The sequence below is a fragment of the Atlantibacter hermannii genome (assembly GCF_009907385.1).
In the GTDB taxonomy this organism is placed as follows: Bacteria; Pseudomonadota; Gammaproteobacteria; order Enterobacterales; family Enterobacteriaceae; genus Atlantibacter; species Atlantibacter hermannii_A.
The window spans coordinates 1-57,671 of the sequence record NZ_JAAATR010000117.1 but is presented as its reverse complement, the minus strand read 5'-3'; the positions used below and the strand labels follow the sequence as shown (position 1 = coordinate 57,671).

Genomic DNA, 57,671 nt, shown 5'->3' with positions numbered 1-57,671 from the left:
GTTAGGGATGCCAGCGTCACGCAGCCAGCCCGCCAGCTCATGCACGCGCTCGCGTTTACGCACAAATACGATAGCGCGCGTGGTTTCCGGTTGCTTGAGCAGATGTACCAGTAACGCGGTTTTATGCTGGATATCGTCGGCGCGATAGTACCACTGGTGGATCTTTTTGCGTTCGCGAGTGGAGGGTGAGGCGGAAACCTCTTCCGGCTCGTTAAGCAGACGCTCGGCAAAATTCTTAATCGCATCGCCTTCCAGCGTGGCGGAAAACAGCATGGTCTGGTTGCGCCAGCGCGTTTCCCCGGCAATGTGTTCGATATCCTGAGCGAAACCCATATCCAGCATGCGGTCTGCTTCATCAAGGATCAGGGTTTCCACGGCGCGGCAGTCGAAGTTTTCTTCTTTGATATACTGCAAAAGGCGGCCCGTGGTAGCGACCACGATATCCTGGTTTTCACTGAACACTTCCGCGTGGTTCATATACGCCACGCCGCCGGTAATGGTCGCGATATCCAGGTGGGTATGCGCCGCCAGTTCACGCGCCTGTTCCGCCACCTGCATCGCCAGCTCGCGGGTTGGGGTGAGGATCAGGATGCGCGGCGGACCGGATTTTTTACGCGGGAAGTCGAGTAAATGCTGCAACACCGGCAGCAAATACGCCGCCGTTTTACCGGTGCCTGTCGGCGCAGAACCGAGGACATCACGCCCTTCCAGGGCAGGCGGAATGGCGGCAGCCTGAATGGCGGTCGGGCGCGTGAAGCCTTTATCCTGAAGGGCTTTCAGCAGGCTTTCATCAAGTTCAAGTTCGGAAAAAGTGGTTACAGTCATTTTCTACCTCAGTGTGGGCCGCCGATTATAGACGTTAAGGCAGCAATGTTCATCACTTAGTATGGTTATGCTCTTTTCCAGGGGAATGCTTTACCCTATGCTACAACGGTTTCCCTGCCAGGTTGTAATAATGCCAACGACTAAAACGCTTCTTCGCCGCGATGGTTTCACTTTTAAACAGTTCTTTGTTGCCCACGATCGTTGTGCAATGAAGGTCGGAACTGATGGGATTTTGCTGGGCGCGTGGGCGCCCGTGGCGGGCGTAAAACGCATTCTGGATATTGGCACCGGGAGCGGGCTGATTGCCCTGATGCTGGCCCAACGTGCAAATGAAGCGCTTATCGACGCGGTTGAAATGGATCCTGACGCCGCCAACCAGGCCGCAGAAAACGCGCAGGCTTCTCCCTGGGCGGGGCGTATTCAGGTCCATCTGGCGGATTTTTTAACCTGGACGCCGGACGCCTCACATCGCTACGACCTGATCGTCAGTAATCCGCCGTTCTATGATAAAGGCGTGGAGTGCGGCAGCTCGCAGCGCGAGCTTGCCCGTTATACTACTTCGCTGGAACATGAAGCGTTGTTACGCGGCGCGGCGCAGTTGATTACCGAAGAAGGATGTTTCTGCGTAGTGTTGCCGGAAGCCACCGGCTCCGCTTTTACGTTAAAGGCACAGGAGATGGGCTGGCATATTCGCCTGAGAACCGATGTGTGCGATAACGATACCCGACTGCCGCACCGCGTACTGCTGGCGTTTTCGCCGACGCCGGGCGAACTGTTTATCGACAGGCTGGCGATCCGTGGGCCGGACCAGCGTTACTCCGACGCCTGGTGCGGCCTGACCCAGGATTTTTATCTGTTTATGTGAACCAGCGGGGAGAGCACCGACGGCCCTGGATTCTCCTGTAACTCCGGATAATCCAGGGTGTAGTGCAATCCGCGACTCTCTTTGCGCATCATCGCACAGCGCACGATAAGTTCCGCCACCTGCACCAGGTTGCGCAGTTCCAGGAGATTATTTGACACGCGGAAGTTGGCGTAATACTCATCGATTTCTTGCTGAAGCATGGTAATGCGGCGTAACGCCCGCTCCAGTCGCCGTGTGGTGCGCACAATCCCCACGTAATCCCACATAAACAGTCTGAGCTCGTGCCAGTTATGCTGGATCACCACCAGTTCATCCGGATCCTCAACCCGGCTTTCATCCCAGGCGGGCAGGGATTTTGGCGGGCGGGCGAACGGCAGCCGTTTTTGAATATCTTCCGCCGCCGACCAGCCGTAAACCAGACACTCCAGTAGCGAGTTTGACGCCATACGGTTGGCGCCGTGCAGACCGGTATAGGTCACTTCGCCAATGGCATACAGCCCGTCAACGTCGGTGCGGCCATTTTCATCCACCATCACGCCGCCGCAGGTATAGTGCGCCGCAGGCACGATGGGTATGGGATCGCGGGTCAAATCAAGCCCCAGGCCGAGCAGCTTTTCATAAATCATCGGGAAATGCTGACGAACGAATTCCGCAGGCTTGTGGCTGATATCAAGGTACATGCAGTCGGCGCCTAAGCGTTTCATTTCATGATCGATAGCGCGTGCCACGATATCGCGCGGAGCCAGTTCGGCCCGTTCATCGAAATCGAGCATGAAACGCGTGCCGTCCGGACGCTTCAGATAAGCGCCTTCGCCGCGCAGCGCTTCGGTCAGCAGGAAATTACGCGCCTGGGGATGGAACAGCGCGGTAGGGTGGAACTGGTTAAACTCAAGATTGGCGACGCGGCAGCCAGCGCGCCACGCCATAGCGATCCCATCTCCGGACGAAATATCCGGGTTGGTGGTGTACTGATACACTTTCGATGCGCCACCCGTCGCCAGCACGACGGCTTTCGCGCGGCAGGTTTCCACCTCTTCTTTATTGCGGTTCCAGATCCACGCCCCCACTACACGGCGGGTGCCCGGCAGGCCGATTTTATCGGAGACAATAAGATCCACAGCGTTGCTGCGTTCGATAACCCGGATATTAGGATGCGCCAGCGCTTTACCGACCAGCGTGGTTTCCACTTCTCTGCCGGTAGCGTCGGCGGCGTGCAGAATGCGGCGGTGGCTGTGCCCGCCCTCGCGGGTCAGGTGATAGTTTTCTTCACCGTTCGGCTGTACTTCGGTATCAAACAACACGCCCTGATCGATGAGCCACTGAACGCAGCGACGCGCGTTGCTGGCGACAAATTCCACTGCATCGCGATCGCAAATCCCGGCGCCGGCGATAAGCGTATCTTCGACGTGGGAATCGATGCTGTCTGTTTCATCGAATACCGCCGCGATGCCGCCCTGAGCATAGAGCGTCGAGCCTTCACTAACCGGCCCTTTACTCAATACGATAACCTGACAATTATCCGCCAGGCGAAGCGCCAGAGAGAGACCCGCCGCACCGCTGCCAATAATCAAAACGTCACAATTCATTTCGGATGATGTGTTCATGCTGTGTGTTTAATTTACTAAACATTGTTGGCCCAGCATAGCACCCGAAATTGTCATTTAGCACACTTTTTTTGCATAACGTTGCAATCGCTAAACAAAGCACGCCACCAGGTGAAGCGTTAACCGTCCAGTAAAATCCAGAAAATTATTTGCGAAGCAGGTCGTTAGCCTAAGATTAAAGAGTGAAAAAAAGGTGTGCTTGCGTTACTCTGCTGGCGGAATAGCAAGCTTGAATTATCAGCGCTAGCCTTAAAGAAGCGGGCCACCAATGAATCAAAATCAACGGTCCGGAAAAAGCTGACATAAAACAAAGGCGTAACGGAACTTTATCGGTCTATGGAAATCCAATCTCCTGCTTGCTCACGATGTGCGGCGTTGAGGTGGTTTTGATTACGCGAGGAAATTAGGTTTGGGGAGATATTACCTCGGATGAGCGAGCAGTTAACGGATCAGGTCCTCGTTGAGCGGGTCCAGAAGGGAGATCAGAAATCGTTTAACTTACTGGTGGTTCGCTACCAGCATAAAGTGGCGAGTCTGGTTTCTCGCTATGTGCCATCGGGGGATGTGCCTGATGTGGTGCAGGAATCCTTTATTAAAGCTTATCGCGCTCTGGATTCCTTTCGCGGCGATAGCGCGTTTTATACCTGGCTGTATCGTATCGCCGTGAATACAGCAAAAAATTACCTGGTTGCTCAGGGGCGCCGTCCGCCGTCCAGCGATGTCGATGCGATTGACGCAGAAAATTTCGAAAGTGCGGGTGCACTGAAAGAAATTTCGAACCCTGAGAACTTAATGTTGTCTGAAGAACTGAAACAGATAGTTTTCCGTACCATAGAGTCACTCCCGGAAGATTTACGCATGGCAATTACGTTGCGGGAGCTGGATGGCCTGAGCTATGAAGAGATAGCCGCTATCATGGATTGCCCGGTCGGTACGGTACGTTCCCGCATTTTCCGTGCGCGGGAAGCTATTGATAATAAAGTTCAACCGCTTATCCGGCGTTGACGATAGCGGGATACTGGAAAAGGTATTAGGCATGCAGAAAGAAAAACTTTCCGCTTTAATGGATGGTGAGTCTCTGGATAGTGAAGTGCTGAGCGCCTTGTCTAACGACAAAGCGCTTCAGCAGTCATGGGAGAGCTATCACCTCATTCGTGACACCCTTCGCGGTGACACAGGTGATGTGATTCACTTCGATATCTCTGCCCGCGTCATGGTGGCGATCGAAAACGAGCCTTTACATCGGACCGCACCGCTCATTCCAGAATCACAACCAGCTCCACAGCAGTGGCAGGCTATGCCGTTCTGGAAAAAACTGCGCCCCTGGGCCAGCCAGATTACGCAGATCGGCGTTGCTGCTTGCGTTTCCCTGGCGGTTATCGTTGGCGTTCAGCAATACAACGCGCCGAGCGAAGCGACTGGACAGCCTGAAACACCGGTGTTCAATACCCTTCCTATGATGGGGCAGGCCAGCCCGGTAAGTTTGGGTGTGCCGTCTGAAGCCACCGGCGGTACCGGCCAGCAGCAGGTTCAGGAGCAGCGTCGTCGTATTAATGCAATGCTTCAGGACTATGAGCTTCAGCGCCGCCTGCACGCGGAGCAGCTTCAGTTTGAACAGGCCCAGACGCAGCAAGCTGCCGTTCAGGTGCCAGGAACACAAACGTTAGGAACGCAACCGCAGTAATGAAGCAACTTTGGTGTGCTATGTCTTTAGTGGCTGGCAGCCTGATATTTTCTGCAACCGCCTCGGCAGATCCGTCGACCGAGGCGTTGTTGCAGCAAATGAATCAGGCCAGTCAGTCGCTTAATTACGAATTGGCTTTTATCAGTATCAATAAGCAGGGCGTTGAATCGCTGCGCTATCGTCACGCGCGCCTTGATAATAAGCCTATGGCTCAACTTCTTCAGATGGATGGTCCGCGCCGCGAAGTGGTCCAGCGCGGAAATGAAGTCAGCTATTTCGAGCCAGGCCTTGAGCCCTTTACGCTGAATGGCGATTACATCGTCGATTCCTTGCCTTCTCTGGTCTACACCGACTTTAAACGCCTGGCTGCATACTACGATTTTATCGCCGTTGGTAGAACGCGTATCGCCGACCGCCTGTGCGATGTGATTCGCGTGGTGGCCCGGGACGGCACGCGCTACAGCTATATCGTCTGGCTGGATTCGCAGACTAAACTGCCAATGCGCGTCGATTTGCTGGATCGTGATGGCGAAACCCTGGAGCAATTCCGGGTGGTGTCATTTACTGTTAACGACACGCCGGGTACGGTGATGCAGAATCTGGCCAAAGCCACCCTCCCGCCACTGCTTTCGGTTCCCGGGACTGAAAAAGTCAACTTTAACTGGGCGCCGACCTGGCTACCGCAGGGATTCAACGAGGTCTCTGGCAGCCGCAGACCGCTTCCGGGAGTGGATGTGCCAATCGAGTCGCGTTTATATACAGACGGCTTATTCAGCTTTTCAGTGAATGTGAATCGTGCCAGTGCCACCAGTTCCAGCCAGATGTTACGTACCGGACGCCGAACGGTAAGTTCCGATGTGCGTAATAACGCGGAAATCACCATCGTGGGGGAATTGCCTCCACAAACGGCTAAACGCATCGCAGACAGCGTCAAATTCAGGGCTTCTCCGCAATGATGAAAGAGTGGGCCACGGTGATTTCGTGGCAAAATGGCGAAGCGGTGGTCAGCTGTGATGTGAAATCTTCCTGCAGCAGCTGTGCATCCCGTGCGGGTTGTGGCAGCCGCATCCTGAATAAACTTGGCCCACAGACCAGCCATTCAATTACAGTTCCCTGCGATCAACCCCTGGTGGCAGGGCAAAAAGTTGAACTTGGCATCGCGGAGAGCAGCCTGTTGGGGTCCGCACTGGTCGTCTATATGTCTCCGCTGATGGGCCTGTTTATTATCGCGGGTCTGTTCCAGATGTTATTTGGCACCGATCTGGCAGCGATGGCGGGCGCTATTTTAGGCGGCGTGGGCGGGTTCCTGCTGGCGAAAGGACTGGCTCCGGTATTAAGTCGTCGTGAAAGCTGGCAGCCTGTCATTTTAAGTGTTGGATTACCTCCCGACGCGCTACGGATTGATTCCTCTTCTTCACCAGACAATGCCTGACGGGCATTGCCTGGATTAAATTTAGTTTAATTACGCCTCCAGAGGTTACCTAAAACTAAATTTCTTCTTTCTTTCATAAATAACGTAGCTCGTTATCGGGGCTACTTTAAAAAATAACCAAAAACAATTAATCAGTCGTTTCCTGAATATTGATTTGATCCCCTGTGTCGCTTTTGTAAAAGCCAGGCATCAATCATGATACTTTTTTTAGCTTTTTACATGCTAATGAGTCAGCGCCCTTATCGATAATACGCGCATGGCGATCTAAGCGTGAGGCCTACGCCGAGGAGAATCCCGGTTGGGCGGCTTCTACTACCAAAATCAGTAGGGAATCCATAACCAATCAGGGACAGCTATTACCGTCATATAAATGTCATATAATACTTCAGACGTAATAAAAAGCAGCGCTGGGTGAGAATAATAAAAAGCTATTAATTTAACTTAAGAGCGTATTTAGCAGGTGTCGTCCTCAAACATTATTATCAGGATGTAAATTTAAAAGATTTATTTGGTTAAAGGATGCTGTTTTTTTAATTGTCCCTATTTACAGCTTAATCAATTCCGTTGAGAATTCGCGAGACCGCTCGGACGCACACGTTTATTAAAACTAATAATAATCTATTCAAAAAGCTTATCGCACCCAGCCAGGGGATATATGAGTGAATTTCTATTGTTAAATGAGGACGGGCTATGAGAATAAACAATCCTGTCACTCAACATGAATATCTGCTTCCCGATGATGCGACATTAATGTCCACCACCGATACCCAGAGTTACATCACCTACGCTAACTCCGCTTTTATCGACTCCAGCGGCTTTAGCGAGGCGGATTTACTGGGGCAGCCTCACAACCACATTCGCCACCCCGATATGCCGCCGGAAGCTTTTGCCGACCTGTGGTTTACCCTTAAGCAGGGTGAGAGCTGGACCGGGCTGGTAAAAAATCGGCGGAAAAATGGCGATCACTACTGGGTACGGGCCAACGTGACGCCGGTTTACCGCCATGATGTGCTTACCGGTTATATCTCGGTGCGTAATGTCCCGACGCGTGAAGAGGTTCAGGCCGCCGAGCAATTATACCAGGCCGTCAATGAGGAGCGTGCCGGGAGCCTGCGCTTTTTTAAAGGGCTGGTGGTGCGTGGCAAATGGCTTAGTCCGCTGTCGCTATTCCAGAAAATATCCGTTGCCTGGCGGCTGGCGCTGCCGCTACTGGCTTTCACGCTAGTGGCGCTGCTACTACCGTTTTCAGGGCTGCACGCCGGGTTGCAGGCGCTGATTATTGTGGCCGCCGCCGCCGCAGCGGGCGGATTTATGCACGCTCAGGTCGCACGCCCGCTAAAAACCATCGTCAGCCAGATGCAAAAAATCGTATCGGGCCGCAAAGCCGAACACCGGCATTTCAACCGGGTGGATGAAATCGGCAAGATGATGCGGCTGGTTAACCAGGCTGGCCTGAACCTGCATTCTCTGGTGAACGACGTCAGCGTACAGGCCAGCGGTATCAGTGAAATCAGTCAGCAACTGGAAGTTAACAGCACTGCGCTGAATGAACGCACTGACGAAACGTCTGCTCAGCTCCAGCAAACCGCTGCGGCGATTGAAGAGATCACCAGCGCGGTGCAGCAGACGGCAGCGACTTCAGACATGACGATCGCGATGGCCGAAAAAACCAGCATTGTCGCCCAGGAAGGGGCGTCGGTGATGGAAGAGACCATCGACGTAATGAAGTCGATTTCAAAAATCAGCGACCAGATTGTCGATATTATCGGCGTGATTGACAGTATCGCTTTCCAGACCAATATTCTGGCCCTCAATGCCGCCGTCGAAGCGGCGCGCGCAGGCGCCTCGGGGAAAGGGTTCGCCGTGGTGGCCGCGGAGGTCCGTAATCTGGCTCAGCATTCCGCCGCCTCGGCGAAGGAAATCAAAACGCTGATTGAGCGTAACGTACAAAGCGTGCGTTCCGGCGTGGAAATGGTCGTACTGGCTGAAAAGCACATCAGTGAAATGGCGGAGGAGATCCGTCAGATGTCCCAGCTGATTAAAGAAGTGGGCCACGCCACCGGCGAGCAAACCATGGCGCTGGGGCTGATCAATGAATCAGTCTCACAAATCGAAACCATGTCAAAAAATAACGCCGAGATGGTGCATCATTCTGCGCAAATCGCCAGCGATCTCAACCGGCGCGGCAATCGGCTCACCAGCGCCATCAACGTTTTTGGCGGATAAGGTCTCCCTGATCGCGCGGCTAACGGACTGGCCGCGCGCTGGCTTCACGTTACATATTTCCTGCCATAATCCGCTTACGTCTTCACGGCAAATCATCCTATGCTGACGATTTGGCCGCTACAGTGTAATATGCACGCCAATGTACGGATTGGCCGCTGCCACAACGTGTTAGCCGTTATATCCATAAACTGACAATCGCTCTGCGTTAGGGTTAAAAAATCCTCATTTATGAAGAACATAAGAAACTTCTCTATCATTGCTCACATCGACCACGGTAAGTCGACGCTTTCTGACCGCATCATTCAGATTTGCGGTGGCCTTTCTGATCGTGAAATGGAAGCCCAGGTGCTCGATTCCATGGACCTGGAACGTGAGCGCGGGATCACCATCAAAGCGCAAAGCGTTACTCTCGATTTTAAATCTTCTGATGGCGAAACCTATCAGCTGAATTTTATCGACACGCCGGGCCACGTTGACTTCTCCTATGAAGTTTCTCGCTCTCTGGCCGCTTGCGAAGGCGCGCTGCTGGTGGTGGATGCCGGGCAGGGCGTAGAGGCTCAGACGCTGGCGAACTGCTATACCGCCATGGAAATGGATCTCGAAGTGGTGCCGGTTCTCAACAAAATCGACCTGCCTGCAGCCGACCCGGAACGCGTTGCCGAAGAAATTGAAGACATTGTCGGCATCGATGCGACCGACGCGGTACGCTGCTCGGCGAAAACCGGGGTGGGCGTACAGGACGTGCTTGAGCGTCTGGTGCGCGAAATCCCCGCGCCGCAGGGCGATCCGGATGCTCCGCTGCAGGCGCTGATCATCGATTCCTGGTTTGACAACTACCTGGGCGTGGTCTCGCTGGTGCGTATTAAAAACGGCACCATGCGCAAAGGCGATAAAATCAAAGTGATGAGCACCGGACAGGTGTATAACGCCGACCGTCTGGGTATCTTCACCCCGAAACAGGTTGACCGTACCGAACTGAAATGCGGTGAAGTAGGCTGGCTGGTTTGCGCGATTAAAGACATCCTCGGCGCGCCGGTAGGCGATACCCTGACCCAGGCGCGTAACCCGGCAGATAAAGCGCTGCCTGGTTTTAAAAAGGTCAAGCCGCAGGTTTACGCCGGTCTGTTCCCGGTCAGCTCCGACGATTATGAAAACTTCCGTGACGCGCTGGGCAAACTGAGCCTGAACGACGCTTCACTGTTCTACGAGCCGGAAAGTTCAACCGCGCTGGGCTTCGGCTTCCGCTGCGGCTTCCTGGGCCTGCTTCACATGGAGATTATCCAGGAGCGTCTGGAGCGCGAATACGATCTCGATCTGATCACCACTGCGCCGACGGTAGTCTATGAAGTGCAGACAACCAGCAAAGAAGTGATCTATGTCGACAGCCCGTCCAAGCTGCCGCCGCTGAACAATATCGACGAACTGCGTGAGCCGATCGCCGAATGTCATATGCTGCTGCCGCAGGAGTACCTGGGTAACGTGATTACGCTGTGCGTCGAGAAACGCGGCGTGCAGACGAACATGGTTTATCACGGTAACCAGGTGGCGCTGACCTATGAAATTCCGATGGCTGAAGTGGTGCTGGATTTCTTTGACCGTCTGAAATCCACCTCCCGCGGTTATGCGTCGCTGGACTACAACTTCAAACGCTTCCAGGCTTCCAACATGGTGCGTGTGGATGTGCTGATCAACGGCGAGCGCGTCGACGCGCTGGCGCTGATCACCCACAACGACAACGCTCCATACCGTGGTCGCGAACTGGTTGAGAAAATGAAGGACCTGATCCCGCGTCAGCAGTTTGATATCGCGATTCAGGCCGCAATCGGCAACCATATTATCGCCCGTTCCACCGTGAAACAGCTGCGTAAAAACGTACTGGCAAAATGCTACGGCGGTGACGTGAGCCGTAAGAAAAAGCTGCTGCAAAAACAGAAAGAAGGTAAGAAACGCATGAAGCAGGTCGGCAACGTCGAACTGCCGCAGGAAGCGTTCCTCGCCATTCTGCATGTCGGTAAAGACGGCAAATAATCTAAGGAGTTGGCATGGCGAACATGTTTGCCCTGATCCTTGTTATCGCGACAGGCGTGACGGGTATCTTGTGGTGTCTGGATAAATTTATCTTTGCCCCGAAGCGTCGCGAGCGTCAGGCTGCGGCGCAGGCGGCTACGGGTGATGCGCTGGACAGCAAAACCCTGAAGAAAGTCGGCCCGAAACCGGGCTGGCTGGAAACAGGCGCATCGGTCTTCCCGGTACTGGCGATTGTGCTGGTGGTGCGTTCATTTATTTATGAACCTTTCCAGATCCCCTCCGGTTCGATGATGCCAACGCTGTTGATTGGCGATTTTATCCTGGTGGAGAAATACGCTTACGGCCTGAAGGATCCGATCTATCAAAAAACATTGATTGAGACCGGGCACCCGAAGCGCGGCGACATCGCGGTGTTTAAGTATCCGGAAGATCCGCGTCTGGACTACATTAAGCGCGTTGTTGGCCTGCCTGGCGATCGCGTGAGCTACGATCCTGTGGCCAAAGAAGTCACCATTCAGCCGAACTGCAGTTCCGGCCAGGCCTGCGGCAACGCATTGCCGGTGACCTATTCCGCCGTTGAGCCGAGCGATTTTGTCCAGACATTCTCTCGCCGTACCGGTGGCGAAGCCTCCAGCGGTTTCTTTGAAGTACCGAAGAACGAAACCAAAGAGAACGGTATTCGCCTTACCGAGCGCAAAGAGAGCATCGGCGACGTGACCCATCGTATTCTGACGGTGCCGATTGCCCAGGATCAGTTAGGGATGTATTACCAACAGGCTGGTCAACCGCTGGCAACCTGGATCGTACCGCCGGGGCACTACTTCATGATGGGCGATAACCGCGATAACAGCGCCGACAGCCGTTACTGGGGTTTTGTGCCGGAAGCCAATCTGGTTGGCAGGGCCACCGCAATCTGGATGAGCTTTGAAAAACAGGAAGGCGAATGGCCGACCGGCGTCCGCCTGAACCGCATCGGCGGCATCCACTAAATCGTATCGATGGCCGGTTAGCGCTTCGTTAATCGGCCTTTTTACCCTTTCCGGTAATGACAAATATTCATTCCAGCCATAAATAACCCTGTTATCCACCTTTCCTTAAATTATTTAAGCCATAAATTAGCAATCGCTAACGACATCCCCTGGCGTTGCGTATAGAATATTCCCCCGACGATTTCAGGTTAGCCTTTGTAGAAAGGGCTACGGCACACGAAACAGCTTTGGTTTCTTCAGCTCTGTTCCGTGTGCTGCATAGTTGACGCATTTATTAATTGGTATCGCATGAATCCCATCGTAATTAACAGGCTGCAGCGTAAGCTGGGCTACACTTTTCTTCATCAGGAGTTATTGCAGCAGGCGTTAACCCATCGGAGTGCCAGCAGTAAGCACAACGAGCGTCTCGAGTTCCTGGGTGATTCCATTTTAAGCTTCGTGATTGCCAACGCGCTTTACCATCGTTTTCCTCGTGTGGACGAAGGCGATATGAGCCGGATGCGCGCCACCCTGGTGCGCGGCAACACCCTGGCGGAAATTGCGCGTGAATTTGAACTGGGCGAGTGCTTGCGCTTAGGGCCGGGTGAGTTGAAAAGCGGCGGTTTTCGTCGCGAGTCCATCCTCGCCGATACCGTTGAAGCGCTGATCGGCGGCGTGTTTCTCGACAGCGATATCCAGACGGTTGAGCGGTTGATCCTTTCCTGGTACCAGACCCGTCTGGATGAAATCAGCCCGGGTGATAAACAAAAAGATCCGAAAACCCGGTTACAGGAATATTTGCAGGGACGTCATTTACCGCTGCCGTCGTATCTGGTGGTACAGGTGCGCGGTGAAGCACACGATCAGGAATTTACTATCCACTGCCAGGTCAGCGGCCTGAGTGAACCGGTGGTTGGCACAGGTTCCAGCCGTCGCAAGGCGGAGCAGGCTGCCGCCGAACAGGCGTTGAAAAAACTGGAGCTGGAATGAGCGACGAAAAAAGCTATTGCGGATTTATCGCCATCGTTGGGCGTCCCAACGTGGGCAAATCGACCCTGCTGAATAATCTGCTGGGCCAAAAGATTTCTATCACTTCACGCAAGGCGCAAACCACGCGCCATCGTATCGTGGGCATCCATACCGAAGGGGCATACCAGGCAATTTATGTCGATACCCCTGGCCTGCATATGGAAGAAAAGCGCGCCATCAACCGTTTGATGAACAAAGCGGCCAGCAGCTCCATCGGCGACGTTGAGTTAATTATTTTCGTGGTGGAAGGCACCCGCTGGACGCCGGACGACGAGATGGTGCTCAACAAACTGCGCGACGGTAAAGCGCCGGTGATCCTGGCCGTGAACAAAGTGGATAACGTTCAGGAAAAAGCCGATCTGCTGCCGCACCTGCAGTTCCTGTCCAGCCAGATGAACTTCCTGGATATCGTGCCGATTTCTGCGGAAACCGGGTTGAACGTGGATACTATCGCTGGCATCGTGCGTAAGCATTTGCCGGAAGCGATTCATCACTTCCCGGAAGATTACATCACCGATCGCTCCCAGCGCTTTATGGCGTCGGAAATCATCCGTGAAAAACTGATGCGTTTTCTGGGCGCAGAGCTGCCGTACTCGGTGACGGTAGAAATCGAACGCTTCCAGACCAACGAGCGCGGCGGTTATGACATCAACGGTCTGATCCTCGTTGAGCGTGAAGGGCAGAAGAAGATGGTGATTGGCAACAAAGGAGCCAAAATTAAAACCATCGGTATCGAAGCCCGTAAAGATATGGAAGAGATGTTCGAAGCCAAAGTTCACCTCGAACTGTGGGTGAAAGTGAAATCCGGCTGGGCGGACGACGAGCGCGCGCTGCGTAGCCTCGGCTATGTCGACGATCTCTGAGTAATCGCCTGATGGAAGGCTGGCAACGCGCCTTTGTGCTGCACAGTCGCCCCTGGAGCGAAACCAGCCTGCTGCTTGACGTATTTAGCGAAGAGTCAGGGCGGGTTCGCCTGGTCGCTAAGGGCGCCCGCTCGCGGCGCTCTAACCTCAAAGGCACGCTCCAGCCTTTTACCCCCCTGTTAATTCGTTTCGGCGGCCGCGGCGAGGTGAAAACCCTGCGCAGCGCCGAAGCGGTTTCGCTGGCGCTGCCTCTTTCCGGCATTGCGCTCTACAGCGGGCTCTACGTCAACGAACTGTTGTGCCGCGTGCTGGAGCAGGAAACCCGCTTCTCCGAACTCTTCTTCGATTATCTGCACTGCATCCAGTCGCTGGCGGGCGCTAACGCCTCGCCGGAACCGGCGCTGCGCCGTTTTGAACTGGCGCTGCTCGGGCATCTCGGCTATGGCGTGGATTATCTGCACTGCGCCGGGAGCGGCGAGCCGGTCAGCCCGGAAATGACTTACCGCTATCGGGAAGAGAAAGGATTCATCGCCAGCCTGGTGGTGGATAATCTCTCTTTCACCGGTCATGAGCTGGAGGCGCTGGCCAGCCGGGAATTTCCCGATGCCGCTACGCTGCGCGCGGCTAAACGCTTTACCCGCATCGCGCTGAAGCCCTATCTCGGCGGTAAACCGCTTAAAAGCCGGGAGCTGTTCCGCCAGTTCGTGCCTAAAAAACCGACGTCCTCCTCATCTTCCGGCGCGGAATAACCGCTACCCGTAGCCACACTTTCCTTCCCGGGTGTAAACTGCCGCCACTTTGTGCTGATTATCGAGGATTGTCATGGCTGAATTACTGTTAGGCGTCAATATCGACCATATCGCTACGCTGCGTAATGCGCGCGGTACGGCTTACCCCGATCCGGTTCAGGCTGCGTTTATCGCCGAGCAAGCGGGCGCGGATGGCATTACGGTTCACCTGCGTGAGGATCGCCGTCATATCACCGATCGCGATGTACGCGTGCTGCGTCAGACCCTCGATACCCGCATGAACCTCGAAATGGCGGTGACCGAAGAGATGCTGGCCATCGCCTGCGAAACCAAACCGCATTTCTGCTGCCTGGTGCCCGAAAAGCGTCAGGAAGTGACCACCGAAGGCGGGCTGGACGTTGCCGGTCAGCGCGAAAAAATGCGTGACGCCTGCAAACGGCTGGCTGACGCAAATATCCTGGTGTCGCTGTTTATCGATGCGGATATTGAGCAAATCGACGCGGCAGTGGATGTCGGCGCGCCTTACATCGAAATTCACACCGGCTGTTACGCCGATGCCAAAGACGAGGTTACCCAGGCGAAGGAGCTGGCGCGCATCGCTAAAGCGGCGACCTATGCGGCAGGCAAGGGCCTGAAGGTCAATGCGGGGCATGGCCTGACCTATCACAACGTCCAGCCGATTGCCGCACTGCCGGAAATGCACGAGCTGAATATCGGCCACGCGATCATTGGCCGCGCGGTGATGAGCGGCCTGAAAGAGGCGGTATCAGAAATGAAACGCCTGATGCTGGAAGCCCGTCGCTAATGGCGATTTTGGGGCTTGGCACCGATATCGTAGAAATCGCCCGCATTGAGGCGGTGATTTCCCGCTCGGGCGATCGGCTTGCGAAACGCGTGTTAAGCGCTAACGAATGGGCGCAGTATCAGGCGCATCAACAGCCGGTGCGCTTTTTAGCCAAACGCTATGCGGTAAAAGAAGCCGCAGCGAAGGCGTTTGGCACTGGCATTCGTAATGGCCTGGCATTTAATCAGTTTGAAGTGTTTAACGATGAACTGGGTAAGCCGGGGCTGCGCCTGTGGGATGAAGCGCTACAGTTGGCACAGCGCATGGGCGTCGCAGCGGTGCACGTCACTTTGTCTGATGAACGCCATTACGCCTGCGCGACGGTGATAATCGAAAGTTAAATCTTGTCGGCGTGGTGAAGAACAACGAATTTGTCCCACAGTTGTTCTTCGCTCTCCGGGTGGGCCGGATCTTTCAAAATTGTATTGGGGATCGGGCACACTTTCTGGCAGGTTGGGGTGTCGTAATGACCGACGCATTCAGTACACCGGTCGGTGTTGATCTGATAAATACTCTCACCCATTGAGATGGCTTCGTTCGGGCATTCCGGCTCGCACATATCGCAGTTAATGCATTTTTTGGTGATTAAAAGAGCCATTTGATTCTTTACCGCTATATCTGATTCATGCACGCAAACGCGCTGGAAGCGTCATTAACGAGGCGCTACATTATCAGATTGATTTACAAAGATAATACATCATTGCAACAATGCCGCATTGCTGTGTCAATGATGAAGCTGAATGGCGGCACTTTAGCACATTCACAGGGTTCGCCCAATACGAAGCGCCTGATTCCGGTCTTTAAAGTCAAACAAAGCGGCGGGGATCCTGGGTCACAATGCGCCAGGGTAATGGCGCATTATTTTTCTCTATTTTGCTTCACCATACAGGACATTCGCTTCTTCACGCGGCCACTTTTGCAGAAGCCCACAGTCATATACTTCGGGGCCGAGCGCAAGCGTATAACTGGCTTCCTTTTTTTCATTCACTGCATTACCCCAGATAATCTCAATTTCTGGTTTTTCTTCTACGATGAAATTTTTTGAAAGGCTGTCGAAGCGTACCGGGATGAACTTCGCATATTTCATATCAACAGTAGCAGGTTCCTGCGATTTAAAGAGATCTCTGTTATGCGTTTTATTATTCACAAGCCCAATAAGTAAGGAGTTGTCATTGAGTTTTCTTATTTGCAAATCAATGCCCTTGCCGCAAATCTGGTGACTCTCTGCTTTGCTGTCGCCCAATACCGGGATTTCAACAGCATATGAAAGAGAGGTGGTGAGCAATAAAGTTATCAATAACAATGACTTGTTTTTCATTTCCGCATTCCTTATGAGTGGCCCCGTGAGGGTTTCCTTTATTAAAAATAGCCTGTAATGCATGAGGATTATATTAAGCTCAGGGCTGCAAACAAGTATATTACCGGATTGTTGTGCGCCAGGTAGAATTTAATAGTCAATATGCGCGTTATTCTACTCATTCTTTTTGTTTTTAAACATAAACGCTATTTATCATTTTTTTAAATATTATTTACTGTCACAGATAATTTATCTGTGCATGCCTGCGCGGCGGCAGGCCGTGCTTCCTGTTTATTTACACCAGTTTTTTCACGAGCGCTTCACTATGACGAATGCGCTCTGGCGCTTTTTCAAGATCCTGTTGTACCAGAGCCATAAATAATAAATCGGTAAGCATCATTTGCGCACTGGTTGAAGAGATAGCGGCGCTGCGTGTCGCCTGTTCTTCTGCGATGGTATAGAGGCAGCGTGTGGCGCGCTGTTGTAAGGCATTCGGCGTAAAACCCGTGATGGCGATGATTTTCGCTCCGGCGCGTAGCGCTTCGTCTGCTGCCAGATTAATTTCCCGTCGTTCTCCTGAGTAAGAAATCGCCAACATAACGTCTTTTTCATCTAACGCCTGGACTGCCGCCAGCAGGGCATGCATGTCCTGTTCCGCAACCACATTCAGGCCGATTTTCATCAGCTTCCAGGAAAAGTTTTTTGCCACCAGACCGGATGCGCCGATCCCGGTTAGGACAATGCGCCGGGCATTGCGCAGCAGCTGTACGCACTCTGCCAGTTTGTCTTCACTGTTGATGTCCAGCGAGGCGTGCATCGCCGCGATATTATCTTTGATCAGCTTTTCACCGACCAGCAGTAGCGGGTCGTCGCCCAGAATTTCATTATGCACCGGAATAGAGTGAGGGTTGGGGTTCCCTGCCAGCGCATCGCTAATAGCCAGTTTCAGCGCAGGGTAACCTTTATATCCCAGTTTCTGGGCGAACTTCACTACGCTTGACTGGCTGACGCCTGACGCTTCCGCCAGCTGTTGAGAACTTAAGTGCCTGGCCTTATCGGGATGCGTCAGGATGAATTCAGCCAGACGGCGATCGCTCTGCGCAAGGTTGGGATAACGCTGACGAATACGAATCAAACAGTTCATGAAAGACTCCACAGGCTCGCGCCGCTCAGAAGAAGAGATGGTCATTCACTCGCCTTAACGAATTATATATTCCATTATTACTGATTATTATGAATTAAATATTCTAAGGCGCAACCTGGATTATGGTTATGCCAGGCAAGCGAAGCAGCAGGTAACCGGAAAAATCAGGCGCTATCTGTTAGGCTAATAAGATGCAGTTACGTGACGGGCCCAGGAGCTAACAGTCCAGAGGAGCGAGGTTTGGCAAATAATGAACGTCGGGTAGTGTTTTTCGATCTGGACGGCACCCTGCATCAGCAGGATATGTTTGGCACATTTTTACGCTTTTTATTACGCCGCCAGCCGTTAAATTTGCTGATTGTCATCCCCTTGTTGCCGGTCATTCTGATTGCGCTGGCAATCAAAGGGCGCGCGGCGCGCTGGCCAATGAGTTTACTGCTCTGGGGATGTACTTTCGGGCACAGCGAAGCGCGGCTGAAGCAGCTTGAACAGGAGTTTGTTGCCTGGTTCCGCGGCCAGGTGATTACCTTTCCGGTAGTGCATGAGCGTCTTACCGCCTATCTGGAAAGCTCGGACGCCGACGTCTGGTTGATCACCGGTTCGCCGCTGCCGCTGGTCGAGCAGGTTTATTTTGATACCCCCTGGCTGCCGAAAGTGAAAATCATCGCGAGCATGATTGACCGTCGCCACGGCGGCTGGGTGCTGACCCTGCGCTGTCTGGGCCATGAAAAAGTGGCGCAGCTTGAGCAGCAAATCGGCACGCCGCTTCGCCTGTACAGCGGCTACAGCGATTCGCGCCAGGATAACCCGCTGCTCTATTTCTGTCAGCACCGCTGGCGCGTAACCCCGCGCGGTGAACTCCAGCAACTGGAATGATGCCCATCGGACTGCGTCTTGCGCATGCACGCCAACGGATTTTCGGTATAATGCGCCCGCTTTTTTTCGCCTGGAGTGCAGCGTGTCAGAGACTGAATTTTCCCATGAATACTGGATGCGCCATGCATTAACCCTGGCGCAGCGGGCGTGGGATGAAGGGGAAGTGCCGGTCGGCGCGGTACTGGTGCAGGATAATCGCGTCATCGGCGAAGGGTGGAACCGCCCTATTGGCCGCCACGATCCCACCGCTCATGCTGAAATCATGGCGCTGCGCCAGGGCGGCATGGTGCTGCAAAACTACCGCCTGTTAAATACCACGCTGTATGTCACCCTTGAACCCTGCATCATGTGCGCCGGGGCGATGGTGCACAGCCGTATCGGCACTCTGGTGTTCGGCGCGCGTGACGCTAAAACTGGCGCTGTGGGGTCGCTGATGAATATTCCTGCCCATCCGCAAATGAATCACCATATGCAGGTTATTGAGGGGGTGCTTGCCCCAACGTGTTCGGCACTGTTAAGCGAGTTCTTTCGGGTACGGCGGCTTGAGAAAAAGGCCCAAAAGGAAGCATTGCGAAAGGATTAGCGGGCATCTCGCCCGGCAGGGCGACGGGGTAAGCCTCGGCAAGCTGGCGCTGCTGTTCGGCTTGCTTCTCCTTCTCCATTAAATATCCCACCAGGCTGATTTGATATTTACGGATGTTTTCCACATATGCGTAGGCTTCGTGACCGCGCGCGTAACCGTAGGTGGTTTTCGAGTAGTACGGCTTCTGGCTGAGCAGCGGCAGCCGTTGCTTCACATCGGCCCAGCTATCCGGATTGCCCTTCTGCTTTGCCGTCAGGGCGCGGGCGTCCAGCATATGGGCATAACCCATGTTGTACGCCGCCAGCGCAAACCAGATGCGCTCTTCTTCAGGCACGCTTTCCGGCACTTTGCCCATCATATCTTTTAAATAGCGCGCGCCGCCGCTGATGCTTTGCTCCGGATCGAGACGGTCGGATAAGCCCAGACTCTGCGCCGTATTGCGGGTGAGCATCATCAGGCCGCGCACGCCTGTGGGCGAGGTGGCCTGGGGATCCCAGTGGGATTCCTGGTAAGAGATGGCCGCCAGCAGCTTCCAGTCGATGTCCGTGGCGTATTTTTCAAACAGCGGCTGAAGGTCCGGCAGAATGCTGTCTACTGCACGTAGAAAGCTGCGGGTATCGACATAGTCAAAATCATTGCCATGCCCAAGGTATTTTTCTTCCAGCCGCGCCAGAGTGCCGTCTTCGGTGATCCGATCGAAGAAGTCGAGCAGGGCGGCGGACAACGTGTTATCTCCATCGCGCAGGCTGAACCAGGTGACCGGTTGCTCATCGGTGATATCCAGCGCTACCGCAATTTGCGGATGCACGCGCTGGAACAGATTAATCGCAACGGAATCAGCGACGGTGTAGTCCAGTGCCCCGTCCGCAACTTTTTCCAGCAGGGTATTGCTGTTGCTGTGTTCATCCACGCGCCAGCTCAAATCGGGGTATTTACTCTCTTTAAGCGCCTGGAGATCGTTGGCGGCGACGTGTCCAGGCGCGATAGTCAGCTGCGCGTCACTGATATTGGCCAGCGTTTTCGGCCGTGTATTGCCCACCCGGTATACCAGCTGTTGCGAGACCGAATAATAAGTCGGGCCGGGTTGATAGTTTTTGCTACGCGCCTGGTTATAAACCAGGCCCGCCGCCAGGATATCGGCATTACCCTTATCCAGATCGTCGAACAGCTTGTTGATGGTGGGACGTACGGTAACCTGCAGCTTCACGCCCAGATAATCGGCAAAGCTTTGGGCGAGTTCATAATCCAGACCCACCACTTTGTCGTTGACCCTGTTATAGATGAGCGGGCTGGACAGGGTACTGACGCGTAATACTCCCCGAGCTTTGATCGCGGCGATACGATTCTCGGCTTTATCAAACCATGGAATGGAGGGCCAAAGCGCCACTGCCAGAAGCAAGGTAACGATGCCGATAAACAGATAATTAATCTTTAATTTTTTCAATCAGTTAATTCTCTGTGCTGGAAAAGGTCTCAGCTAAATATCGTCATGAACGTGCGGTTTTTATTGTTGAATGAGCGGCATTTTGCTTAATAAAACCGCACGAGGCAACTTATTCGCGCTTTCAATCACATTTATAGGCGCTATCGATTGACGATTTTATTTCTACGCAAACGGTTTCGTCGGCGTGCCGGATTCTTTATAATGACGCCCGTTTTCCCCATGCGCCCCTGTGAGCGCCGCTCACGCCCGAAGACGAGAGAGTTTTGATGATGGAAATTCTGCGTGGTTCGCCCGCTTTGTCGGCATTTCGTATTAACAAACTGCTGGCCCGCTTTAACGATGCACACCTGCCGGTGAGTGACATTTACGCCGAGTATGTTCATTTTGCTGACATCACCGCTCCACTCACCGCCGAAGAACACGCGCAACTCGAACGCCTGTTAAAATATGGCCCAAACCTCAGCAGCCATGCGCTATCAGGCCGACTGATTGTGGTCACGCCGCGTCCCGGCACCCTCTCCCCCTGGTCTTCCAAGGCCACCGACATCGCCCACAATTGCGGCCTCGCGAGCATTAAGCGGCTTGAGCGCGGCGTGGCGTACTATGTCGAAGCCAGCACCCTGACCGAGGCCCAGTGGCAGCAGGTTGCCGCCGGGTTGCATGACCGAATGATGGAAACCGTGTTCACCTCGCTGGACCAGGCGGAGCAGCTGTTTGCCCATCATCAGCCTGCGCCGGTGCAGAGCGTCGATCTGCAAGGGCAGGGACGCGCCGCGCTGGAACAGGCCAATATTCGTCTTGGCCTGGCGCTGGCCGAAGATGAAATCGACTATTTACAGGATGCGTTTACTACCCTGGGGCGTAACCCGAACGATATCGAGCTGTATATGTTCGCTCAGGCTAACTCCGAACATTGCCGCCATAAAATCTTTAACGCCGACTGGGTGATCGACGGCGAACAGCAGCCGAAGTCGCTGTTCAAAATGATCAAAAACACCTTTGAGAAGACCCCGGATCACGTGCTGTCTGCTTATAAAGACAACGCGGCGGTCATGGAAGGTTCCGAAGTGGGGCGTTTCTTCGCGGACCACCAGGCCGGTAAATACGATTTCCACCAGGAAGCCGCGCATATCCTGATGAAGGTCGAAACCCATAACCACCCGACGGCAATTTCCCCATGGCCGGGGGCTGCTACCGGCTCCGGCGGTGAAATTCGCGATGAAGGCGCCACCGGGCGTGGCGCGAAGCCGAAAGCGGGGCTGGTGGGGTTCTCGGTATCCAACCTGCGCATTCCGGGCTTTGAACAGCCATGGGAAGAGGACTTCGGCAAGCCGGAGCGCATTGTCAGCGCGCTGGATATCATGACCGAAGGGCCGTTAGGCGGCGCGGCGTTCAACAACGAATTTGGCCGTCCGGCCCTGAACGGCTACTTCCGTACTTATGAAGAGCAGGTCAACAGCCACAACGGCGTGGAGCTGCGCGGCTACCATAAGCCGATCATGCTGGCGGGCGGTATTGGCAACATTCGCGCCGATCACGTCCAAAAAGGCGACATTCCGCCGGGCGCGAAGCTGATCGTGCTGGGCGGCCCGGCGATGAATATCGGTCTGGGGGGCGGGGCGGCGTCATCAATGGCGTCCGGCCAGTCCGATGCCGACCTGGATTTCGCATCGGTACAGCGCGACAACCCGGAAATGGAACGCCGCTGCCAGGAGGTGATCGACCGCTGCTGGCAATTGGGCGACGCTAACCCGATCCTGTTTATTCATGACGTTGGCGCGGGCGGTCTGTCCAACGCCATGCCGGAGCTGGTAAGCGACGGCGGACGCGGCGGGCGTTTCGAGCTGCGCGATATTCTGAATGACGAGCCGGGCATGAGCCCGCTGGAAGTGTGGTGTAACGAATCCCAGGAGCGTTATGTGCTGGCGGTTGCGCCGGAGCAGCTGGCGCTGTTTGACGAGCTGTGCCGCCGCGAACGCGCGCCGTACGCGGTGATTGGCGAAGCCACCGAACAACAGCATCTGACGCTCCACGACAGCCACTTCGATAATCAGCCCATTGATATGCCGCTGGACGTGCTGCTCGGTAAAACCCCGAAAATGACCCGCAACGTCGAGCGCCGGCAGGCAACGGGCGACGCGCTGGACTGCGCGGCTATCTCCATTGCCGATGCGGTTAACCGTGTGCTGCATCTGCCGACGGTGGCGGAGAAAACTTTCCTGGTGACCATCGGCGACCGTACCGTGACCGGTATGGTGGCGCGCGACCAAATGGTCGGCCCGTGGCAGATCCCGGTTGCTAACTGCGCGGTGACCACCGCCAGCCTGGACAGCTATTATGGCGAAGCCATGTCCCTGGGGGAACGTGCGCCGGTGGCGCTGCTGGATTTCGCCGCCTCCGGTCGTCTGGCGGTCGGGGAAGCGCTGACTAACATCGCGGCGACCCAAATCGGCGACATCAAACGCATCAAGCTGTCGGCGAACTGGATGGCGGCTGCGGGCCACCCTGGTGAAGACGCTGGCCTGTACGATGCGGTGAAAGCCGTGGGCGAAGAGTTGTGCCCGCAATTGGGCCTGACCATTCCGGTGGGCAAAGACTCGATGTCGATGAAAACCCGCTGGCAGGAAGGCAATGAAACGCGCGAAATGACCTCTCCGCTGTCGCTGGTGATTACCGCCTTTGCCCGCGTGGAGGATGTGCGTCACACCGTGACGCCGCAGCTTTCCACCGCGGATAACGCCCTGTTGCTGATCGATCTTGGCGAAGGGCATAACGCGCTGGGCGCCACCGCGCTGGCGCAGGTATACCGTCAACTGGGCGATAAACCAGCTGACGTGCGCGACCCGGCGAAGCTGAAAGGCTTCTATGACGCCATCCAGGCGCTGGTAGCGCAGCGTAAGCTGCTGGCCTACCACGACCGTTCCGACGGCGGCCTGCTGGTGACGCTGGCGGAAATGGCCTTCACCGGTCACTGCGGCGTTGAAGCGGATATTGCCACGCTGGGCAACGATCGTCTGGCGGCGCTGTTTAACGAAGAGCTGGGCGCGGTGATCCAGGTGGCGGCAGCAGATCGCGCTGCGGTTGAGCAGATCCTGGCAACCCACGGTCTGGGCGATTGCGTTCACTACCTGGGTAAAGCGGTCTCCGGGGATCGTTTCACCCTGACTGCCGACGGCCATGCGGTGTTCAGCGAAAGCCGCACTACGCTGCGTATGTGGTGGGCGGAAACCACCTGGCAGATGCAGCGCCTGCGTGATAACCCGGCGTGCGCGGATCAGGAGCACGACGCCAAAGCTAACGACAGCGATCCGGGGCTCAACGTAAAACTCAGCTTTGATATCGCGGAAGATATCGCCGCACCGTATATCGCCACCGGGGCGCGTCCGAAAGTGGCGGTGCTGCGCGAGCAGGGCGTGAACTCCCATGTGGAGATGGCGGCAGCGTTTTATCGCGCGGGCTTTGACGCCATTGACGTGCATATGAGCGACCTGCTGGCGGGCCGCACCGGACTGGGATCCTTCCAGGCGCTGGTAGCCTGCGGCGGTTTCTCCTACGGCGACGTGCTGGGCGCGGGCGAAGGCTGGGCCAAATCGATTCTGTTCAACAGCCGCGTGCGCGACGAGTTCGAAACTTTCTTCCATCGCCCGCAAACGCTGGCATTGGGCGTCTGCAACGGTTGTCAGATGATGTCCAACTTGCGTGAAGTGATCCCGGGCAGCGACCTGTGGCCGCGCTTTGTGCGTAACCACTCAGACCGCTTCGAAGCGCGCTTCAGCCTGGTGGAAGTGACGTCCAGCCCGTCGCTGCTGCTGGACGGTATGGCCGGGTCGCGGATGCCGATTGCGGTTTCTCACGGCGAAGGCCGCGTGGAAGTACGCGATGATGCTCATCTGGCGCAGCTGGAAAGCAAAGGCCTGGTGGCGCTGCGCTACGTGGATAACTTCGGTAACGTCACTGAAACGTATCCGGCTAACCCGAACGGCTCGCCGAACGGGATCACGGCGGTGACCAGTGAAAGCGGCCGCGTGACGCTGATGATGCCGCATCCGGAGCGCGTCTTCCGTACCGTCAGCAACTCCTGGCACCCGGAAAACTGGGGCGAGGACAGCCCGTGGATGCGTATCTTCCGTAACGCGCGTAAGCAGTTAGGTTAACGACTGGCAGGTTTAACCCGTCTTAACTTCGCGTAACTGAAACTGTCGTTAAACTGCGACAAAGCAGCAGATAAAGCGTCTCCAGATGGAGACGCTTATTTTTTTGATTCTTATAGAAATTTTTTTTGGGGCCGGGGTGTGTTTCTTTTCGACGACAACTCTGATACGAAAGTATCAGTACGGTTAAAATATGTTATTTCCTATAAACCTTTATTTATCAGTATCGTAAAATATTATTTCTTTTTTTGGCACGATACCTGCATAATATGAGTCAGTGGCTCATTCACCTTCTTATGTCAGCCCCACGCGAGCGCTACATAAACTTCGAATGACGCACAAACAGGTGCCTGCCGTCCAACTATTGATAACAGCATTGCTTTATCTGACCCCGGGCGACACGTTGAGTAAGGCACCGCCTATTTCATGACAAAGGCAGGGATTTCCCCCTGCCTTTGTTGTTTCTGCGTTTCAGACTTTCCTGCATTCGCCGCGTCGGCTAGCATCCGGGTATCACTTTACGATACGAGAATTCTGGTGAAACGCTGGTCACTCTTTCCCCGCTCGCTGCGTCAACTGGTCGTTATGGCCTTTTTACTGATCTTGCTGCCTTTGCTGGTGCTGGCCTGGCAGGCGTGGCAGAGCCTGAACGATCTCAGTGAACAGGCGGCGCGCACCAACCGCACCACGCTGATCGATGCGCGGCGCAGCGAGGCCATGACCAATGCTGCGCTGGAAATGGAGCGCAGCTATCGTCAGTATTGCGTGCTGGATGACGCTACCCTCGAAAAGGTCTATCAGGCTCAACGCCAGCGTTACGCGCAGATGCTCGAATCCCATGCATTAGTCCTGCCGGACAAAACCCTTTATCAGCGGTTAAAAAACAATCTCGACGCGCTGGCGCAACTGCAATGCAAAAACAGCGGCCTTGCCGATGCCGCGGACGACAATCTGGAAGCCTTTGCCAAAGCCAATACTGATATGGTGCAAATCACCCGCAGCGTGGTGTTTTCACGTGGTCAGCAGTTGCAGCAGGATATCGCCGCGCGCGGCCAGTTTTTTGGCTGGCAGGCGATGATCCTGTTTCTGGTGAGCCTTGGTCTGGTGATGCTGTTTACCCGCATGATCATCGGCCCGGTTAAGGGCATCGAACGAATGATTAACCGGCTGGGAGAAGGGGAGTCGTTAGGCGATACGGTGATGTTCAGGGGCCCGCGCGAACTGCGTTCCGTCGGGCAGCGGGTGATCTGGCTGAGCGAGCGCCTTTCATGGCTGGAATCCCAGCGCCATCAGTTTTTGCGTCACCTCTCCCATGAACTGAAAACGCCGCTCGCCAGCCTGCGTGAAGGCACCGAGCTGTTGGCCGATCAGGTTGTAGGGCCGCTAACGCCAGAACAGCAGGAAGTGGTGCAGATCCTCGACGCCAGCAGCCGTAATCTGCAAAAACTCATCGAACAGCTGCTGGATTACAACCGCAAACTGGCTGACGGCGTGATTGAACTGGAGAACGTTGAGCTGGAGCCGTTAATCGATATGGTTATCTCCGCTCACAGCCTCCCGGCCCGGGCAAAAATGATGCGCACCGATCTGGCACTGGAAGCCGCCGCCTGCCAAGCTGAACCTATGTTATTGATGAGCGTAATAGATAATCTCTATTCCAATGCGGTGCACTATGGGAGCGAATCCGGTAACATTTATCTTCGCAGCCGACAGGTCGGCAACCGGGTGCGGATTGATGTCGCCAACAGCGGTACGCCGATCCCCGCGGCTGAACGCGACATGATTTTTGAGCCATTCTTTCAGGGAAGTCATCAACGAAAAGGGGCGGTTAAAGGCAGTGGCCTGGGGCTGAGCATCGCCCAGGATTGTATTCGACGGATGCATGGAGAACTTCATCTGGTGGACGATAACACCGCCGATGTCTGTTTCCGCATTGAATTGCCTGTCTGTGACCCGGAAAAATCGTCATCATGAATTTATTTTTTAGCAGGCTATGGCGGCGCGCGGCGTCGTCTTTGAACCCCGTATTTTTGCGGCCTGTGGCAGGCAGCGCGCTGGCTGTTCTGCTGCTCAGCGGCTGCGTCCCGGACGCGATCCACAGCAAAATAGACAAACATCAGCATAACTATCCTGAGCGCCAGCTGGCGGATTTTCTCGCCACAGAGTGTCAGGAGATCTGGACGCTGTCGGGACGTGACAGCGACAGCAATCCGCTGTACTGGCTGCGCGCCATGGACTGCGCGGAGCGTCTCGCACCTGCCGAAGCGCGCGCCGAAGCGCGTGCTTTACAGGACGATACCTGGCAGGCCACGTTCAAGCGCGGCATTCTGCTTTCCAGCGCCAGAATATCGCCGGGTGAACGCCGTCGTTATGTGACCCGTTTAGATGAACTCTCGGCAGATATCCCTGCGCAAATCCGTCCGCTGTTTCAGGTGTGGCGAGAAAACCAGGCTGCACAGTTGCAGTTGGCTGAAGAGCGCAGTCGCTACGCCAAACTCCAGCAAACCAGTGATAGCGAACTGGATACCCTGCGCGAACAGCAGCAGCACCTGCACAGCCAGCTGGCGCTGGTTACCCGGAAGCTGGAAAACCTGACCGATATTGAACGCCGGCTCTCTTCACGCAAAACGTCGGGCGGCGAACTGCCTGACGCCACGCATCCGGCAGCGGCATCGGATGATAAGGACACCCCCGCTGATACGCAGGAGGCAAAACCATGACGCAACACAAACCGGCGCGCTTACTGCTGGTGGATGACGATCCCGGCCTGCTCAAGCTGTTAGGTTTACGCCTGACCAGCGAGGGCTACAGCGTGCAAACCGCTGAAAGCGGGGCGGAAGGACTAAAAGTGCTGGGCCGCGAGCAGATCGATCTGGTGATCAGCGACCTGCGCATGGATGAGATGGACGGCATGGCGCTGTTCAGCGAGATCCAGAAAGTGCAGCCCGGTTTACCGGTGATCATTCTTACCGCTCACGGCTCGATCCCCGATGCGGTAGCGGCAACCCAGCAGGGCGTATTCAGTTTTCTCACCAAGCCGGTGGATAAAGACGCGCTGTATCAGGCCATTGACGACGCGCTGGCGCACAAGGGCGTCGGCGGCGATGACGAATGGCAAAACACCATTGTTACCCGCAGCCCTATGATGCTGCGCCTGCTTGAACAGGCGCGGATGGTGGCGCAGTCTGACGTCAGCGTGCTGATCAACGGTCAGAGCGGGACGGGGAAAGAGGTACTGGCGCAGGCCATTCATAATGCCAGTCCCCGGGCGAAAAAAGCCTTTATCGCCATTAACTGCGGGGCGCTGCCGGAGCAGTTACTGGAGTCGGAACTGTTTGGCCATGCGCGCGGCGCCTTTACCGGCGCGGTGAGCAGCCGGGAGGGGCTATTCCAGGCGGCAGAAGGCGGCACGCTGTTTCTTGATGAGATTGGCGATATGCCCATTCCGTTGCAGGTCAAATTGCTGCGCGTGTTGCAGGAGCGTAAGGTGCGCCCGCTCGGCAGCAACCGCGACATTGATATTGATGTGCGGATTATTTCCGCCACCCACCGGGATCTTCCCAAAGCGATGGCGCGCGGCGAATTCCGCGAGGATCTGTATTACCGCCTGAACGTGGTCAGCCTGAAAATCCCGGCGCTCAACGAACGGGCGGAAGATATTCCGCTGCTGGCAAACCATCTGCTGCGCCAGGCGGCGGATCGCCACAAACCTTTCGTGCGGCGTTTTTCCACCGAAGCCATGAAATACCTGATGGCGGCAAGCTGGCCTGGCAACGTGCGCCAGCTGGTGAACGTCATTGAGCAGTGCGTGGCGCTGACCTCCGCGCCGGTGATCAGCGAAGCGCTGGTTGGCCAGGCGCTGGAAGGGGAAAACTCGGTGCTGCCGACCTTCGTCGAGGCGCGTAACCAGTTTGAACTCAACTACCTGCGCAAAATTTTGCAGATCACTAAAGGCAATGTGACCCACGCCGCACGGATGGCCGGGCGCAACCGCACCGAGTTCTACAAACTGCTTGCCCGCCATGAACTCGATGCAAATGATTTTAAAGAGTAGTTTTGCTGCCAAACCGGCCTCAACATATGGTACGGTGAGCAACCGATTACGCGTAGATAACTGTGCCTCAGGCGAGATGAGTTAAGGGTTCACCATGAAAAAGATTGATGCAATTATTAAACCTTTCAAACTGGATGATGTGCGCGAGGCGCTGGCTGAAGTCGGCATCACCGGGATGACCGTGACCGAAGTGAAAGGTTTTGGCCGCCAGAAAGGGCATACCGAGCTGTATCGCGGCGCGGAATATATGGTGGATTTCCTGCCGAAGGTGAAAATTGAAATCGTGGTTACCGACGATATCGTCGATACCTGTGTGGATACCATTATCCGCACCGCCCAGACCGGCAAAATCGGCGACGGTAAAATCTTCGTGTTTGATGTGGCGCGCGTGGTGCGTATTCGCACCGGCGAAGAAGACGACGCGGCAATCTGATTCACCGGCCTCTCCTGCAACGTTGCCGGCAGGAGAGGAGATTTACTCCGCTTTCTCCGCCTCCCGCTGCTTACGCAAAAAATCCTGCCGCACCATTTCCAGCGCGCTTAACGCCGTCTCCGGCGCAATGTTGTGCGTTTCCAGCAGCATAATTAAATCCACCGCCAGTTTGACGTCATCGGGGGCGTTCTCAAGGGACACGGTATTCTCCTGTGGGTTAACGCGTTTGCCGCGCCAGCGCGCGTTCAATGCCCGCCAGCGCATGGCGACAGCGCGCCAGACGGCCATCCAGCGCCTCAATCTCTTTATGTAATCGCTGCTGCGCCTGTAGCGTTTCGACGTTACGCAACTGGGCTTCGCGCTGCTGTTTCATTGCCAGCAGGCGGCGTTCATACTCCTGATGCTGCAACAGTTGCGCGTGACGACGGCCCACGGGCAGATGCGCGCTGTCATGGCGGCGCAACGACCAGGTCGCCCCTTCGCGGGCCAGCGCTTCCATCTGGGCGACAAGATGCTCCGCCAGCCAGGCGACCTGGTCGGCTTTTCGTTCCCGGACGTGAAGCGTTAAGGCGTCAAGGTTGCGCCAGCACTCCTGCAAATAATCATTAATAAGCGTAGAGCGGGTCTGGAAAAGCTGCCGGTCAAAGCGCGCCGACAGCGTGCGGTGCTGCGCCAGCGGTTCAAGGGTTTGACAAAGTTGTTGCAACTGCGTTTGTAGCGATTGTAATAATCGGTCGGTTTTCATGCGCTCTCCGCTGTGTGTCGTGCGCGCTGTGCTACAGTAGCCGACATGACTCTGTGGAAGCGACTATGCAACGACTCATTTTAATCATCATTGGCTGGATTGCGGTAGTGCTTGCCACGCTTGGCGTGGTGCTCCCCTTGCTTCCCACAACTCCTTTTTTACTGCTGGCGGCCTGGTGTTTCGCCCGTTCTTCACCGCGTTTTCACCACTGGCTGCTGTACCGCTCCTGGTTCGGCGGTTATTTACGCTACTGGCAGCAGCACAAAGCGATGCCGCGGGGCGCCAAGCCCCGGGCGATTGCGTTTATTCTTGTGACATTTGCCGTGTCGCTGTGGCTGGTAAAAATGTTCTGGGTGCGTATTTTGTTATTAACCATCCTCGGCTGCCTGCTGATCTTTATGTGGCGCATCCCGGTGATTGACGAAAAGCAACAAAACTCCTGAACCCGCGTCTGAGTGGTTGCATTTCGATGGCTCAGCCAGTACATTCTGGCGTTTTCGGCAACAGACACGCCCTGGTTAACGCGTAAGCAAAACCGCGTTTGCCCCTTTGGCGTGCCTTGTGAGTCAACCCGTTTTAATCAGGCATGTAATTATGACCGCGACTGCACAGCAGCTTGAATTTCTTAAAGACAGTATTAAAAGCATCCAGGATTACCCGAAGCCGGGCATCCTGTTTCGTGACGTTACCAGCCTGCTGGAAGACCCCAAAGCTTATGCGTTAAGTATCGAACTGCTGACCGAGCGCTACAAAGACGCCGGCATCACCAAAGTCGTCGGTACCGAAGCGCGCGGTTTTCTGTTTGGCGCGCCGGTCGCGCTGGCGCTGGGCGTCGGTTTTGTCCCGGTACGCAAGCCGCGTAAACTGCCGCGCGAAACCATCGCGGAAAGCTATGAGCTGGAATACGGCACCGATCAGCTGGAAATCCACGTTGATGCTATCAAGCCCGGCGACAAAGTGCTGGTGGTGGACGACCTGCTGGCGACCGGCGGCACCATTGACGCCACCGTGAAGCTGATCCGCCGCCTCGGCGGTGAAGTGAAAGACGCCGCGTTTATCATCAACCTGTTTGACCTCGGCGGCGAGCAGCGCCTGCAACAGGCCGGCATCGACTGCTTCAGCCTGGTTCCGTTCCCCGGTCATTGATATTCGCCCCCCGACAGCCTCGCCGTACAGGTGGGGCTGTGTTAGCATTACCCCTCTCTATTCACCATCCAGGCATTTCAGAGCCAGCCCATGAGTTATCAGGTCTTAGCCCGTAAATGGCGCCCACAAACCTTTGCAGACGTTGTCGGCCAGGAACATGTACTGACCGCGCTGGCGAACGGATTATCCCTCGGGCGCATCCACCACGCGTACCTGTTTTCCGGCACGCGCGGCGTCGGGAAAACCTCGATTGCCCGTCTGTTAGCCAAAGGGTTGAACTGCGAAACCGGCATTACGGCGACCCCGTGCGGCGTGTGCGATAACTGCCGCGAAATCGAGCAGGGCCGTTTTGTCGATTTGATCGAAATTGACGCCGCGTCGCGCACCAAAGTGGAAGACACCCGCGATCTGCTGGATAACGTGCAATACGCGCCCGCGCGTGGCCGCTTCAAAGTCTATCTGATTGACGAAGTGCATATGCTCTCGCGTCACAGCTTCAACGCGCTGTTAAAGACGCTGGAAGAGCCGCCCGCGCACGTTAAATTCCTGCTTGCGACCACCGATCCGCAAAAGCTGCCGGTGACGATCCTGTCGCGCTGCCTGCAATTCCATCTTAAGGCCCTGGACGTTGAGCAGATCCGCGATCAGCTGGAGCATATTCTCACCCAGGAAAACATCGACCACGAATCGCGCGCCCTGCAACTGCTGGCGCGCGCGGCGGAAGGCAGCCTGCGCGACGCGTTAAGTCTGACCGACCAGGCCATCGCCAGCGGCGACGGGCAGGTCAGCACCGCGGCGGTGAGCGCCATGCTGGGTACGCTCGACGACGCCCAGGCGCTGGCGCTGATTGAAGCGCTGGCCCGCGCCGAAGGCGAAACCGTGATGCGCCTGATTAACGAGGCGCACTCGCGCGGGGTGGAGTGGGAAGCGCTGCTGGTGGAAATGCTCAGCCTGCTGCACCGCGTTGCGATGGTCCAGCTTTCTCCTGCCGCTATCGGCGCGGATATGGCGAATATTGAACAGCGCCTGCGCGAACTGGCGCGTACGCTGCCGCCAGCGGACGTGCAGCTCTACTACCAGACGCTGCTGATTGGCCGCAAAGAGCTGCCCTGGGCCCCGGACCGGCGGATGGGCGTCGAAATGACGCTGCTGCGCGCGCTGGCGTTTCATCCCCGCGCGCCGATAGCGGAGCCGCAACCGGTACAGACCGCGATCCCGGCGGTGGCGGCACAGCCCGTCGCTCGCGTGGACGCGCCGTCTCCGGTCGCGCCGCAGCCACCCGCATCGAATGTCCCGCTGCCCGACGCCACCAGTCATCTGCTGGAAGCCCGCAGCCGCTTGCAGAAAGCCCAGGAGGGCAGCAAAGCAAAAAAGAGTGAACCGGCAGCGCCAGGTACCGCGCGGCCGGTGAATAACTCCGCGCTCGAACGACTGGCATCGGTCACCGAACGGGTAAAAGCCAACCCGGCGAAAGCCCCGCAGGAGAGCGCGCCGGCTAAACCGGAAGCCTACCGCTGGAAGGCGCAAAACGTGGTGGAAGTCACGCCGGAACCTGTCGCCACGCCGAAAGCGCTGAAAAAAGCGCTTGAGCACGAGAAAACTCCCGAGCTGGCCGCGAAGCTGGCCCAGGAATCTCTGGCGCGCGATGAGTGGGCGCGTGATGTAAGCTTATTAAAACTGCCGAAACTGGTAGAGCAGGTGGCGCTGAACGCCTGGAAAGAGCAGGACGGGCCGAAGATTTGCCTGCACCTGCGCGCCACCCAGCGCCATTTGAATTCGCCGGCGGCGCGGCAGACCCTCAGCGAGGCGATGAGCCAGCTGTACGGTATGCCGATTGAACTGACTATCATTGAAGATGATAATCTCGCCCAGCGTACGCCGCTTGAGTGGCGGCAGGCGATTTATGAAGAGAAGCTGGCGCAGGCGCGCGAGTCGATCATCGCGGATGCCAATATCCAGACCCTGCGTCGTTTCTTTGATGCCGATCTGGATGAAGAGAGCATTCGCCCCCTTTGACGGGCAGGCCTTCTGCCTGTTGTAAACCCGGTATCGCTGAGCGGATAACGCCCGGCGAGCCCCTAAGTAAAGAGAGATGCATATGTTTGGAAAAGGCGGTCTGGGTAATCTGATGAAGCAAGCCCAGCAGATGCAGGAAAAAATGCAGCAAATGCAGGAAGAGATCGCGCAACTGGAAGTGACCGGCGAATCCGGCGCGGGCCTGGTGAAAGTGACCATCAACGGCGCGCACAACTGCCGTCGCGTGGAAATCGATCCGAGCCTGCTGGAAGACGATAAAGACATGCTGGAAGATCTGGTTGCCGCTGCGTTCAACGATGCCGCGCGTCGTATCGAAGAAACCCAGAAAGAGAAAATGGCGTCTGTTTCTTCCGGTATGCAACTGCCGCCAGGCTTTAAGATGCCGTTCTGATGCAAACCAGTCCTCTGCTGACCCAACTGATGGAAGCGCTGCGTTGCCTGCCGGGCGTTGGCCCGAAATCGGCGCAGCGTATGGCTTTCACGCTGTTACAGCGCGATCGCAGCGGCGGCATGCGTCTGGCGCAGGCGTTGACCCGCGCCATGTCGGAAATCGGCCACTGCGCCGACTGCCGCACCTTCACCGAGCAGGAGATCTGCCATATTTGCGCCAACCCGCGCCGTCGGGAAAATGGCCAAATCTGCGTAGTGGAAAGCCCGGCGGATATCTATGCGATTGAGCAGACCGGGCAGTTTTCCGGCCGCTACTTTGTGCTGATGGGCCATCTCTCTCCGCTGGACGGAATCGGCCCGCAGGACATCGGTCTGGATCGCCTTGAACAGCGTCTGGAAACGGAATCGCTGAAAGAGGTGATCCTCGCCACCAACCCCACGGTGGAAGGCGAAGCCACGGCGAACTACATCGCGGAGCTGTGCGGGCAGTACGGCGTTGACGCCAGCCGCATCGCCCACGGCGTGCCGGTCGGCGGCGAACTGGAAATGGTGGATGGCACCACGCTGTCTCACTCGCTGGTGGGCCGCCACAAGATTGTTTTTTAATCATTCGGAGCGTGCCTTCACACGCTCCGCTTGAAATTCCTGTCTAATATCCCCATTTCTCCCTCAACGTCTATAACCCCATTAAATGGCATTGTTGAGGTCGATTTAAATGAAAGGACAAGAAACCCGTGGTTTCCAGTCAGAAGTAAAACAGCTTCTGCACCTGATGATCCATTCCCTGTATTCCAACAAAGAAATTTTCCTGCGTGAGCTGATTTCTAACGCCTCCGATGCGGCGGACAAGCTGCGCTTCCGCGCGCTGTCCAATCCGGATCTGTATGCGGGCGACGGCGATCTGCGCGTGCGCGTTTCTTTCGACAAAGCCAATCGCGCCCTGACTATTGCCGATAACGGCATCGGAATGACCCGCGATGAGGTGATCGATCACCTGGGCACCATTGCCAAATCCGGCACCAAAGCGTTCCTGGAAAGCATGGGCTCCGATCAGGCAAAAGACAGCCAGCTGATCGGCCAGTTCGGCGTGGGCTTCTACTCTGCGTTTATCGTGGCGGATAAAGTCACCGTGCGCACCCGCGCTGCGGGCGTTAGCGCGGAAGAGGGCGTGTTCTGGGAGTCGGCGGGCGAGGGCGAATACACCGTCGCGGATATCAATAAAGCCGATCGCGGCACCGAAATCACCCTGCACCTGCGCGAAGGCGAGGACGAGTTCCTTGACGACTGGCGCGTGCGCGCGATCATCAGCAAATACTCCGATCACATTGCGCTGCCGGTTGAGATCGAAAAGCACGAAGAAAAAGACGGCGAAACCGTCGTCAGCTTCGAGAAAATCAACAAAGCGCAGGCGCTGTGGACCCGCAGCAAGTCTGAAATCAGCGATGACGAGTACAAAGAGTTTTACAAACATATCGCTCATGACTTCACCGATCCGCTGATCTGGAGCCATAACCGCGTGGAAGGCAAGCAGGAGTACACCAGCCTGCTGTATGTGCCGTCCCAGGCGCCGTGGGATATGTGGAACCGCGATCATAAGCACGGCCTGAAACTCTACGTGCAGCGCGTGTTTATTATGGATGACGCCGAGCAGTTCATGCCGAACTACCTGCGCTTTATCCGTGGGCTTATCGACTCCAACGATCTGCCGCTGAACGTGTCGCGTGAAATCCTCCAGGACAGCAGCGTCACCCGCAATCTGCGTAACGCGCTGACCAAACGCGCCCTGCAGACGCTGGAAAAACTGGCGAAAGACGACGCGGAAAAATACCAGACTTTCTGGAAGCAGTTCGGCCTGGTGCTGAAAGAGGGCCCGGCGGAAGACAACGCCAACCAGGAAACCATCGCCAAACTGCTGCGCTTTGCGTCCACCCATACCGATTCTTCCGAGCAGACCGTGTCGCTGGAAGAGTACGTGGCGCGCATGAAAGAAGGCCAAGAGAAGATTTACTACATCACCGCCGACAGCTACGCCGCGGCGAAGAGCAGCCCGCACCTGGAGCTGCTGCGTAAGAAAGGCATCGAAGTGTTGCTGCTTTCCGATCGCATCGATGAGTGGATGATGAGCTACCTGACCGAATTCGACGGTAAGAAATTCCAGTCCATCGCTAAAGCGGACGCGTCGCTGGACAAGCTGGCGGATGAAGTGGACGAGCAGACCAAAGAAGCGGAAAAAGCCCTTGAGCCGTTCGTTGAGCGCGTGAAAACGCTGCTGGGCGACCGGGTGAAAGAGGTGCGCTTTACCCACCGTCTGACCGACACCCCGGCGATTGTCACCACCGACAACGACGAAATGAGCACCCAGATGGCGAAGCTGTTTGCCGCTGCGGGCCAGGCGGTGCCGGAAGTGAAATACATCTTCGAGCTGAACCCGGACCATGTGCTGGTGAAACGCACCGCGGATACGCAGGATGAAGCGCGCTTTAAAGAGTGGGTAGAATTGCTGCTCGATCAGGCGCTGCTGGCTGAGCGCGGCACCCTGGAAGATCCAAACTTGTTTATTCGCCGCATGAACCAGCTTCTGGTTTCGTAACGCCGATTTTTCCCCCTCTCATTGCGTTGAGAGGGGGATATTCCCGCTATTCTGTGTTTTATTGCGTTTCCTCAGATGCCTGAAAGCATTCACCAGTCCCGCGTTTCTTGTCGTAGTACTGCCTTTAGTGGTATGGTTTTGGCCTCGCAACTTCCAGTAATAATCAAATCGTATGGGGAATTACGCAATGCGTATTATTCTGCTCGGCGCTCCGGGCGCAGGAAAAGGTACTCAGGCACAGTTCATCATGGAGAAATACGGCATTCCGCAAATCTCCACCGGTGACATGTTACGCGCCGCGGTAAAATCCGGCTCTGAGCTGGGCAAACAGGCTAAAGACATCATGGACGCCGGCAAACTGGTGACCGATGAGCTGGTGATTGCCCTGGTAAAAGAGCGCATTGCGCAGGAAGATTGCCGCAACGGTTTCTTGCTCGACGGTTTCCCGCGCACCATTCCGCAGGCTGACGCCATGAAAGACGCGGGCATCAACGTCGATTATGTGCTTGAGTTCGCCGTGCCGGATGAGCTGATTGTTGACCGCATCGTGGGCCGCCGCGTACACGCTGCGTCTGGCCGCGTTTATCACGTCAAATTCAATCCGCCGAAAGTGGAAGGCAAAGACGACGTGACCGGCGAAGAGCTGACTACCCGTAAAGACGATCAGGAAGAAACCGTGCGTAAGCGCCTGGTGGAATACCATCAGATGACCGCGCCGCTGATCGGCTATTACCAGCAAGAAGCGCAGGCCGGCAACACCCGGTACGCGAAAGTTGACGGCACCAAAGCGGTCAGCGAAGTGCGCGCAGAACTGGAAAAAATCCTCGGTTAATTCCTCGCCGCGTCATGCAGAGCCAGCGCTTTTCTTTCCCGAAGAAGGGAGTTGGCTCTCATATCAATAGATTTATCCTGCCAGCTTTTCAGCTACAATTATCAGCCATTTAGTCAGGTAAGGGCGGGTAATGCGTTTCGATAAAACAGGTATTTTACTGGTCAATCTCGGTACTCCGGATGCCCCGACGGCTCCGGCGGTTAAACGTTACCTCCGCCAGTTCTTAAGCGACAAACGCGTTGTCGACACCTCGCCGCTGCTGTGGTGGCCGCTGCTGCGCGGCGTGATCCTGCCGCTGCGTTCGCCCCGCGTCGCCAAACTTTATCAATCGATCTGGATGGAAGAGGGCTCGCCGCTGCTGGTGTACAGCCGCCGCCAGCAGCAGGCGCTATCGGCGCGCTTGCCCGATATTCCGGTGGTGCTGGGCATGAGCTACGGCAGGCCGTCGCTGGATAGCGCCGTGGCGGAGCTGGTGGAAAACGGCGTCACCAATATCATCGTGCTGCCGCTTTATCCGCAATACTCCTGCTCGACGGTGGCTGCCGTATGGGATGAGCTGGCGCGCATCCTCACGCTTTATCGCCGCATTCCGGGCGTGAACTTCATTCGTGACTATGCCGATCATCCGGCGTATATCAACGCGCTGGCGGGCACCGTGCGACAATCCTTCGCGCAACACGGCGAACCGGATTTACTGCTGATGTCCTATCACGGTATCCCGCAGCGTTACGCTGATGAGGGCGACGACTATCCGCAGCGTTGCCGCGATACTACCCGCGAGCTGGTAGGCGCGCTGGAAATTGCGCCGGAAAAAACCATGATGACCTTTCAGTCGCGCTTTGGCCGCGAGCCGTGGTTAACGCCGTACACCGATGAAACGCTGAAAATGCTGCCCGAAAAAGGCATCAAACATATCCAGGTGATGTGCCCGGGCTTTGCGGCGGACTGTCTGGAGACGCTGGAAGAGATCGCCGAACAGAACCGCGAGATTTTCCTGGAAGCGGGCGGCGAGAAATATGAATACATTCCGGCGCTGAACGACGATGCGGCGCATATCGAAATGATGGTGCAACTGGTCTCGCGCTATCGCTGATCGCACCCCGATGGCGGAGTGTGTTACCATTCTCCGCCTGATTAGCCACCGATCCACATCCCATGAAATTTCCCGGTAAACGTAAATCTAAACACTATTTTCCCGTCAGCCTGCGCGACCCGTTGCTGCTGCAACAGGCCCAGCCCGATAACGAAGCCAGCCCGTCATGGGTAGTGGGTATTGACCAGACGCTGGTGGATATCGAAGCGCGCGTCGATGATGCGTTTGTGGAGCGTTACGGCTTAAGCCTCGGCCATTCGCTGGTGATTGAAGATGATGTGGCGGAAGCGCTTTATCAGGAACTGGTACGCGAAAACCTGATCACCCATCAGTTTGCCGGCGGCACCATCGGCAATACCATGCACAACTACTCGGTGCTGGCCGATGACCGTTCCGTGCTGCTGGGCGTGATGTGCAATAACATTACGCCGGGCAGTTATGCCTACCGTTATTTGTGTAATACCTCCAGCCGCACCGACCTGAATTATCTTCAGGGCGTGGACGGCGCGATTGGCCGCTGCTTTACGCTGATCAGCGAGCAGGGCGAACGTACTTTTGCCATCAGCCCTGGCCACATGAACCAGCTGCGTCCGGAAAGCATTCCTGAAGAAGTCATCGCTGGAGCATCCGCGCTGGTGCTGACTTCCTATCTGGTGCGCTGCAAGCCGGGCGAACCGATGCCGCAAGCCACCATGACCGCCATTGGTTACGCCAAAAAACACAATGTGCCGGTGGTGCTGACGTTGGGGACCAAGTACGTGATTGCCGATAACCCGCAATGGTGGCGTGACTTCCTGAAAGAGCACGTGTCGATTCTGGCGATGAACGAAGAAGAAGCGCTGGCGCTGACCGGGGAAAGCGATCCGCTGCTGGCGTCCGATAAGGCGCTGGACTGGGTTGACCTGGTGCTGTGCACCGCCGGACCGGTAGGCTTATATATGGCCGGTTACACCGAGGAAGAGGCGAAGCGCAAAACCCAGCATCCTCTGCTGCCGGGGGCGATTGCCGAGTTCAACCAGTATGAGTTTAGCCGGGTGATGCGCTTGCAGGACTGCCAGCAGCCGCTGCGTATTTTCTCGCATATCGCGCCGTATATGGGCGGCCCGGAGAAAATCATGAACACCAACGGCGCAGGCGACGGCGCGCTGGCGGCATTGCTGCATGATATCACCGCCAATAATTACCATCGCAGCAACGTGCCGAACTCCAGCAAACATAAATTTAACTGGCTGACCTACTCGTCGCTGGCCCAGGTATGCAAATACGCCAACCGCGTCAGCTATCAGGTCTTAAACCAGCACTCCCCGCGTCTGACGCGCGGCCTGCCGGAGCGTGAAGATAGCCTGGAAGAGGCGTACTGGGAGCGGTAAGCGAGCGCCCATGAAAAAGGCGGATCAGCAATGCTGACCCGCCTTTTTTTGACGCGAAAAGATTACACGCCATCGGCGTTCACAAGCGTGTCTACCCCGTTACCGCCTCATCCAGCGGCGATTTACCCAACAGCGCCAGCATAGTGTTAGCGATTTCACGTTCGCCCATCACCACCTCATTGGCGCCGCGTTCGCTGATGTAATCCACTTCATCATCGTAATGGGCACGGGCGATGATTTCGATATCCGGGCATTTCGCGCGTGCCGTCGCCACGATTTCACCGGCCTCATAGCCGTTTGGAATGGTCAGCAGCAGCCAGCGCGCGCAGTCCAGATGCGCCAGGCTCAGGATCTCCTCGTTGGCGGCATTCCCCAGAACGGCACGAATGCCGCGCGAGCGTAATTCATCCACCCGCGTCCGGGAGGTTTCGACCACCACCAGCGGAATGCCTTGCTCCATCAGCTTCTCGCCCAGCAGGCTGCCAACACGACCATAGCCCACCAGCAGCGCGTGGTTGCAAATATCCACCGGATTTTGCTGCTCTTCTTCCAGCGCCTCTTCAAGCGTCTGCTCTTCCAGGGTCTCGGTTTTATCAAGATACTTTTCAAGAATGGCGAACAGGATCGGGTTGAGCATAATCGACAGGATTGCCCCCGCCAGCACCAGATTCTGGCCCTCCTGCGGCAGCAGATCGAGCGCCATGCCAAGGCCCGCCAGGATAAACGCAAATTCACCAATCTGCGCCAGGCTGGTTGAAATGGTTAATGCGGTGCGTTGCGAGTGACCAAATAACCGCACCAGGGCAAACGCAGCCAGCGATTTACCGAAGATTATGATGATAACCGTGCCCAGCACTGCCAGCGGCTGCTGGATCAGAATCAGCGGGTCGAACAGCATCCCGACAGAGACGAAGAACAAAACCGCGAAGGCGTCACGCAGCGGCAGCGTGTCGTGAGCGGCGCGATGGCTCAGTTCCGATTCGTTGAGCACCATCCCGGCGAAGAACGCGCCGAGGGCGAAGGAGACATCGAACAGTTCAACTGCGCCGAACGCGATACCTAACGCCAGCGCCAGTACCGACAGGGTAAACAGTTCGCGGGAACCGGTCGCGGCGCTGCGCGCCAGGATCCACGGCACTACGCGACGGCCTACCAGCATCATCAGGGCGATAAACGCCACCACTTTGCCGATGGTGATCCCCATGTCCAGCGACAGTGAGGCCAGCCCGACGTTGCCTTTTTCCAGCATGCCTGCCACGGCGGGCAGCAAGACCAGCGTCAGCACCATCACCAAATCTTCGACGATCAGCCAGCCGATGGCGATTTGCCCCCGCTGGCTGTCGATCAACTGCCGTTCTTCAAGCGCCCGCAGTAGCACCACGGTACTGGCGGTGGAAAGACACAAACCAAACACGATGCCGGTCATTATCGACCAGCCAAGCGTCCAGGCAAGCCCCATCCCCAACAGCGTCGCCACCGCAATCTGCGCGATGGCGCCCGGGATGGCTATCGACTTTACCGCCATCAGATCCTTAATCGAGAAATGCAATCCCACGCCAAACATCAGCAGGATAACCCCAAGTTCCGCCAGCTCCGGCGCAAGTTTGGTGTCAGCCACAAAACCCGGCGTAAATGGCCCTGCTAAAACCCCAGCAAGCAAATATCCCACCAGTGGTGATATACGTAACCTGTTGGCCAGCATGCCCAGCAAAAAAGCGAGCACGAGGCCGCCGACAATGGTGGTGATAAGCGGGGTGGCGTGATGCATTCCGTCTCCTTTCGTATTCAGTGGCTCCCGGCCAGGTTAACCTGGCCTCCTGTAAATAGTTTATGACAATTTCATACGTCTCGTTTATGAATAATTGTTGAATTTTGAAGAAAAATGGCATTTGGATGAGAAAACAGTACCAGAGAGTGGATTTTCGTCTTTATTGAGCCTAAAGCGTGAGGATATGCGGGGTACAGCAGCGGCCAAAGTATGGCTTTGGCCGCGTTGCGTTACGCTTTACGGCGAGTATCCGGCAGGAATACCGTCAGTATCCCCAAGAGAGGCAGGAAAGCGCAGATTTTATAAACCAGAAAAATACTGGTCTGGTCAGCGACGAAGCCAAGCACCGCTGCGCCAAGCCCTCCCATGCCGAAGGCGAAGCCGAAGAACAGCCCGGAAACCATTCCAATGCGCCCCGGCATCAATTCCTGGGCATACACCAGAATGGCCGAAAACGCCGAGGCCAGAATAAAGCCGATGATGCCCGTCAACACTCCCGTCCACCATAAGTTGGCGTAAGGCAGGATCAGTGTAAAGGGCGCGACGCCGAGGATGGAACCCCAGATGACCAGTTTGCGACCAATCTTATCGCCCACCGGCCCGCCGATGACGGTGCCCGCCGCCACCGCGAACAAAAATCCGAACAGGTGTAGCTGGGCGCTTTGCACCGACAGGCTGAACTTCTCCATCAGGTAAAAGGTGAAGTAGCTGCTGATGCTCGCCATATAAAAGTACTTCGAGAAAATCAGGATCAGCAGCACGCTTATCGCCTGAATTACCTGCGGGCGCGGCAGCGGATTTTCAATTTTCACCGCCGGGCGGCTTTTAGCCAGCCGATGCTGCGCGGCGTACCAGCGGCTAACCTGCGCCAGCACCACAATCGCCAGCAGCGCGGCCAGCACAAACCAGCCCACATTGCCTTTGCCGTACGGCGCGATAATGATGGCCGCCAGCAGCGGGCCGAGAGAGCTGCCGAAGTTGCCGCCGACCTGGAACAGCGACTGCGCCAGGCCATGTCGACCGCCGGAGGCCATGCGCGCCACGCGGGAGGATTCCGGGTGGAACACCGACGAACCGGTGCCGACCAGCGCCGCCGCCAGCAGTACCATCGGGAAACTGCCCGCCATCGCCAACAGCACCAGTCCGCACAGGGTAAAGCACATACCTATCGGCAGCGACCAGGGCATCGGGTATTTATCGGTATAGTGACCGACCACGGGTTGCAGCAGCGACGAGGTGAGCTGGAAGGTCAGGGTAATCATCCCGATCTGTACAAAGCTCAGGGTAAATTCAGCCTGCAATAGCGGATACAGCGCCAGGATCAGCGACTGGATCATATCGTTTAATAAATGCGAAAGGCTGATTGCGCCTAAAATGCCGAACGACGTGCGGCTTTTCGGCGGCGATGCCGGTTGCCCGGTTATCGACTGGGTTTGTTCACTCATGCCATAGATTCCAAAAAAAATGATTTTATTATTAGCGGATAACGCAGGTAATTATCCATGCGGAGAATAGTTACTCCGCTAACATACCGCGCATCCTGAACCGAGGAAAGCCGCAAATCTGAAAAGCTCGTGGTTCAGGATGGCCTGCGATTATACTGTTGTGGATTTAAATGATTTCTAAAGGGAGCGTTGACATGGGGTTAGCCAAATCCGGCCTGGCACTGGCCTTGTTTACGGCAATGGGCATGCTGAGCGCGACCGCGCAGGCCTACGAGCAGGATAAAACATATAAAATTACTATCCTTCACACCAACGATCATCACGGTCATTTCTGGCGTAACGAATACGGCGAATATGGCCTTGCCGCACAGAAAACGCTGGTGGACAGTATTCGTCAGCAGGTCGCCGAACAGGGCGGCAGCGTGCTGTTACTTTCCGGCGGCGATATTAATACCGGGGTGCCGGAATCCGATTTGCAGGACGCCGAGCCCGATTTCCGCGGCATGAATCTGATTGGCTACGATGCGATGGCCGTCGGCAACCATGAATTTGATAATCCGCTTACCGTGCTACGCCAGCAGGAAAAGTGGGCGAAATTCCCGTTCCTCTCCGCCAATATTTACCAGAAAAGCACCGGTGAGCGGCTGTTTAAACCCTGGGCGCTGTTTAAACGCCAGGATTTGAACATCGCGGTCATCGGCCTGACCACCGACGACACCGCGAAAATCGGCAACCCGGAATTCTTCACTGATATCGAATTCCGCAAACCGGCGGAAGAAGCGAAGCTGGTGATCCAGGAACTACAGCAAACCGAAAAGCCGGATGTGATTATCGCCACTACCCATATGGGGCACTACGATAACGGTGATCACGGCTCTAACGCGCCGGGCGATGTGGAAATGGCGCGCAGCCTGCCGAAAGGCGCGCTGGCAATGATTGTCGGCGGTCATTCGCAGGATCCGGTCTGCATGGCGGCGGAAAATAAAAAGCAGCGGGATTATGTGCCGGGCACGCCGTGCGCGCCGGATCGCCAGAACGGCATCTGGATTGTTCAGGCCCATGAATGGGGCAAATACGTAGGCCGCGCGGATTTTGAATTCCGCAACGGCGAGATGAAGCTGGTGAATTATCAGCTGATCCCGGTGAACCTGAAGAAAAAAGTCACCTGGGATAACGGCAAAAGCGAGCGCATTCTTTACACGCCGGAAATCGCCGAGAATCAGAAAATGCTCTCGCTGCTGTCGCCGTTCCAGAGCAAGGGCAAAGCGCAGCTTGAGGTGAACATCGGCAACGTCAACGGGCACCTGGAAGGGGACCGCAGCAAAGTTCGCTTCGTGCAGACCAACCTCGGCCACCTGATCCTGGCGGCGCAGATGGCGCGTACCGAAGCCGATTTCGCGGTAATGAGCGGCGGCGGCATTCGCGATTCAATTGAAGCGGGCGACATTACTTATAAAGATGTGCTCAAGGTCCAGCCGTTCGGCAATACCCTGGTGTATATCGATATGCCCGGCAAAGCCGTGGTGGACTATCTCACCGCCGTGGCGCAGAAAAAACCGGATTCCGGGGCCTATCCGCAGTTTGCCAACGTGAGTTTTAGTGCCTCGGGCGGGAGCCTGAGCGACCTGAAAATCAAAGGCGAACCGATCGATCCGAACAAAACCTACCGCATGGCGACGCTGAGCTTTAACGCCACGGGCGGCGACGGCTATCCGCAAATCGATAACCAGCCGGGCTATGTGAATACCGGATTTATTGATGCGGAAGTGCTGAAACAGTACATCCAACAAAACTCGCCGCTGGATGTGAATGCGTATGAACCGAAAGGCGACGTGAACTGGAAATAATCCACAGCGAACCGGGGCGAAGCAGCCCCGGTTTTTTTATGGGCGCTAATCGCGACGGGCGATATCCGCAAAGGTGGCGTTGAGTAGCGACGCCAGATCCTCCGGGGCCAGTTCGATATCCAGGCCGCGCTTGCCGCCGGAAATATAGATGCCCGGAAAGCCCTGCGCGGGCGCGTCAATCAGCGTCGGCAGACGTTTTTTCTGGCCTAACGGGCTGATACCGCCCACCAGATACCCGGTGGTGCGCTGCGCCACCATCGGGTCGGCCATATCCACTTTCTTGGCGCCCAGCGCTTTGGCGACTTTTTTCAAATCCAGCTGCGTGGCGACCGGGGTAACCGCCACCGCCAGCTGCTTGCCGTCGCCATTTATTGATACCAGCAGCGTTTTATAGACCTGGTCGGCATTCAGCCCCAGTTTGCGCACCGCCTCGTCGCCAAAATTGGTGTCATGGGGATCGTGATCGTAGGCGTGAATTTTGAAGGCAATTTTGTTTTTTTCGAGCAGTTTGACCGCGGGTGTCATGGTAATTACCTGATTGTGGTTCAGTCATCAGAAAAGGTTAAAAGCTAAGGCAGCGGAAAAATAGAACAAAATTGCGCATCCGCTACGGGTTCTTCAGCAGCGCGGGTACATTCCCTTCGCCATACAGATGCAGCGCGCCCACCGCCACCACGTAACGGCCTGGCGGGAGATGATGTAGAAATTCGCACCATGCCTGGTTGCGCTGATGCATCAGCACGTCATAAAGATCGTGCGCGAAGGTGTTGGGCAGCGAGACGTGGCTGTCGCGCGGCGGATTACCGAGCCACCAGCCAATCATTAACTGTAAGAGCCGGGCGTTGGTATGCCAGTGGGTGAGGGTGTCCTGCAGCAACCCCAGCCCCTGTTCAGGCAACTGGCGCAGCAGGGCAATCTGGCTGTCCGCGCCTTCCAGCTCCATGACCCGGGTGTTATTGGCCTGAGCGGCCTGCAACAGTTGATAGTCGATGCCGTATTCAGGGCGCAACCCGAGGCTTTGCGCCTGATGAGCCTGTAACATTAACGCCACCTGCCAGGCTGGCTGATGATCCAGACGCGCGAGAGGAATGGACAGTTCGCTGGCGATTTTTTCAATTTGCTCAAGGCTGGACGCATCCAGACGCTCGGCCAGCGTGCGTTCAGCCTGATCAAAGCCGAACGGTGAACCGCCTTCGCGGATATCCGCTTCGACGATCAACGCATCGGCGCGGCGCACTTTTTCAACCAGGCGCGCTGAAAGCGGCGACATATCCTTTGTGCCCATATGGATGCTGCCGACGAGGTGGAGGTGGCGTTTTCCGGGCAGCGTCATGTCGATGGCGGGCCAGGGATTGGCGGGGGCAAAGCTCCCCAGCAGTGCGCGCAGACGGTCGAACAAGCCCATAAATGCGTTCCCGGTAAAAGAACTCATGCTAACGCGCTGTACGGAAAGGTGCAAATCCGCCCGGGAGAGGCTCCCGGGCGAATCATCAGGCTTTGGGTTTAAAGCGCAACAGGCGGTTGGCGTTGCTTACCACGGTAATCGACGACAGCGCCATCGCCGCGCCGGCGACCACCGGGTTTAACAGCGTCCCGGTCAGCGGCCACAGGATACCGGCGGCAATCGGGATGCCCAGCGTGTTGTAGATAAACGCGCCCAGCAGGTTTTGCTTCATATTGCGCAGCGTGGCTTTGGAAATCGCCAGCGCATCGGCGACGCCCATCAGGCTGTGGCGCATCAGCGTGATGGCGGCGGTTTCAATCGCCACATCGCTGCCGCCGCCCATGGCGATACCGACATCCGCCTGGGCCAGCGCAGGGGCGTCGTTAATCCCGTCACCGACCATCGCCACCTGACGGCCTTCGCGTTGCAGTCTGGCAATCGCCTCCGCTTTGCCATCCGGCAGCACGCCGGCAATCACCTCATCAATACCCGCTTCTTTGGCGATGGCCTGAGCGGTGATGGCGTTGTCGCCGGTTAACATCACCAGACGATAGCCCTCGCGATGCAGACGGGCCAGCGCGTCGCGGCTGTCTTCGCGCAGCGGATCGCGGATGGCCAGCAGCGCAGCGGCCTTACCGTCAATGGCGAGCAGCACCGGGGTCGCGCCTTGCCGGGCCTGGCGTTCGATTTCCGCATCCAGTTCGCGGGTATCGACCTGCTGTTCGTGCAGCAGCGCCTGGTTGCCCAGCAATAACGAATGGCCTTCGGTTTCGCCGCTGACGCCCAGCCCGCGCAGGGTACGAAATCCGTTCACCGGGGGCAGCGACATCGACGCAGCCTTATCAAGGATGGCGCGCGCCAGCGGGTGGCTGGAACCCTGTTCCAGCGCGGCGGCCAGACGCACCGCCTGCTGCTCGTCAACGCCACCGGCCACCACCACGGCCACTACCTGCGGCTTGCCTTCAGTCAGCGTGCCGGTTTTATCGAACACGACCGTGTCGAGGGTGCTGGCGCGTTGCAGCGCATCGGCATCGCGCACCAGCGCGCCAAACTCGGCGGCGCGGCCTACGCCGGAGATAATCGACATCGGCGTTGCCAGGCCCAGCGCGCAAGGGCAGGCGATGATCAGTACCGTGGTGGTGATCACCAGGGTATACACGATTTGCGGGGCCGGGCCGAAGAAGAACCAGATAGCGCCGCTGAGCAGCGCAATCAGCACCACGATCGGGACAAACACCGCTGAAATACGGTCGGCGAGTTTGCCGATTTCCGGTTTACTGCTCTGCGCCTGGCGCACCATGCGAATAATGCGCGACAGGGTGGTATGGTTGCCGACCGCGCTGGCGCGGAACAGCACACTGCCATCCTGCACCACGGTCCCGGCGTGGACGCTCTCGCTGACGCTTTTTTGTTGCGGGATCGGCTCGCCGGTCAGCATCGCCTCATCAAACCAGGCTTCACCCTCGGTGATTTCGCCATCGACCGGAACGCGATCGCCGGTGGTCAGGCGCAGCGTCATGCCAGGCTGCACTTCCGCCAGCGGCAGGGTTTGTTCGCCGTTTTCGGTGACCACGCGCGCGGTAGGCGGCGTGAGGTCAAGCAGCCGTTCCAGCGCCTTCGACGACCGCTGGCGCGCCCGGGCTTCCAGCATATGGCCGAGGTTAATCAAGCCGATAATCATGGCGCTGGCTTCGTAGTAAAGATGGCGTGCTTCCATCGGGAACCACTGCGGCCACAGGTTGACGCTCATGGAGTAGAGCCAGGCGGCCCCGGTGCCGAGCGCCACCAGCGTATCCATGGTCGCGGTGCCGTTCATCAGGCTTTTCCAGGCGCTGCGATAAAAATGGCCGCCCGCGAAAATAATCACGCCCAGGGTGATCGCGCCGATAACCAGCCACAATGTGCGGTTGTCCTCGGTGACCATCATATTGTCGCCGAACATGCCCCAGATCATCACCGGCACGCCCACCGCCAGCGCGAGGGCGGATTGCCAGCGAAAGCGTTTCATTGCCGCCTGGGCGGTTTGCTGCTGGCGCTCGCGGCGCTCGTTATCATCTTCAATCGCTTCAGCGCCGTATCCGGCTTTCTCAACCGCGCTGATTAATTCGCTTGCGGAAGCGCTACCCATGACTAACGCGGTGCGCTCCGCAAGATTCACCCGTGCCTGGGTCACGCCGGGCACGCCGGACAGCGCGTTTTGCACCCGGCTTACGCAACTGGCGCAGCTCATGCCGTCGATCAGCAGCTGTTGGCTGTCATCGTACGACGCGTCTGCCGGAAGCGAGGTGGGCGCCGCTGTCAGTGCTTCCGACGGGATTGATGACTCTGCCAGCGGATCAGCCTTTGGGTGGCTTAACTCCGCCCCGTATCCGGCTTCTTTTATGGTGTCGATTAACGCCTCGGCAGACGCGCTGCCGGTGACCTGAGCGGAAGTAATGGTGACTTCAGCGGTGTCAACATCAGGGCGCTTTTCCAGACTTTCTTTTACTCGTTTAACGCAATGGCCGCAGGACAAGCCATCCAGGGTGAGATCAATCGTATGAGACATGGTGAAACTCCTTCTCGGTGAGCCAAAGCTGATTGGCTTTGGTGACGTTATAGAAGGGTAAACCTTCCATCAAGGGGAAGGTCAAGGTGTGATTGACGCTTATTAACAAAGAATGGGTTTTCAGGAATATATAGTTATTCTCTAAGATTTATATAACGGTAAATTTCGATATCAGTGACGTACAATGAGAGGTAAAAAAAGAGCTTTCATGATTTACTTTTTAAATTATATTTGTTTGATACTTATCAAAAATTCACTTTCAAATCAGAGAGAAATTAATTCACCCCACATCGTGAGCGGGTACGGGCATGTCTACAATAAAAAAATATTTTCATTATTGGGGTAAAGCGCATAACCAACCTGAGATGCACGGCGATAAATGCCATTTACTGGTTTTTCATGCCCTCGATGTCGCGGCCTGCGGCTATCAGATGGTTATGCAGAATCGTTTTCATTCAGCAGATATCTTTCGTCAACTTGGTTTTAATCGCGACGAGGCGGCGCGTTGGTTTGCTTATTTCCTGGGTTGGCATGATATCGGGAAATTTGCGCGAGGTTTTCAGAGCCTTTATACGCATCATTGCCCCGATTTAGTTCCGGCTATTAGCGGAAGAACTTATATTGAGCGGCACGATACGTTGGGCTATTGGTTATGGCAGGATTTTTTTTGGCATCGCTGGACAGAGGATGAGGCGCCATTTCTTCCTGAAACGGTCAATAGCAAGAAATATAAAGCATCATTGAACCTCTGGTTGAAGATAATGACCGGGCATCACGGTGAACCACCTGATCCGAAGGCGGATGGTTTATTGGCTTTTGTGCCTGAAGATATGTTTGCCGCTGAGCAGTGGGTGGAAGAATTACGGCACCTTTTCAGTATCGAATCTTTACCCTCCTGTTTTATGGATAAGCAATGGATTACTCAATTTAAAACGCAAAGTTGGCTTATAGCGGGCTTAACGGTACTGGCGGACTGGTTGGGGTCAAACCAACTGGTTTTTCCTTATGTTTCAGCGCCGCAGGATATCAATACCTATTGGCAGAAGACATTAGCCAACGCGCATGACGCTGTCTTACGTCTCCCTCCAACTTCACACGTCGCTGAATATTCACATTTTCATACGCTATTCCCTTTCATTGATTGCCCCACGCCGCTGCAACAAAAAGCAATAGCGCTAGATATAAGTCAACCTGGCCCACAGTTGATTGTGCTGGAAGATGTGACCGGCGCCGGTAAAACGGAGGCGGCGCTAATTCTTGCGCATCGCATGATGGCTGTGAACAAGGCGGACAGCGTCTACATTGGTTTGCCGACTATGGCTACGGCCAATGCCATGTTTCAGAGAATGGGATACGCTTACCGGGCGTTATTTCAGCCAGGGAATCGCCCGTCCCTGGTATTAGCGCACGGCGCGCGTGAGATGTCTGCCGCGTTTAGTGAGTCGGTCTGGCACGCTGTTAATCAGGGTCAGAATAGTTATATGCGGGATGAAGCCGCCGCCACTAGTGAATGCAATTATTGGTTTGCCGATTCACGTAAGAAAGCACTCTTAGCTGAAGCAGGGGTGGGAACGCTGGATCAAGTACTAATGGCCGCGATGCCGTTTCGCCATCAATCACTAAGAGTGCTTGGGCTTTACCGTAAGTTGCTAATACTGGATGAAGTCCATGCCTATGACGCGTATATGGTTAAGCTGCTGGAAGGTTTACTCACGTTCCACGCCTCACTTGGCGGCAGCGCGATAATTCTTAGTGCGACGCTGCCCTTTTCACTACGTGAGAAATTGCTCAGTGCTTATCAGCGTGGTGCGGGTTTTGCGCTCACTCCGCCTGATTTGCAAGCGGCTTACCCCTGGTTGTCGCATCTTCATTCACAAGGGCTGGATGAAAGCTATGTTGAAACGCGGGCGCAGGTTAAACGCCATGTCGATGTCGCGTGGCTTACCGAACCTGAGCAAGCGCGGGTGTTGATTTCTGAGGCCGTCAGCGATGGGCAGTGTATCTGTTGGATCCGCAATACCGTTGATGAGGCGATAGAAACCTGGCAGAAGCTTGCTCATTCGGGGGTGGTAGCGCCTGAAAATCTGTTGCTGTTTCATAGCCGTTTTGCTTTTTGCGATCGTATGGCGATTGAAGAAAAAGTACTGGAATGGTTTGGCAAAGGCAGTACTGAGGCGCAACGCAGCGGCAAGGTTTTGATCGCCACCCAGGTCGTGGAGCAAAGCCTCGATATCGATTTTGACATGATGATTACCGATCTCGCTCCTATAGACTTACTGATTCAACGAGCTGGTCGGTTGCAACGTCATCTAAGGCAAAAACGTAAACCGCCAGTGTTGCATATTTTGGCGCCAGAGTGGCAACCGGAACCGCATAACAATTGGCCAGGCGAAGCGTTGAGAGGCACGGCGACGGTGTATCAAAATCACGCTTGTTTGTGGCGAACCCAGTATGTATTACGTGAGCATCGGGCGATTCGCATGCCTGACGAGGCGCGACAGCTTGTTGAGACTGTATATGGCGATAGTGTAGATGCCCCCTCCGGCTTGCAACGTAGCGAGGATATGGCGTGGGCGAGAATATTTACTCAGCGCGCGGGCGCAGCGCAGAGTCTTATCAAGCCGGAAAAGGGCTATGTTTGCGAGGCAAGCGATTTTTTATGGAAGAAGGATATTGAGTTGTCGACCCGTTTAAGCGATGAAAGCGTGGAGCTTTTCCTTGCCTGGCGGGAAGCGTCTGGGGAGCTGCAACCTTATGCCAACCATACTTCCTTTCCCTGGGAGCAAAGCCGATTACAGATCCGTCTTACGCAATGGAAAAAGATGGAGAAAAAGATACGGTGTTTATCCGGTGAGGCGCTGGAAGCCTTCCGTAAAAAAATCCATCGGCCGGGTGCCCAGGTGCTGCTCTTGGACGATGACAAAACGTCTGAATATTACAGCGTCAAATGGGGTCTGGAAGTTAATCCCCGCTGACGCGGGAACGGTTTTGAACGCCATGTTTTGACTGATGAATTAAGAATTCCCTGACCCCAGGGAAGGGGTATTAAAGGAGATAATATGTTTTCGCTACTATCAGAAGCCTGGCTACCCGTCATCGATCGTGAAGGGAAGCGCAGAAAAATTTCGCCGTTACAACTTGCTGATGAAACCATTATCGATCTTGCCTGGCCGCGCGCTGATTTTCAGGGCGCGGCGTATCAATTCCTGATTGGATTGCTTCAGACAGCCTGCCCGCCCGAAGATGATGAAGCATGGGAGAATATCTGGGACGAAGGTTTTGATGAGGCTGACTTACAGCAGTCCTTACAAAATCTGTCGCCAGCATTTCATTTTGGCCCCGAAAAACCAGCGTTCTTACAGGATTTCTCCACCCTTGCGGTAGACAACAGTTCCATCGCAGGCCTGCTTATTGACGCGCCGGGCGGAAATACCCAAAAGCTCAATAAAGATCATTTCATCAAGCGTGCTAGCTATCAGCGATTTTGTCCTCACTGTACCGCCATGGCGCTTTATACCGTCCAGACGAATTCACCCGCCGGGGGCGCAGGATTTCGCGTCAGTATGCGCGGCGGCGGGCCGATGACGACCCTGATGGCGCCGCAAGATGATGGCCAGCCTCTCTGGCGAAAGCTGTGGCTGAATGTTCTGCCTGATGAGACGTCTATTGATAGCGGACAATACCCGTTGATATTCCCCTGGCTTGCTGAAACTCGTAGTAGTGAAAGCCCGAAAAACATCACCACGCCGGAAAATGCCCATCCGCTTCAGGCGTATTGGGGAATGCCGCGTCGTCTGGAGATCGACTTTACGCATACCGAGACCGGTAATTGTGACTTATGCGGTGAGTTTCATTCAGCTTTGCTGACGCAAATTCTCAGTAAAAACTATGGCGTTCAGTATGACGGTTGGCGGCATCCTTTATCGCCATACCGTCAGGCGCTTAAAGATGATGGAGCAAGCTGGATCCCGCTAAAAGGTCAGCCCGGAGGACTGGTTTATAAAGACTGGCTGGGACTGGTGGTAAAAACAGCAGACAAATTCAACCGGACTGTTCCCGCCAGCGTTGTTCGGAATATTTCAGGCGTAAAAACCCGGCTGTGGTGTTTTGGTTTTGATATGGATAACGCAAAAGCGCGTTGCTGGTATGAACATCGGCTGCCGGTATCTGCGTTAAGCCGGCTTGACGCAGAATATCTGGAAAGGAATTTACAGCTTGCAGGGCAGCTAGCGATAAATTCTCTGTCACTGTTAAAAACCGCCCTTAAAGAGGCCTGGTTTGAAATGCCGAGTGAAGCCAAAGGTAATTATAGCGCGATCGATCTTGCATTTTGGCAGCAAACCGAACCCGCTTTTCGTCAGCTCTGGCAACAGCTTACCGAAACGCCTGATACCCTGCAGCCGCAGGCGCGGGAGGCCTTACGCTGCTGGATGACGGATTTACAACACTACATCTTCGATGCGTTTGATCGCTCGGCGCTCACAAATCCGGATTTTACCGTTGAGCTTACTCGAATTGTGACAGCGCGTCGTAAATTGGCAAAAGAGTTTACTCGCCAAAAATCACTCAAGTCATTACAGGATATAACCACCGAAAGGAAGGAGGCCGCCAGTGCTTGATATCGATACGGCTAAAGAACGCATCATCATCTCAACGGAGGCGAAAAATGCATTACTTACCTGGTTTGAAAGTTTGCAGCAGCGTTATCGCAATGAGGGCGCTCAACGGGTAAACGGACGGGCGTGGCGTGCAGAATTACGCCGTTGCACGGTGCCGTATGGCGCCCTAACAACCGATGGCTACTTCGCCTTGCTTAGCGTCTTCAGTAAGTCCATGGTGATGCGGGATATCGATCGTTTTTCTCTGGCCATGTTCGCGTCGGTCGTTGCGCATGTGCGTGCTTATCGCGGTTCGCACAGTTTTGCTGCGCAATTAGGGCAGGGTGAAAAGAAAGGTGAGCCCTGTTTATCACGCGCACGGTTTGAACGATTGCAGGCGGCGAGGACGCCAGAAGAATTATGTCGGCATTTGATTCGGGCGGTGAAGTTACGTGGTGATGAGGGCGTAAATATTATCTCGCTGGCTGACGGGATTTTTTTGTGGATGCGTGAATGGCAAGCGCGACAGGAATCTGAACACGTTGAAATAAATCCGTTTAATCGTAACAACGTTCGCTGGGCCAGCGAGTACCTGCTGGCGATGGAATAACAGATTTAAAATTAATGAAAGGAATTTCACAATGACAACTTTTATCCAGTTACACCTTCTCACTGCGTATGCGCCTGCGAACCTTAACCGTGATGATACCGGTCGACCCAAAACAGCCATTATGGGCGGCGTGGAAAGGCTGCGTATTTCTTCACAAAGTTTGAAACGTGCCTGGCGAACATCAGCGGTTTTTGAAGACGCGCTCAGCGGGCACATCGGCGTACGAACCCGCCGTTTGGGAAGAGAAGTGTTTGAGCGTATGGAAAAAGCAGGCCTTGGAAAAATTGCTGATACTGCGGCGTTAGCGATTGCTAAACAGTTCGGCGCTCCGAAAAAAGAAGAAAAAAATGCCAAAGATCCAAAGATGAAATATGACATTGAACAACTGGTTCATGTCAGCCCGGAGGAACAGCGCTGTGTCGATCGTCTGGTTGATCTGTTGATCGAGCAGAAACGTGCGCCGCTTGATGAAGAGCTGAACCTGTTACGTGAACAGGCGCATGGCGTGGATATCGCATTATTCGGACGCATGTTAGCCTCCAGTCCGAAATTTAACGTTGAGGCAGCAAGCCAGGTGGCACACGCTATCGGCGTTAGTGCAGTCACAGTGGAGGAGGATTTTTTCACCGCCGTTGATGATTTAAATCGTAAAGAAGACGACGCTGGCTCTGCGCATATGGGAGATCAGGGCTTCGCGTCGGCGCTGTTTTACAGCTACATCTGCATTGATCGCGATCGGTTGCTGGAAAATCTCGACAACAATGAAGAACTGGTGCAGCGCACTCTCAAGGCGTTTACTGAAACGGCGTTGACGGTATCGCCAACCGGTAAACAAAACAGTTTTGCTTCCCGCGCTTATGCTTCTTACGTCTTAGCTGAGAAAGGTGCGAAACAACCACGCTCACTTGCCGTTGCGTTTTTTAATCCGGTTCGAGGGAATGAGCTTCAGGAAATGGCAATTCAACGACTGACTGACCAATGCGATAAGTTCGATCAGATTTATGGTCAATGCGCTGAACATCGTTACGAAATCAATGTGGAGTCAGGTAAGGGCACGCTTCCTGAATTACTGAATTTTATCAGCCAGTAAGGAGTGTTTATGTCCAGGTACCTGGTTTTCCAGCTCTATGCACCGCTGGCCTCATGGGGAGAGGCGGCGGTGGGGGAGATGCGCCATAGCGCGATAATCCCAAGCCGTTCCGCCTTATTGGGATTACTCGCTGCCGCATTAGGTATTAAGCGCGATGAGGAACAGCGATTAAGTCGTTTGAATCAGCATTATCTTTTTGCTGTTCGCCCTCTATCTTATTACGAACAAGGGATACGGGACTATCACACAATCGAAGTGCCCAAAGAAAATAAGAAGCGAATCTATTACACCCGTAAGGATGAGCTGACTCTTGCTCCTGATGACATTGGCACGCAGCTTTCGTTCCGGGAATACCGATGCGACGCATATTATCATATTGCGATAAAAGCGACGCCAGATGCCCCCTATAACCTTGAGGCGCTCGCAGAGGCTATACGTTTTCCTGTTTTTCCACTTTATGCCGGACGAAAATCTTGCCCTCTGGCACTACCTTTAGCGCCGAAAATAGTGGCCGGATCGTTGGGCGTTGCTTTTAGCCAGATGCCGATCGATCCTCTTTTTTCACATCAACTGGCAGAGATATCCGCAAAAAAAATCTGCTATTGGGAAGGGGACGCTGAGGGCGTTAAATGCGTAGAAACGCAAGTACGTAGCGACCAGCCTCTTAGTCGACAGCGCTGGCAATTTACGTCACGCACTCAACGAGTAGGATTTATGGAGGACGTCGAATAATGTTTCTGTCGCGTATTACATTGGATGTGGACAGGCTCGTACCCTCTATGGAACAGAAATGGCAAACAGCGCCAGCCTATGCCAGTCATCAATGGTTATGGCAGCTGTTCCCTAATCAAACGGAGCGCCAGTTTTTATTCAGACAAGAAGCGAGAAAGTCAGGTGCACTATTCTACGTGCTTTCTGAAACCGCCCCTCTGGGTCATCACAATATCTTTACGGTAGAAACGAAGCCTTTCGAACCGCAAATATATGAGGGTTTATTACTTCACTTTTCGTTGCGCGCCAATCCAGTAGTTACCCGACAGGGCATTCGCAGCGATGTGATGATGGATGCAAAATACCATGCTAAAAAAGCGGGCGTTGCGCCGGAGGAATGGTGGCAAAAACAGCAAGAAGCGGCTTGCGCATGGCTGATTCGTCAGGGAGAACGAAAAGGATTTTGTTTTCCTGGCGAGCAAGAACTCGTTGTAGCTTATCAGTCGCAACGTTTTATCCGGCGTAACGGTGATAAGCCGATTTCATTCAGTAGCGTTGATTTTAGCGGACATCTGCAGGTGACGGATCCCTCGCTGTTTTTGGAAACATTAAAACGTGGATTAGGTAAAAGCCGTGCAATGGGGTGCGGATTATTATTGGTAAAAAGGATGTAAGTCATGACTTACCTTCCACTCAATCCAATACCGCTAAAAGATCGCACCTCAATGATTTTTTTACAGTATGGGCAAATAGACGTTATTGATGGTGCTTTTGTACTTGTCGATAAAACCGGTATTCGCACACATATCCCGCTTGGCTCAGTTGCTTGCATCATGCTTGAACCCGGTACACGCATTTCCCATGCGGCGGTGCGTCTTGCTGCCATCACAGGCACGCTACTGGTTTGGGTTGGCGAGGCGGGTGTCAGAATGTACTCCAGCGGTCAGCCTGGCGGCGCGCGATCCGATCGGCTTTTGTATCAGGCGAAACTGGCGCTGGATGAAGATCTACGTCTAAAAGTTGTTCGAAAGATGTTTGAGTTACGGTTCGGTGAGCCTGCGCCATCCCGAAGATCGGTTGAACAATTACGAGGGATCGAAGGTGTTCGCGTCAGAGAGACTTATTCTCTGCTGGCGAAGCGCTATGGTGTGAAATGGCAGGGGCGACGTTATGACCCTAAGGACTGGGAAAAAGGGGATGTTATCAACCAGTGCATCAGTGCGGCGACGTCCTGTCTTTATGGCATTACCGAGGCGGCGGTACTCGCGGCGGGTTACGCTCCGGCAATCGGGTTTGTGCATTCCGGCAAGCCGTTATCATTTGTCTACGATATTGCCGACATCATTAAATTTGAAGGTGTTGTACCTGTCGCCTTCCAGATCGCAGCAAAAGGCACCTCCACGCCTGATAAAGATGTCCGTCTGGCGTGCCGGGATATTTTTCGCAGCCAAAAAACGCTGGCCCGGTTAATTCCACTGATTGAAGAGGTGCTGGCGGCCGGAGAAATCCCATTGCCGACACCTTTCCCGGATGCGCAACCGCCAGCGATTCCTGAACCTGTATCAGCAGGTGACATTGGTCACCGGAGCCATGGCTGATGGCTATGTTAGTCGTCGTTACTGAAAATGTGCCGCCCCGGCTGCGTGGGCGGCTTGCAGTCTGGCTACTTGAAATTCGTGCGGGCGTATATGTGGGTGATACCTCTCAAAAAATACGCGAGATGATTTGGCAACAAATTAGTCACTTGGCCGAGGAAGGAAATGTTGTTATGGCCTGGTCCACAAATAATGAATCAGGCTTTGACTTCCAAACTTACGGCCAGAACCGGCGTATGCCGGTAGACTGGGACGGGCTTCGGTTGGTCTCATTCCTTCCTGAACAAAATCAATAAGATAGTGTTCTTTAAAAATCTGAAAAAATTGGTGGAATTTTAAGAGTGGTTAATGTTTATATAAATCAGTAACCTGCATTAAGAGTGTTCCCCGCGCCAGCGGGGATAAACCGCTGATACGGATGGGCAAGGCACACAGGAGATAGTGTTCCCCGCGCCAGCGGGGATAAACCGAGTAATCTGCCTGCGATAGAAATATCGTTAGAGTGTTCCCCGCGCCAGCGGGGATAAACCGCGCGGTTTCGTGGGCACCGAACGGGCACGCCTGTGTTCCCCGCGCCAGCGGGGATAAACCGAAAAAACCTCTTTGCTCGGCTTCAATGTTTAAGTGTTCCCCGCGCCAGCGGGGATAAACCGGGCAGGGAGCGGCGCAGCGGTCAAGCTGGTATGTGTTCCCCGCGCCAGCGGGGATAAACC

At 55.3% G+C, this 57,671-nt stretch carries 51 protein-coding genes, 1 CRISPR repeat array and 1 other annotated feature (1 of these 53 running past the window's edge); of the genes, 38 read left to right on the top strand and 13 right to left on the bottom strand.

What is annotated here, in order from left to right; all coding sequences use genetic code 11:
* Window positions 1–825 carry the 5' portion of an ATP-dependent RNA helicase SrmB gene (srmB, locus tag GV764_RS21875; protein ID WP_161662223.1) on the bottom strand. It extends 501 nt beyond the left edge of the window, so 825 of the gene's 1,326 nt are visible here — the first part of the coding sequence; its start codon is at window positions 823–825; the stop codon falls past the left edge of the window.
* Window positions 826–955: 130 nt separating this feature from the next.
* Here srmB and trmN point away from each other — a divergent pair, with 130 nt between their 5' ends.
* The gene (gene trmN / locus GV764_RS21870; protein ID WP_161662222.1) at window positions 956–1,690 is read left to right on the top strand and encodes a tRNA(1)(Val) (adenine(37)-N(6))-methyltransferase TrmN; all 735 of its coding nucleotides are present in this window, start codon (window positions 956–958) and stop codon (window positions 1,688–1,690) included.
* Here the strand turns inward: trmN and nadB are convergent.
* The gene (gene nadB / locus GV764_RS21865) at window positions 1,675–3,294 is read right to left on the bottom strand and encodes an L-aspartate oxidase (protein WP_161662221.1); all 1,620 of its coding nucleotides are present in this window, start codon (window positions 3,292–3,294) and stop codon (window positions 1,675–1,677) included. The two genes, trmN and nadB, sit on opposite strands and share 16 nt — an antisense overlap.
* A gap of 429 nt (window positions 3,295–3,723) precedes the next feature.
* Between nadB and rpoE the strand changes: the two genes are divergently transcribed.
* The 12 genes from rpoE (at window position 3,724) to acpS (ending at window position 15,458) form a co-directional block, all read left to right on the top strand.
* Entirely contained in the window at window positions 3,724–4,299 is a 576-nt protein-coding gene (gene rpoE / locus GV764_RS21860; protein WP_002438107.1) for an RNA polymerase sigma factor RpoE, read from the top strand.
* 31 nt (window positions 4,300–4,330) lie between these two features.
* Window positions 4,331–4,978, top strand: a complete 648-nt coding sequence (gene rseA, locus GV764_RS21855) for an anti-sigma-E factor RseA (protein WP_161662220.1) — start codon at window positions 4,331–4,333, stop codon at window positions 4,976–4,978.
* Complete coding sequence (gene rseB, locus GV764_RS21850; RefSeq protein WP_161662219.1) at window positions 4,978–5,934, top strand: sigma-E factor regulatory protein RseB; 957 nt, start codon at window positions 4,978–4,980, stop codon at window positions 5,932–5,934. Before rseA ends, rseB begins: the two co-directional genes overlap by 1 nt.
* On the top strand, window positions 5,931–6,410 hold the full coding sequence (gene rseC / locus GV764_RS21845; RefSeq protein ID WP_161662218.1) for a SoxR-reducing system protein RseC: 480 nt from the start codon (window positions 5,931–5,933) through the stop codon (window positions 6,408–6,410). The genes rseB and rseC overlap by 4 nt, the downstream gene beginning before the upstream one ends.
* A 690-nt stretch (window positions 6,411–7,100) precedes the next feature.
* Window positions 7,101–8,636 carry a methyl-accepting chemotaxis protein gene (locus GV764_RS21840; RefSeq protein WP_161662217.1) on the top strand — a complete coding sequence of 512 codons (1,536 nt, stop codon included), beginning with the start codon at window positions 7,101–7,103 and terminating at the stop codon, window positions 8,634–8,636.
* Window positions 8,637–8,864: 228 nt separating this feature from the next.
* Complete coding sequence (gene lepA, locus GV764_RS21835) at window positions 8,865–10,664, top strand: translation elongation factor 4 (protein WP_161662216.1); 1,800 nt, start codon at window positions 8,865–8,867, stop codon at window positions 10,662–10,664.
* Window positions 10,665–10,678: 14 nt separating this feature from the next.
* The gene (gene lepB / locus GV764_RS21830; protein ID WP_161662215.1) at window positions 10,679–11,653 is read left to right on the top strand and encodes a signal peptidase I; all 975 of its coding nucleotides are present in this window, start codon (window positions 10,679–10,681) and stop codon (window positions 11,651–11,653) included.
* 288 nt (window positions 11,654–11,941) lie between these two features.
* Window positions 11,942–12,622: a ribonuclease III gene (gene rnc, locus GV764_RS21825; protein ID WP_125293962.1), complete on the top strand. Its 681-nt coding sequence runs from the start codon at window positions 11,942–11,944 to the stop codon at window positions 12,620–12,622.
* Complete coding sequence (gene era, locus GV764_RS21820) at window positions 12,619–13,524, top strand: GTPase Era (RefSeq protein WP_161662214.1); 906 nt, start codon at window positions 12,619–12,621, stop codon at window positions 13,522–13,524. The genes rnc and era overlap by 4 nt, the downstream gene beginning before the upstream one ends.
* Before the next feature lie 11 nt (window positions 13,525–13,535).
* Window positions 13,536–14,273: a DNA repair protein RecO gene (gene recO / locus GV764_RS21815; RefSeq protein WP_161662213.1), complete on the top strand. Its 738-nt coding sequence runs from the start codon at window positions 13,536–13,538 to the stop codon at window positions 14,271–14,273.
* 73 nt (window positions 14,274–14,346) lie between these two features.
* The gene (gene pdxJ, locus GV764_RS21810; protein ID WP_161662212.1) at window positions 14,347–15,078 is read left to right on the top strand and encodes a pyridoxine 5'-phosphate synthase; all 732 of its coding nucleotides are present in this window, start codon (window positions 14,347–14,349) and stop codon (window positions 15,076–15,078) included.
* Entirely contained in the window at window positions 15,078–15,458 is a 381-nt protein-coding gene (gene acpS / locus GV764_RS21805) for a holo-ACP synthase (protein WP_125293958.1), read from the top strand. The genes pdxJ and acpS overlap by 1 nt, the downstream gene beginning before the upstream one ends.
* Here acpS and GV764_RS21800 read toward each other — a convergent pair.
* The 3 genes from GV764_RS21800 to GV764_RS21790 all read right to left on the bottom strand — a co-directional run bounded on the left by GV764_RS21800 (window position 15,455) and on the right by GV764_RS21790 (window position 17,558).
* The gene (locus tag GV764_RS21800; RefSeq protein ID WP_125293957.1) at window positions 15,455–15,715 is read right to left on the bottom strand and encodes a YfhL family 4Fe-4S dicluster ferredoxin; all 261 of its coding nucleotides are present in this window, start codon (window positions 15,713–15,715) and stop codon (window positions 15,455–15,457) included. The genes acpS and GV764_RS21800 overlap by 4 nt on opposite strands.
* Before the next feature lie 270 nt (window positions 15,716–15,985).
* On the bottom strand, window positions 15,986–16,435 hold the full coding sequence (locus GV764_RS21795) for a hypothetical protein (protein ID WP_161662211.1): 450 nt from the start codon (window positions 16,433–16,435) through the stop codon (window positions 15,986–15,988).
* A gap of 274 nt (window positions 16,436–16,709) precedes the next feature.
* Complete coding sequence (locus tag GV764_RS21790) at window positions 16,710–17,558, bottom strand: MurR/RpiR family transcriptional regulator (RefSeq protein WP_161662210.1); 849 nt, start codon at window positions 17,556–17,558, stop codon at window positions 16,710–16,712.
* A 240-nt stretch (window positions 17,559–17,798) separates the two neighbouring features.
* On the opposite strand from GV764_RS21790, the gene yfhb reads away from it, so the two are divergent.
* Together yfhb and tadA are read left to right on the top strand one after the other, a co-directional pair.
* The gene (yfhb, locus tag GV764_RS21785; protein ID WP_125293954.1) at window positions 17,799–18,434 is read left to right on the top strand and encodes a phosphatidylglycerophosphatase C; all 636 of its coding nucleotides are present in this window, start codon (window positions 17,799–17,801) and stop codon (window positions 18,432–18,434) included.
* Between the two features lie 82 nt (window positions 18,435–18,516).
* The gene (tadA, locus tag GV764_RS21780; RefSeq protein ID WP_161662209.1) at window positions 18,517–19,017 is read left to right on the top strand and encodes a tRNA adenosine(34) deaminase TadA; all 501 of its coding nucleotides are present in this window, start codon (window positions 18,517–18,519) and stop codon (window positions 19,015–19,017) included.
* Here the strand turns inward: tadA and mltF are convergent.
* Entirely contained in the window at window positions 18,911–20,461 is a 1,551-nt protein-coding gene (gene mltF, locus GV764_RS21775; protein WP_161662208.1) for a membrane-bound lytic murein transglycosylase MltF, read from the bottom strand. The two genes, tadA and mltF, sit on opposite strands and share 107 nt — an antisense overlap.
* Before the next feature lie 266 nt (window positions 20,462–20,727).
* Here mltF and purL point away from each other — a divergent pair, with 266 nt between their 5' ends.
* The 5 genes from purL (at window position 20,728) to glnB (ending at window position 29,099) form a co-directional block, all read left to right on the top strand.
* Entirely contained in the window at window positions 20,728–24,615 is a 3,888-nt protein-coding gene (gene purL / locus GV764_RS21770; protein ID WP_161662207.1) for a phosphoribosylformylglycinamidine synthase, read from the top strand.
* 534 nt (window positions 24,616–25,149) lie between these two features.
* Window positions 25,150–26,586 (top strand): HAMP domain-containing sensor histidine kinase, encoded by a 1,437-nt coding sequence (locus tag GV764_RS21765; RefSeq protein WP_328515203.1) that lies wholly within the window; start codon window positions 25,150–25,152, stop codon window positions 26,584–26,586.
* On the top strand, window positions 26,583–27,332 hold the full coding sequence (gene qseG, locus GV764_RS21760; RefSeq protein ID WP_161662206.1) for a two-component system QseEF-associated lipoprotein QseG: 750 nt from the start codon (window positions 26,583–26,585) through the stop codon (window positions 27,330–27,332). Before GV764_RS21765 ends, qseG begins: the two co-directional genes overlap by 4 nt.
* Window positions 27,329–28,666, top strand: coding sequence for a two-component system response regulator GlrR (glrR, locus tag GV764_RS21755; protein ID WP_161662205.1), 1,338 nt, complete (start codon window positions 27,329–27,331; stop codon window positions 28,664–28,666). The genes qseG and glrR overlap by 4 nt, the downstream gene beginning before the upstream one ends.
* 94 nt (window positions 28,667–28,760) lie before the next feature.
* Window positions 28,761–29,099: a nitrogen regulatory protein P-II gene (gene glnB / locus GV764_RS21750; RefSeq protein ID WP_002438074.1), complete on the top strand. Its 339-nt coding sequence runs from the start codon at window positions 28,761–28,763 to the stop codon at window positions 29,097–29,099.
* A gap of 42 nt (window positions 29,100–29,141) precedes the next feature.
* Here glnB and rsmS read toward each other — a convergent pair whose 3' ends face one another.
* Window positions 29,142–29,300, bottom strand: coding sequence for a pleiotropic regulatory protein RsmS (gene rsmS, locus GV764_RS22210; protein WP_161662204.1), 159 nt, complete (start codon window positions 29,298–29,300; stop codon window positions 29,142–29,144).
* Between the two features lie 16 nt (window positions 29,301–29,316).
* A complete protein-coding gene (priC, locus tag GV764_RS21740) occupies window positions 29,317–29,844 on the bottom strand; it encodes a primosomal replication protein PriC (protein WP_161662203.1) in 528 nt (175 codons plus the stop codon).
* A 65-nt stretch (window positions 29,845–29,909) separates the two neighbouring features.
* On the opposite strand from priC, the gene GV764_RS21735 reads away from it, so the two are divergent.
* The 9 genes from GV764_RS21735 to GV764_RS21695 all read left to right on the top strand — a co-directional run bounded on the left by GV764_RS21735 (window position 29,910) and on the right by GV764_RS21695 (window position 39,302).
* Complete coding sequence (locus GV764_RS21735) at window positions 29,910–30,287, top strand: DUF454 family protein (RefSeq protein WP_125293945.1); 378 nt, start codon at window positions 29,910–29,912, stop codon at window positions 30,285–30,287.
* Window positions 30,288–30,438: 151 nt separating this feature from the next.
* Window positions 30,439–30,990, top strand: coding sequence for an adenine phosphoribosyltransferase (gene apt, locus GV764_RS21730; protein WP_125293944.1), 552 nt, complete (start codon window positions 30,439–30,441; stop codon window positions 30,988–30,990).
* A gap of 90 nt (window positions 30,991–31,080) precedes the next feature.
* Window positions 31,081–33,006, top strand: coding sequence for a DNA polymerase III subunit gamma/tau (dnaX, locus tag GV764_RS21725; protein ID WP_161662202.1), 1,926 nt, complete (start codon window positions 31,081–31,083; stop codon window positions 33,004–33,006).
* Window positions 32,339–32,403: a sequence feature (DnaX frameshifting element), on the top strand. It overlaps the preceding gene by 65 nt.
* Window positions 33,007–33,088: 82 nt before the next feature.
* Entirely contained in the window at window positions 33,089–33,418 is a 330-nt protein-coding gene (locus GV764_RS21720; RefSeq protein WP_161662201.1) for a YbaB/EbfC family nucleoid-associated protein, read from the top strand.
* Window positions 33,418–34,023, top strand: coding sequence for a recombination mediator RecR (gene recR, locus GV764_RS21715; protein WP_125293941.1), 606 nt, complete (start codon window positions 33,418–33,420; stop codon window positions 34,021–34,023). Before GV764_RS21720 ends, recR begins: the two co-directional genes overlap by 1 nt.
* A 109-nt stretch (window positions 34,024–34,132) precedes the next feature.
* Entirely contained in the window at window positions 34,133–36,007 is a 1,875-nt protein-coding gene (gene htpG, locus GV764_RS21710) for a molecular chaperone HtpG (RefSeq protein WP_161662200.1), read from the top strand.
* Between the two features lie 187 nt (window positions 36,008–36,194).
* The gene (adk, locus tag GV764_RS21705; protein ID WP_161662199.1) at window positions 36,195–36,839 is read left to right on the top strand and encodes an adenylate kinase; all 645 of its coding nucleotides are present in this window, start codon (window positions 36,195–36,197) and stop codon (window positions 36,837–36,839) included.
* Between the two features lie 130 nt (window positions 36,840–36,969).
* Window positions 36,970–37,932, top strand: coding sequence for a ferrochelatase (gene hemH / locus GV764_RS21700; RefSeq protein ID WP_125293938.1), 963 nt, complete (start codon window positions 36,970–36,972; stop codon window positions 37,930–37,932).
* A gap of 62 nt (window positions 37,933–37,994) precedes the next feature.
* Window positions 37,995–39,302, top strand: a complete 1,308-nt coding sequence (locus tag GV764_RS21695) for an inosine/guanosine kinase (RefSeq protein ID WP_161662198.1) — start codon at window positions 37,995–37,997, stop codon at window positions 39,300–39,302.
* 91 nt (window positions 39,303–39,393) lie between these two features.
* On the opposite strand, the gene ybaL is transcribed toward GV764_RS21695, so the two are convergent.
* Together ybaL and GV764_RS21685 are read right to left on the bottom strand one after the other, a co-directional pair.
* A complete protein-coding gene (gene ybaL, locus GV764_RS21690) occupies window positions 39,394–41,070 on the bottom strand; it encodes a YbaL family putative K(+) efflux transporter (RefSeq protein ID WP_161662197.1) in 1,677 nt (558 codons plus the stop codon).
* A gap of 230 nt (window positions 41,071–41,300) precedes the next feature.
* Window positions 41,301–42,515 (bottom strand): MFS transporter, encoded by a 1,215-nt coding sequence (locus tag GV764_RS21685; protein WP_125293935.1) that lies wholly within the window; start codon window positions 42,513–42,515, stop codon window positions 41,301–41,303.
* Between the two features lie 194 nt (window positions 42,516–42,709).
* On the opposite strand from GV764_RS21685, the gene ushA reads away from it, so the two are divergent.
* On the top strand, window positions 42,710–44,362 hold the full coding sequence (gene ushA / locus GV764_RS21680; protein ID WP_161662196.1) for a bifunctional UDP-sugar hydrolase/5'-nucleotidase UshA: 1,653 nt from the start codon (window positions 42,710–42,712) through the stop codon (window positions 44,360–44,362).
* A 45-nt stretch (window positions 44,363–44,407) separates the two neighbouring features.
* Here the strand turns inward: ushA and ybaK are convergent, their stop codons facing one another.
* From ybaK to copA, 3 genes are all read right to left on the bottom strand, one after another.
* The gene (gene ybaK / locus GV764_RS21675; RefSeq protein ID WP_161662195.1) at window positions 44,408–44,887 is read right to left on the bottom strand and encodes a Cys-tRNA(Pro)/Cys-tRNA(Cys) deacylase YbaK; all 480 of its coding nucleotides are present in this window, start codon (window positions 44,885–44,887) and stop codon (window positions 44,408–44,410) included.
* A gap of 82 nt (window positions 44,888–44,969) precedes the next feature.
* Complete coding sequence (locus tag GV764_RS21670) at window positions 44,970–45,767, bottom strand: TraB/GumN family protein (RefSeq protein WP_161662193.1); 798 nt, start codon at window positions 45,765–45,767, stop codon at window positions 44,970–44,972.
* Between the two features lie 85 nt (window positions 45,768–45,852).
* Window positions 45,853–48,354: a copper-exporting P-type ATPase CopA gene (copA, locus tag GV764_RS21665; protein ID WP_161662191.1), complete on the bottom strand. Its 2,502-nt coding sequence runs from the start codon at window positions 48,352–48,354 to the stop codon at window positions 45,853–45,855.
* 308 nt (window positions 48,355–48,662) lie between these two features.
* On the opposite strand from copA, the gene cas3 reads away from it, so the two are divergent.
* From cas3 to cas2e, 8 genes are all read left to right on the top strand, one after another.
* Complete coding sequence (cas3, locus tag GV764_RS21660) at window positions 48,663–51,329, top strand: CRISPR-associated helicase Cas3' (protein ID WP_161662189.1); 2,667 nt, start codon at window positions 48,663–48,665, stop codon at window positions 51,327–51,329.
* Window positions 51,330–51,413: 84 nt separating this feature from the next.
* On the top strand, window positions 51,414–52,973 hold the full coding sequence (casA, locus tag GV764_RS21655) for a type I-E CRISPR-associated protein Cse1/CasA (RefSeq protein WP_161662187.1): 1,560 nt from the start codon (window positions 51,414–51,416) through the stop codon (window positions 52,971–52,973).
* Window positions 52,966–53,562 carry a type I-E CRISPR-associated protein Cse2/CasB gene (casB, locus tag GV764_RS21650; protein ID WP_161662185.1) on the top strand — a complete coding sequence of 199 codons (597 nt, stop codon included), beginning with the start codon at window positions 52,966–52,968 and terminating at the stop codon, window positions 53,560–53,562. Before casA ends, casB begins: the two co-directional genes overlap by 8 nt.
* Window positions 53,563–53,593: 31 nt before the next feature.
* A complete protein-coding gene (cas7e, locus tag GV764_RS21645; protein ID WP_161662183.1) occupies window positions 53,594–54,652 on the top strand; it encodes a type I-E CRISPR-associated protein Cas7/Cse4/CasC in 1,059 nt (352 codons plus the stop codon).
* A gap of 9 nt (window positions 54,653–54,661) precedes the next feature.
* Window positions 54,662–55,384: a type I-E CRISPR-associated protein Cas5/CasD gene (cas5e, locus tag GV764_RS21640; RefSeq protein ID WP_161662181.1), complete on the top strand. Its 723-nt coding sequence runs from the start codon at window positions 54,662–54,664 to the stop codon at window positions 55,382–55,384.
* Entirely contained in the window at window positions 55,384–56,037 is a 654-nt protein-coding gene (cas6e, locus tag GV764_RS21635; protein WP_161662179.1) for a type I-E CRISPR-associated protein Cas6/Cse3/CasE, read from the top strand. Before cas5e ends, cas6e begins: the two co-directional genes overlap by 1 nt.
* Window positions 56,038–56,040: 3 nt before the next feature.
* The gene (cas1e, locus tag GV764_RS21630) at window positions 56,041–56,961 is read left to right on the top strand and encodes a type I-E CRISPR-associated endonuclease Cas1e (protein ID WP_161662177.1); all 921 of its coding nucleotides are present in this window, start codon (window positions 56,041–56,043) and stop codon (window positions 56,959–56,961) included.
* Complete coding sequence (gene cas2e, locus GV764_RS21625; RefSeq protein ID WP_161662175.1) at window positions 56,961–57,254, top strand: type I-E CRISPR-associated endoribonuclease Cas2e; 294 nt, start codon at window positions 56,961–56,963, stop codon at window positions 57,252–57,254. The genes cas1e and cas2e overlap by 1 nt, the downstream gene beginning before the upstream one ends.
* 84 nt (window positions 57,255–57,338) lie before the next feature.
* Window positions 57,339–57,611: direct repeats of the CRISPR family, unit length 29 nt; unit sequence GTGTTCCCCGCGCCAGCGGGGATAAACCG.
* Window positions 57,612–57,671 lie beyond the last annotated feature (60 nt).

Excerpts from the sequence above, each read along its gene's own strand:
- GV764_RS21840 (WP_161662217.1), top strand. The coding sequence starts at position 7,101 with ATGAGAATAAACAATCCTGTCACTCAACATGAATATCTGCTTCCCGAT.
- GV764_RS21795 (WP_161662211.1), bottom strand. The coding sequence starts at position 16,435 with ATGAAAAACAAGTCATTGTTATTGATAACTTTATTGCTCACCACCTCT.
- recO (WP_161662213.1), top strand. The coding sequence starts at position 13,536 with ATGGAAGGCTGGCAACGCGCCTTTGTGCTGCACAGTCGCCCCTGGAGC.
- GV764_RS21695 (WP_161662198.1), top strand. The coding sequence starts at position 37,995 with ATGAAATTTCCCGGTAAACGTAAATCTAAACACTATTTTCCCGTCAGC.
- acpS (WP_125293958.1), top strand. The coding sequence starts at position 15,078 with ATGGCGATTTTGGGGCTTGGCACCGATATCGTAGAAATCGCCCGCATT.
- apt (WP_125293944.1), top strand. The coding sequence starts at position 30,439 with ATGACCGCGACTGCACAGCAGCTTGAATTTCTTAAAGACAGTATTAAA.
- GV764_RS21685 (WP_125293935.1), bottom strand. The coding sequence starts at position 42,515 with ATGAGTGAACAAACCCAGTCGATAACCGGGCAACCGGCATCGCCGCCG.
- rseA (WP_161662220.1), top strand. The coding sequence starts at position 4,331 with ATGCAGAAAGAAAAACTTTCCGCTTTAATGGATGGTGAGTCTCTGGAT.
- GV764_RS21735 (WP_125293945.1), top strand. The coding sequence starts at position 29,910 with ATGCAACGACTCATTTTAATCATCATTGGCTGGATTGCGGTAGTGCTT.
- purL (WP_161662207.1), top strand. The coding sequence starts at position 20,728 with ATGATGGAAATTCTGCGTGGTTCGCCCGCTTTGTCGGCATTTCGTATT.
- cas6e (WP_161662179.1), top strand. The coding sequence starts at position 55,384 with ATGTTTCTGTCGCGTATTACATTGGATGTGGACAGGCTCGTACCCTCT.
- glnB (WP_002438074.1), top strand. The coding sequence starts at position 28,761 with ATGAAAAAGATTGATGCAATTATTAAACCTTTCAAACTGGATGATGTG.
- cas2e (WP_161662175.1), top strand. The coding sequence starts at position 56,961 with ATGGCTATGTTAGTCGTCGTTACTGAAAATGTGCCGCCCCGGCTGCGT.
- ybaL (WP_161662197.1), bottom strand. The coding sequence starts at position 41,070 with ATGCATCACGCCACCCCGCTTATCACCACCATTGTCGGCGGCCTCGTG.
- GV764_RS21720 (WP_161662201.1), top strand. The coding sequence starts at position 33,089 with ATGTTTGGAAAAGGCGGTCTGGGTAATCTGATGAAGCAAGCCCAGCAG.
- GV764_RS21670 (WP_161662193.1), bottom strand. The coding sequence starts at position 45,767 with ATGGGCTTGTTCGACCGTCTGCGCGCACTGCTGGGGAGCTTTGCCCCC.
- htpG (WP_161662200.1), top strand. The coding sequence starts at position 34,133 with ATGAAAGGACAAGAAACCCGTGGTTTCCAGTCAGAAGTAAAACAGCTT.
- cas3 (WP_161662189.1), top strand. The coding sequence starts at position 48,663 with ATGTCTACAATAAAAAAATATTTTCATTATTGGGGTAAAGCGCATAAC.
- rseB (WP_161662219.1), top strand. The coding sequence starts at position 4,978 with ATGAAGCAACTTTGGTGTGCTATGTCTTTAGTGGCTGGCAGCCTGATA.
- cas5e (WP_161662181.1), top strand. The coding sequence starts at position 54,662 with ATGTCCAGGTACCTGGTTTTCCAGCTCTATGCACCGCTGGCCTCATGG.
- ybaK (WP_161662195.1), bottom strand. The coding sequence starts at position 44,887 with ATGACACCCGCGGTCAAACTGCTCGAAAAAAACAAAATTGCCTTCAAA.
- rseC (WP_161662218.1), top strand. The coding sequence starts at position 5,931 with ATGATGAAAGAGTGGGCCACGGTGATTTCGTGGCAAAATGGCGAAGCG.
- cas7e (WP_161662183.1), top strand. The coding sequence starts at position 53,594 with ATGACAACTTTTATCCAGTTACACCTTCTCACTGCGTATGCGCCTGCG.
- GV764_RS21790 (WP_161662210.1), bottom strand. The coding sequence starts at position 17,558 with ATGAACTGTTTGATTCGTATTCGTCAGCGTTATCCCAACCTTGCGCAG.
- nadB (WP_161662221.1), bottom strand. The coding sequence starts at position 3,294 with ATGAACACATCATCCGAAATGAATTGTGACGTTTTGATTATTGGCAGC.
- trmN (WP_161662222.1), top strand. The coding sequence starts at position 956 with ATGCCAACGACTAAAACGCTTCTTCGCCGCGATGGTTTCACTTTTAAA.
- rpoE (WP_002438107.1), top strand. The coding sequence starts at position 3,724 with ATGAGCGAGCAGTTAACGGATCAGGTCCTCGTTGAGCGGGTCCAGAAG.
- pdxJ (WP_161662212.1), top strand. The coding sequence starts at position 14,347 with ATGGCTGAATTACTGTTAGGCGTCAATATCGACCATATCGCTACGCTG.
- copA (WP_161662191.1), bottom strand. The coding sequence starts at position 48,354 with ATGTCTCATACGATTGATCTCACCCTGGATGGCTTGTCCTGCGGCCAT.
- casA (WP_161662187.1), top strand. The coding sequence starts at position 51,414 with ATGTTTTCGCTACTATCAGAAGCCTGGCTACCCGTCATCGATCGTGAA.
- qseG (WP_161662206.1), top strand. The coding sequence starts at position 26,583 with ATGAATTTATTTTTTAGCAGGCTATGGCGGCGCGCGGCGTCGTCTTTG.
- lepA (WP_161662216.1), top strand. The coding sequence starts at position 8,865 with ATGAAGAACATAAGAAACTTCTCTATCATTGCTCACATCGACCACGGT.
- ushA (WP_161662196.1), top strand. The coding sequence starts at position 42,710 with ATGGGGTTAGCCAAATCCGGCCTGGCACTGGCCTTGTTTACGGCAATG.
- recR (WP_125293941.1), top strand. The coding sequence starts at position 33,418 with ATGCAAACCAGTCCTCTGCTGACCCAACTGATGGAAGCGCTGCGTTGC.
- dnaX (WP_161662202.1), top strand. The coding sequence starts at position 31,081 with ATGAGTTATCAGGTCTTAGCCCGTAAATGGCGCCCACAAACCTTTGCA.
- priC (WP_161662203.1), bottom strand. The coding sequence starts at position 29,844 with ATGAAAACCGACCGATTATTACAATCGCTACAAACGCAGTTGCAACAA.
- lepB (WP_161662215.1), top strand. The coding sequence starts at position 10,679 with ATGGCGAACATGTTTGCCCTGATCCTTGTTATCGCGACAGGCGTGACG.
- hemH (WP_125293938.1), top strand. The coding sequence starts at position 36,970 with ATGCGTTTCGATAAAACAGGTATTTTACTGGTCAATCTCGGTACTCCG.
- GV764_RS21800 (WP_125293957.1), bottom strand. The coding sequence starts at position 15,715 with ATGGCTCTTTTAATCACCAAAAAATGCATTAACTGCGATATGTGCGAG.
- adk (WP_161662199.1), top strand. The coding sequence starts at position 36,195 with ATGCGTATTATTCTGCTCGGCGCTCCGGGCGCAGGAAAAGGTACTCAG.
- cas1e (WP_161662177.1), top strand. The coding sequence starts at position 56,041 with ATGACTTACCTTCCACTCAATCCAATACCGCTAAAAGATCGCACCTCA.
- rnc (WP_125293962.1), top strand. The coding sequence starts at position 11,942 with ATGAATCCCATCGTAATTAACAGGCTGCAGCGTAAGCTGGGCTACACT.
- era (WP_161662214.1), top strand. The coding sequence starts at position 12,619 with ATGAGCGACGAAAAAAGCTATTGCGGATTTATCGCCATCGTTGGGCGT.
- glrR (WP_161662205.1), top strand. The coding sequence starts at position 27,329 with ATGACGCAACACAAACCGGCGCGCTTACTGCTGGTGGATGACGATCCC.